The sequence below is a fragment of the Rubrivivax sp. JA1026 genome (assembly GCF_011065555.1).
In the GTDB taxonomy this organism is placed as follows: Bacteria; Pseudomonadota; Gammaproteobacteria; order Burkholderiales; family Burkholderiaceae_C; genus Rubrivivax; species Rubrivivax benzoatilyticus.
The window spans coordinates 508194-565864 of sequence record NZ_JAALCQ010000002.1; the positions used below are offsets into that span (position 1 = coordinate 508194).

Annotated in this window: 49 protein-coding genes (2 of these 49 cut by a window edge); 30 read left to right on the forward strand and 19 right to left on the reverse strand. The window is 73.0% G+C overall.

Annotated elements, in window-relative coordinates; genetic code table 11:
- Window positions 1-178 carry the 3' end of a bifunctional 2-polyprenyl-6-hydroxyphenol methylase/3-demethylubiquinol 3-O-methyltransferase UbiG gene (locus G5B56_RS05980; RefSeq protein WP_009856370.1) on the forward strand. It extends 440 nt beyond the left edge of the window, so the window shows 178 of its 618 coding nt (coding positions 441-618); the start codon falls outside the window, past its left edge; it ends in the stop codon at window positions 176-178.
- 19 nt (window positions 179-197) lie between these two features.
- Here the strand turns inward: G5B56_RS05980 and G5B56_RS05985 are convergent, their stop codons facing one another.
- Window positions 198-1094 carry a hypothetical protein gene (locus G5B56_RS05985; protein ID WP_164962622.1) on the reverse strand — a complete coding sequence of 299 codons (897 nt, stop codon included), beginning with the start codon at window positions 1092-1094 and terminating at the stop codon, window positions 198-200.
- 244 nt (window positions 1095-1338) lie between these two features.
- A complete protein-coding gene (locus G5B56_RS05990; protein WP_164962623.1) occupies window positions 1339-2523 on the reverse strand; it encodes a glycosyltransferase family 4 protein in 1185 nt (394 codons plus the stop codon).
- A 214-nt stretch (window positions 2524-2737) separates the two neighbouring features.
- Here G5B56_RS05990 and G5B56_RS05995 point away from each other — a divergent pair, with 214 nt between their 5' ends.
- From G5B56_RS05995 to G5B56_RS06025, 7 genes are all read left to right on the forward strand, one after another.
- Window positions 2738-3673: a glycosyltransferase gene (locus G5B56_RS05995; protein WP_009856367.1), complete on the forward strand. Its 936-nt coding sequence runs from the start codon at window positions 2738-2740 to the stop codon at window positions 3671-3673.
- Between the two features lie 2 nt (window positions 3674-3675).
- Window positions 3676-5163 (forward strand): lipopolysaccharide biosynthesis protein, encoded by a 1488-nt coding sequence (locus tag G5B56_RS06000; protein WP_164962624.1) that lies wholly within the window; start codon window positions 3676-3678, stop codon window positions 5161-5163.
- A 7-nt stretch (window positions 5164-5170) separates the two neighbouring features.
- Window positions 5171-7159, forward strand: a complete 1989-nt coding sequence (locus G5B56_RS06005) for a CDP-glycerol glycerophosphotransferase family protein (protein WP_164962625.1) — start codon at window positions 5171-5173, stop codon at window positions 7157-7159.
- 95 nt (window positions 7160-7254) lie between these two features.
- Window positions 7255-8262: a glycosyltransferase family 2 protein gene (locus G5B56_RS06010; RefSeq protein WP_050801740.1), complete on the forward strand. Its 1008-nt coding sequence runs from the start codon at window positions 7255-7257 to the stop codon at window positions 8260-8262.
- A 33-nt stretch (window positions 8263-8295) separates the two neighbouring features.
- Window positions 8296-9006, forward strand: coding sequence for an FkbM family methyltransferase (locus tag G5B56_RS06015; RefSeq protein WP_237704855.1), 711 nt, complete (start codon window positions 8296-8298; stop codon window positions 9004-9006).
- Window positions 9007-9082: 76 nt separating this feature from the next.
- Window positions 9083-10099 carry an acyltransferase gene (locus G5B56_RS06020; protein WP_164962626.1) on the forward strand — a complete coding sequence of 339 codons (1017 nt, stop codon included), beginning with the start codon at window positions 9083-9085 and terminating at the stop codon, window positions 10097-10099.
- Window positions 10100-10213: 114 nt separating this feature from the next.
- Window positions 10214-11170, forward strand: a complete 957-nt coding sequence (locus G5B56_RS06025) for a polysaccharide pyruvyl transferase family protein (RefSeq protein ID WP_164962627.1) — start codon at window positions 10214-10216, stop codon at window positions 11168-11170.
- 64 nt (window positions 11171-11234) lie between these two features.
- Here the strand turns inward: G5B56_RS06025 and G5B56_RS06030 are convergent, their stop codons facing one another.
- From G5B56_RS06030 to G5B56_RS06080, 11 genes are all read right to left on the reverse strand, one after another.
- Window positions 11235-12206: a glycosyltransferase family 2 protein gene (locus tag G5B56_RS06030; RefSeq protein WP_164962628.1), complete on the reverse strand. Its 972-nt coding sequence runs from the start codon at window positions 12204-12206 to the stop codon at window positions 11235-11237.
- A gap of 115 nt (window positions 12207-12321) precedes the next feature.
- Entirely contained in the window at window positions 12322-13611 is a 1290-nt protein-coding gene (locus G5B56_RS06035) for a 3-deoxy-D-manno-octulosonic acid transferase (protein WP_206023486.1), read from the reverse strand.
- An 18-nt stretch (window positions 13612-13629) separates the two neighbouring features.
- Window positions 13630-14313, reverse strand: a complete 684-nt coding sequence (locus G5B56_RS06040) for a tetratricopeptide repeat protein (protein ID WP_138938792.1) — start codon at window positions 14311-14313, stop codon at window positions 13630-13632.
- 37 nt (window positions 14314-14350) lie between these two features.
- Window positions 14351-15382 carry a GNAT family N-acetyltransferase gene (locus G5B56_RS06045; protein WP_164962630.1) on the reverse strand — a complete coding sequence of 344 codons (1032 nt, stop codon included), beginning with the start codon at window positions 15380-15382 and terminating at the stop codon, window positions 14351-14353.
- Between the two features lie 5 nt (window positions 15383-15387).
- Window positions 15388-16350, reverse strand: a complete 963-nt coding sequence (locus G5B56_RS06050) for a hydrolase 1, exosortase A system-associated (RefSeq protein WP_240920668.1) — start codon at window positions 16348-16350, stop codon at window positions 15388-15390.
- Window positions 16347-17222, reverse strand: a complete 876-nt coding sequence (locus G5B56_RS06055; protein WP_164962631.1) for a hydrolase 2, exosortase A system-associated — start codon at window positions 17220-17222, stop codon at window positions 16347-16349. The genes G5B56_RS06050 and G5B56_RS06055 overlap by 4 nt, the downstream gene beginning before the upstream one ends.
- Before the next feature lie 45 nt (window positions 17223-17267).
- A complete protein-coding gene (locus tag G5B56_RS06060; protein WP_009856355.1) occupies window positions 17268-17516 on the reverse strand; it encodes an acyl carrier protein in 249 nt (82 codons plus the stop codon).
- Between the two features lie 134 nt (window positions 17517-17650).
- Entirely contained in the window at window positions 17651-18829 is a 1179-nt protein-coding gene (locus tag G5B56_RS06065; protein ID WP_164962632.1) for a DegT/DnrJ/EryC1/StrS family aminotransferase, read from the reverse strand.
- A gap of 2 nt (window positions 18830-18831) precedes the next feature.
- Window positions 18832-22608: an amino acid adenylation domain-containing protein gene (locus tag G5B56_RS06070; RefSeq protein WP_164962633.1), complete on the reverse strand. Its 3777-nt coding sequence runs from the start codon at window positions 22606-22608 to the stop codon at window positions 18832-18834.
- A complete protein-coding gene (locus G5B56_RS06075; RefSeq protein WP_164962634.1) occupies window positions 22601-23881 on the reverse strand; it encodes an aspartate aminotransferase family protein in 1281 nt (426 codons plus the stop codon). Before G5B56_RS06075 ends, G5B56_RS06070 begins: the two co-directional genes overlap by 8 nt.
- Window positions 23882-23907: 26 nt before the next feature.
- Window positions 23908-24198 (reverse strand): phosphopantetheine-binding protein, encoded by a 291-nt coding sequence (locus tag G5B56_RS06080; RefSeq protein WP_310733801.1) that lies wholly within the window; start codon window positions 24196-24198, stop codon window positions 23908-23910.
- 174 nt (window positions 24199-24372) lie between these two features.
- Here G5B56_RS06080 and G5B56_RS06085 point away from each other — a divergent pair, with 174 nt between their 5' ends.
- Both G5B56_RS06085 and G5B56_RS06090 read left to right on the forward strand, forming a co-directional pair.
- Window positions 24373-26079: an acyl-CoA ligase (AMP-forming), exosortase A system-associated gene (locus tag G5B56_RS06085; RefSeq protein ID WP_164962635.1), complete on the forward strand. Its 1707-nt coding sequence runs from the start codon at window positions 24373-24375 to the stop codon at window positions 26077-26079.
- A 9-nt stretch (window positions 26080-26088) separates the two neighbouring features.
- Entirely contained in the window at window positions 26089-27336 is a 1248-nt protein-coding gene (locus tag G5B56_RS06090) for a pyridoxal-dependent decarboxylase, exosortase A system-associated (RefSeq protein ID WP_164962636.1), read from the forward strand.
- A gap of 192 nt (window positions 27337-27528) precedes the next feature.
- Here G5B56_RS06090 and G5B56_RS06095 read toward each other — a convergent pair whose 3' ends face one another.
- The 3 genes from G5B56_RS06095 to G5B56_RS06105 form a co-directional block, all read right to left on the reverse strand.
- Complete coding sequence (locus G5B56_RS06095; protein WP_164962637.1) at window positions 27529-28140, reverse strand: transposase; 612 nt, start codon at window positions 28138-28140, stop codon at window positions 27529-27531.
- 288 nt (window positions 28141-28428) lie between these two features.
- Window positions 28429-30144 carry an asparagine synthetase B gene (locus G5B56_RS06100; protein ID WP_009855950.1) on the reverse strand — a complete coding sequence of 572 codons (1716 nt, stop codon included), beginning with the start codon at window positions 30142-30144 and terminating at the stop codon, window positions 28429-28431.
- Window positions 30141-31283 (reverse strand): hypothetical protein, encoded by a 1143-nt coding sequence (locus tag G5B56_RS06105; RefSeq protein ID WP_164962638.1) that lies wholly within the window; start codon window positions 31281-31283, stop codon window positions 30141-30143. Before G5B56_RS06105 ends, G5B56_RS06100 begins: the two co-directional genes overlap by 4 nt.
- Window positions 31284-31526: 243 nt before the next feature.
- On the opposite strand from G5B56_RS06105, the gene G5B56_RS06110 reads away from it, so the two are divergent.
- From G5B56_RS06110 to G5B56_RS06135, 6 genes are read left to right on the forward strand one after another with little or no spacing between them, the layout of a single operon-like run.
- Window positions 31527-31970 (forward strand): hypothetical protein, encoded by a 444-nt coding sequence (locus G5B56_RS06110; protein WP_164962639.1) that lies wholly within the window; start codon window positions 31527-31529, stop codon window positions 31968-31970.
- Between the two features lie 58 nt (window positions 31971-32028).
- Window positions 32029-35205, forward strand: a complete 3177-nt coding sequence (locus G5B56_RS06115) for a VanZ family protein (protein WP_164962640.1) — start codon at window positions 32029-32031, stop codon at window positions 35203-35205.
- Window positions 35206-35256: 51 nt separating this feature from the next.
- On the forward strand, window positions 35257-35580 hold the full coding sequence (yajC, locus tag G5B56_RS06120; RefSeq protein ID WP_009856461.1) for a preprotein translocase subunit YajC: 324 nt from the start codon (window positions 35257-35259) through the stop codon (window positions 35578-35580).
- A gap of 54 nt (window positions 35581-35634) precedes the next feature.
- On the forward strand, window positions 35635-37539 hold the full coding sequence (secD, locus tag G5B56_RS06125) for a protein translocase subunit SecD (protein WP_164962641.1): 1905 nt from the start codon (window positions 35635-35637) through the stop codon (window positions 37537-37539).
- A gap of 9 nt (window positions 37540-37548) precedes the next feature.
- Window positions 37549-38583, forward strand: a complete 1035-nt coding sequence (gene secF, locus G5B56_RS06130) for a protein translocase subunit SecF (RefSeq protein WP_009856463.1) — start codon at window positions 37549-37551, stop codon at window positions 38581-38583.
- A 49-nt stretch (window positions 38584-38632) separates the two neighbouring features.
- Window positions 38633-40966, forward strand: a complete 2334-nt coding sequence (locus G5B56_RS06135) for a DUF1631 family protein (protein WP_164962642.1) — start codon at window positions 38633-38635, stop codon at window positions 40964-40966.
- A 57-nt stretch (window positions 40967-41023) separates the two neighbouring features.
- Here G5B56_RS06135 and G5B56_RS06140 read toward each other — a convergent pair whose 3' ends face one another.
- The 3 genes from G5B56_RS06140 to G5B56_RS06150 all read right to left on the reverse strand — a co-directional run bounded on the left by G5B56_RS06140 (window position 41024) and on the right by G5B56_RS06150 (window position 43951).
- Window positions 41024-41476, reverse strand: coding sequence for a DUF494 domain-containing protein (locus G5B56_RS06140; protein ID WP_009856464.1), 453 nt, complete (start codon window positions 41474-41476; stop codon window positions 41024-41026).
- 46 nt (window positions 41477-41522) lie between these two features.
- Complete coding sequence (gene dprA / locus G5B56_RS06145; RefSeq protein WP_164962643.1) at window positions 41523-42620, reverse strand: DNA-processing protein DprA; 1098 nt, start codon at window positions 42618-42620, stop codon at window positions 41523-41525.
- 152 nt (window positions 42621-42772) lie between these two features.
- Window positions 42773-43951, reverse strand: coding sequence for a LysM peptidoglycan-binding domain-containing protein (locus tag G5B56_RS06150; protein ID WP_029718598.1), 1179 nt, complete (start codon window positions 43949-43951; stop codon window positions 42773-42775).
- A gap of 218 nt (window positions 43952-44169) precedes the next feature.
- Here G5B56_RS06150 and def point away from each other — a divergent pair, with 218 nt between their 5' ends.
- From def to G5B56_RS06220, 14 genes are all read left to right on the forward strand, one after another.
- On the forward strand, window positions 44170-44688 hold the full coding sequence (gene def, locus G5B56_RS06155) for a peptide deformylase (protein ID WP_009856467.1): 519 nt from the start codon (window positions 44170-44172) through the stop codon (window positions 44686-44688).
- Between the two features lie 5 nt (window positions 44689-44693).
- A complete protein-coding gene (gene fmt, locus G5B56_RS06160) occupies window positions 44694-45635 on the forward strand; it encodes a methionyl-tRNA formyltransferase (RefSeq protein ID WP_164962694.1) in 942 nt (313 codons plus the stop codon).
- A gap of 44 nt (window positions 45636-45679) precedes the next feature.
- Window positions 45680-46054 (forward strand): hypothetical protein, encoded by a 375-nt coding sequence (locus G5B56_RS06165; protein WP_009856469.1) that lies wholly within the window; start codon window positions 45680-45682, stop codon window positions 46052-46054.
- 95 nt (window positions 46055-46149) lie between these two features.
- The gene (locus G5B56_RS06170; RefSeq protein ID WP_164962644.1) at window positions 46150-46878 is read left to right on the forward strand and encodes a head GIN domain-containing protein; all 729 of its coding nucleotides are present in this window, start codon (window positions 46150-46152) and stop codon (window positions 46876-46878) included.
- Between the two features lie 56 nt (window positions 46879-46934).
- Window positions 46935-47654 (forward strand): AzlC family ABC transporter permease, encoded by a 720-nt coding sequence (locus G5B56_RS06175; RefSeq protein WP_164962695.1) that lies wholly within the window; start codon window positions 46935-46937, stop codon window positions 47652-47654.
- Window positions 47651-47992 carry an AzlD domain-containing protein gene (locus G5B56_RS06180; RefSeq protein ID WP_009856472.1) on the forward strand — a complete coding sequence of 114 codons (342 nt, stop codon included), beginning with the start codon at window positions 47651-47653 and terminating at the stop codon, window positions 47990-47992. Before G5B56_RS06175 ends, G5B56_RS06180 begins: the two co-directional genes overlap by 4 nt.
- Before the next feature lie 63 nt (window positions 47993-48055).
- Window positions 48056-49249 (forward strand): phosphoglycerate kinase, encoded by a 1194-nt coding sequence (locus G5B56_RS06185; protein WP_164962645.1) that lies wholly within the window; start codon window positions 48056-48058, stop codon window positions 49247-49249.
- A 224-nt stretch (window positions 49250-49473) separates the two neighbouring features.
- A complete protein-coding gene (locus G5B56_RS06190; protein WP_164962646.1) occupies window positions 49474-51801 on the forward strand; it encodes an NADP-dependent malic enzyme in 2328 nt (775 codons plus the stop codon).
- 91 nt (window positions 51802-51892) lie between these two features.
- Entirely contained in the window at window positions 51893-53320 is a 1428-nt protein-coding gene (gene pyk / locus G5B56_RS06195; RefSeq protein ID WP_164962647.1) for a pyruvate kinase, read from the forward strand.
- A 340-nt stretch (window positions 53321-53660) separates the two neighbouring features.
- Window positions 53661-54725, forward strand: coding sequence for a class II fructose-bisphosphate aldolase (fba, locus tag G5B56_RS06200; protein WP_009856477.1), 1065 nt, complete (start codon window positions 53661-53663; stop codon window positions 54723-54725).
- Window positions 54726-54840: 115 nt separating this feature from the next.
- Complete coding sequence (locus G5B56_RS06205) at window positions 54841-55743, forward strand: phosphoribosylaminoimidazolesuccinocarboxamide synthase (protein WP_164962648.1); 903 nt, start codon at window positions 54841-54843, stop codon at window positions 55741-55743.
- A gap of 4 nt (window positions 55744-55747) precedes the next feature.
- Window positions 55748-56851, forward strand: coding sequence for a hypothetical protein (locus G5B56_RS06210; protein ID WP_164962649.1), 1104 nt, complete (start codon window positions 55748-55750; stop codon window positions 56849-56851).
- Window positions 56852-56929: 78 nt separating this feature from the next.
- Complete coding sequence (gene purE, locus G5B56_RS06215; protein WP_009856480.1) at window positions 56930-57442, forward strand: 5-(carboxyamino)imidazole ribonucleotide mutase; 513 nt, start codon at window positions 56930-56932, stop codon at window positions 57440-57442.
- A protein-coding gene (locus G5B56_RS06220; RefSeq protein WP_164962650.1) for a 5-(carboxyamino)imidazole ribonucleotide synthase crosses the window boundary here: on the forward strand, window positions 57439-57671 show its beginning. The gene runs 928 nt beyond the window's last position; only the first 233 of its 1161 coding nucleotides appear in the window; it begins with the start codon at window positions 57439-57441; the stop codon falls past the right edge of the window. The genes purE and G5B56_RS06220 overlap by 4 nt, the downstream gene beginning before the upstream one ends.

Sequence of the window (57671 nt, forward strand, 5' to 3'; positions counted from 1 at the left end):
CCACTTCCTCGCGGAATGCGGCTTCCCGGAGGACGGCATCGTCACCGGTTCCTGGGGCAACCGGGCCTGCGTGAAGGCCAACTTCACGAAGTGGGCGCGGCGCGGCTGGTTCGGCTCGCTGCGCAACGAGCCCGACTTCCCGGTGGTGGTCTGGGCGCTGGCGCGCAAGGCCGGCTGAAGCCCCGGGGCGGGGGCGCTCAGCCGGCGACCTTGGTGCCGTCGAACAGCAGGGCGGGCGGCTGCCGTGCCGCCGACCAGTCCCGCGGGCTCTGCAGCCGCTCCCAGGCACGACGCCGGCGCCCGTCCTGCGCGAGGGCCGCGGCCAGCGCCCGAGGGTCCTCCGCCGCCCAGAGCGACACCAGACGCTCCACCGTCGCCGGCAACGCCTGCGCCGGCCGCCTGTGCCTGGCCAGCCAGTCGGAGACGGCGCGGTTCTCCAGCACGCCCTGGGCCTGGCGGTCCAGGCGCCGCCACTGGGTACGAAGATCCTGCCAGCGCCACCAGCGTTGGGGTTCGGTGTCCCAGCTGGCGTCGCGGGCCAGCGCGATGTGGCGACGTGGTTCCCAGTCGTGCCGGGCGGGATCCAGTCCGAAGGACAGCACCGCACCGACGATGCCGTCGGTGCGGTAGACGCCCAGCGGCAGGCGCAGACCCATGTGCCGCAGCGCGTGCAGGGTGTCGGCGCGCAGCGCGTGCAGGTTGCCGTGCAGCCCGCCTTCGCGTTCCATCGCTGCACGCAGCGCGGCGGCGCCTCGGCCCGTGCTGGGCAGCCCGGCCGCGGCCAGCGCTTGCGGTTCGGCGGCCAGCGCCGCTTCGAGTGCCTGCAGGGCGTCGGGCCGCACACGCACGTAGCCGTCGATGAAGAAGGTCGTCCCCGTCCCGGGCCAGAGCCGGTGCACGTACTCGTTCCAGCAGTGAGCCTTGTCGCCGAGCGCCAGGGACCAGACCCGCAGCTGCAGCGGGCTGCTGCCCGCAGGGGCTGCGGCCAGGGCCGCCGAGACGGCGGCGGCCAGCTCGGCGTTGCCGTTGACCAGCACGTCCGCCACGGTGCCGCGGCGCGCGGCGGCGGCCAGCGCTTCCAGCGCCCGCAGCACGGCGGCGCAGTCCTCGCGGCTGGCGAACAGCGCCGCGGCCCATCCGTCGCCCGGGATGTCGGCGCGGGACGCTCCCCGCTTCTCTGACTCAGTTGCCGTCGCGCCCAACTCGTCCCCCCGGTGGTGACGCGCCGCGTGCCGCCAGTGGCCTGCGGCGAGGCCCCGGGCACTGCCGGGACGCCGGACGATGACGCAATTCGCGGGCCGTCCGGTGGGTGGACGGCCCTTCGGTCGTGGGAGAGGGTCAGCCCTGAATCAGGCCCGTCGTGCGCCGCACCGCGTTGCGGAGGTTCGCGCGCAGGCGCGTGCCCAGGGTGTAGGCCGGCAGGCTGTCGGGCGCCGCCGCGATGCGCGCGTAATGCGCCAGGTAGTGGCGCTTGAGCAGTTCCAGGTCGTAGTGCTGCTCGACGATCTCGCGCCCGCGCCGGCCCAGCTCGGCCAGCCGCTCGCGCGGCGTGTCGCGCAGCGCGGCGGTCAGCGCGCCCGGCTGGTTCATGTCGACGAACACCGCCTCCTTGACGATGTCCTTCTGGTTCGGATGGTCGGTGCAGAACACCGGCAGCCCCATCGCCATGGCCTCGATGTAGACGATGCCGAAGGTCTCGTGCCGCGAGCCGAGCACGAAGGCGTCGGCGGCGGCATAGGCCTGCGGCAGCTCGGCGTGCGGCAGCTTGGTGAAGACCACGCGCTCGCCCAGCAGTTCGCGCCCCAGAGCCACGATCGCCGGCGTCTCGCCGTTCTCCTGGCCGACGATGACCAGGCGCACGCCCGGCAGCGGCGCCACCTCGCGGATCACGTGGTCCATGCGCTTGTGGTTCACGCAGACGGTGCCGACGCTGATCAGCACGAACTCGTCGGCCCCGATGCCGTGGCGCTGGCGGAAGTCGCTGTCCAGCCCCGGGCGGAAGCGCCGGGCGTCGACGCCGTGCGGGATCATGAAGGCCTTGTCGCGGGCGCTCTGCGCCAGGTTGCGCTCGGTGTGCTCCTGGACGAAGTCGCAGCGCGGCAGCCGGGCCGCGGGGATCGCGCCGCCGTTGGAGAAGACGATCTTCGGCGTGCGCCGGAACACGTGGCGGTTGTCGAACAGGATGTTGCAGACCTCCTGCTCCAGGCAGTGCACGACGTCGTAGTCGCCGGCCAGCAGCGGGCCCATGCAGGCCCAGGCGAAGGTCTCGTGCTCGATGCGGGTGCGCTCCTGCTCGCGCACCGCGTCGGCCCACTTCGGCGCGACGCAGGGGCGGATGTGGTCCAGCTCGGCGGCGGTGCGCAGCACGCAGGGGATCGAGCGCTCGCGCGGCAGCTCCGGGCCGGCACCCTTGAACAGCGTGATGTCCAGCTCGTCGGCGAGCAGCTCGAACAGGCCGCGGGCGAAGACCTCGTGGCCGCGGACGACGTGGCCGAGGCCGGAGCAGAGCAGGGCGATCTTCATGCGCGGGGTCGGGGTTCGGACGGTGCAGCCTAGCGCCAGGCGGGGCCCCGGATTCTGATCGCCGCCAGTGCGGCGTGAACCTGCTCACGCCCGGATGCGGGAGGCGTCCGCAACCGCCCCGAACGCGGGGGCGGCGGATGCCGCCCCGATGCAACAATCGTCACCAGCCACGGGCCCGCGCGCCGCTCGTGCATGCCCTGCGCCGAGCCAGACCTTGCTGCCCAGCGTTTCCGTCGTCATCCCCTGCTACAACGCCCGCCGCCATCTGCCGGCCACGCTGCGCAGCGTCTTCGCGCAGCACGGCGTGACGCTGGACGTCGTCGTCGTCGATGACGGTTCGACCGACGGCTCGGCCGAACTCGTCGAACGCGAGTTCCCGCAGGTGCGTCTGGTGCGCCAGGCCAACCAGGGCGTGTCCGCCGCGCGCAACCGCGGCATCGAGGAGGCGCGCCATGACTGGGTGGCCTTCATCGACGCCGACGACCTCTGGCTGCCCGGCAAGCTGCAGGCGCAGTTCGAGCGGCTGCGCGCGCAGCCCGACGCGCAGATGGTCTACACCGCCTGGCTGAACTGGACCAGCGACGAGCCGGAGCCCGCCCCGGCCTGGCTGGCCGAGCGCGCCGGCGGCGACGGGCTGGCCGACGCCGACCCCGGGCCCAGCGGCTGGATCTATCCCGAGCTGCTGCTCGACTGCCACGTCTGGACCTCCGCGACGATGGCCCGCCGCGCGCTGCTGCAGGCGCTGGGGGGGTTCGACACCACGCTGCACATCGGCGAGGACTACGACCTCTGGCTTCGTGCCTCGCGCGTGACGCCGATCCTGCGCGTGGACCGCCCCTACGCGCTGTACCGGCTGCACCCCGGCAACGTGACCAAGCGCGTGCCCAAGGCCAACGACAAGGGCGAGATCGTGGGCCGCGCGCTGCGCCGCTGGGGTTATGCCGGGCCCGACGGGCGCCAGGCGCGCCGCGCCGACGTCGACCGCGGGCTGGCCCGCAGCTGGAGCGACTTCGCCGGCGCCCACCTCGTTGCCGGTGACGCCTCCACCGCACGCCGCGCCGCGCTGCGCGCGGTGCGCACCGACCCCCGGCAGCTGCTGGGCTGGACCGTGCTCGCCAAGTCGCTGCTGCGCTCGGTGTCCGGCGGCTGACGATGGCACGACGCGACAGCCTGCTGCGCCGGTCGTTCGCACTGCGCAGCGACGACCTCGGCCGGCGCGTCGTCGGCGGTGCCGGCTACCAGTTCCTCGGCATCGGCCTGCGCACGCTGCTGACGCTCGGCTCCACGGCCATCCTCGCGCGGCTGCTGTCGCCTGCGGACTTCGGCTACGTGGCGATGGCCACCGTGGTCACCGAGTTCGCCGGCCTGCTGGGCGCGTTCGGCTTCGCCAACGTCCTGATCCAGCGCCGCTTCATCAACCGGCTGCAGCTCGACACCGTGTTCTGGGCCTCGATGGCCATCGGCACGGTGCTGGGGCTGTTCGTCTTCGCCGCGTCCTTCGGCGCCGGCCTGCTGTTCGACGATCCCACCGTCGGGCCGCTGCTGCGCGTGATGGCGCTGAACTTCGTCATCGGCAGCGCGACCACCGTGCCGTCCGTCGTGCTGGCGCGGCTGATGCGCTTCAAGGCCAACTTCTGGATCAACATGCTGACGGTGGTGATCCGCACCGTGGCGGCGGTCGCCTGCGCGTTCGCCGGGCTGGGCATGTGGAGCCTGGTGATCGGCGCGCTCGTCGGCACGGTGGCCAACACGGCGCTGTACTTCGCCTGCGCCCCCTACCTGCCGCGCTGGCGCTACCACGGGGCCTTCATCGCGCGCACGTGGCGCACCAGCGCGGGTTACTTCGGCAACACGGCGCTGTACTACGTCAACATGAACCTCGACCTGCTGCTGATCGGCCGGCAGCTGGGTGCCGCACCGCTGGGGTACTACCAGAACGCACGCTCGCTGACCGACGAGATCCGCGGCCGCATCGCGATGCCGATCCAGCAGGTGCTGTTTCCGGCCTTCTCGGCGCTGCAGGCCGATCCGGAGCGCTTCCGCCAGCTCGTGCTGCGCGCCGGCCGGCTGCTGGCCGCGGTGGTGGTGCCGATCGGCTTCGGCGTGTCGGCCAACGCGCAGGAGCTGGTGCTGGTGCTCTACGGCGAGCAGTGGCGCGCGATGATCCCGGTGATGGCGATGTTCGGCCTGAGCGCGGCCCTGCGCGCCGGCACCGCGATCGCGTCGCCGCTGTTCAACGCCAACGACCGCGTCGGCCTGGCGTTCCGCTACAACGCCGCCGGCACGGTGCTGACGATCGCCGGCGTGCTCGCGGCGATGCCGTTCGGCATCGAGGTCGTCGCTGCGAGTGTTGCGCTGACGTCGCTGTACGTCCTCCTTCCAGCGCGCACGGCCTTCGGCCTGATCGGCCTGGGCTCGCGCCACCTGCTGCAGGTGCTGGGGCCTCCTGTGGCGGCCGCGGCGCTGATGTGGCTCGCGACTTCGGCCTTGCGTGCGACATGGACGGCGCCGCCGGCGCTCGCCCTGGCCTTGCACGTGGGGGCCGGGGCCGTCGTCTACCTCGTCGCGCTGCATCTGCTGGCCCGCCAGTTCCTGCAGGACTTCCGCCAGGCCTTCGCACTTCTGCGCAGCCGCGCATGAAACCGAGATGAGCGATTCCGACCCTTTCGACGCCGTCTTTCCCGGCTTTCCGGCCGCGGAGCCGCCCGCTGCGTTCTGGCGCGATCCGGCGAGCTACGACGCCGTGCTCCGCGACGTGCTGCTGCCGCCGCTGGCTGCCGCTGCCCGGCGAGGCGACGTGCCGTTGGCGTTGCAGTGCGCGGTGCTGCAACGTCTTCATTGGTACTTCAGCGTCGACGGGCGCGAACGGGCGCCGACGGTGGTCGTCGACGAAGCCATGGCCGCCGTCTTCCATGAGCGCGTGCGGACGCTGATGGCTCACATCGAGGTCGACGCCGTGGCGTCGTTCCCCGGTGCGACGACCGAGATCCGGCACGTGCTGCTGGCCTACCGCGACCCGAGCCTGGTCTGTGGCGCGGCCGTCGACGCCTACGATCATCGCCAGGGCCTGGCCCGCGTCAGCTACTGGATCCACGGGGAGCCGCCTGCGGAGCGCTTGCTCGTCGATGGTCGCGAGGTGTCGCCCGCGTTCGCCAAGCGGCGGGCCTGCAACTACTTCCGCCGCCGCCTGCTGCGCCAACGCATCGCCTGGGTGGACATCGCCGAGGCGCGCTCGCTCCAACTGGAGGTCGACGGGCGACTGGTTGCGCTGGCACTCGGGCCCCAGCCGTTTTCCGCTCGTCCTGCGGCGCCCGCAGAGGCCGGGGACGGAAGCGGTTTGCCGGCCCGGATACGTGCCGGCTTCCCGCCTGGCAAGGGAGGGCAGGAGCCGCTGCCTGCCGGCTGGAGAGGCTGGAAGGTGAGGCTGTTGAAGGCACTGGCCCGTTCGGCGCCCGTACGTTGGCGATACGGCCGCTCCTGGGTCTTCATCGACCGTGAAGAAAACGCCGACGACAGCGCCGAACACCTCTATCGCTGGGTGCGCCAGCAGCATCCCGAGGTCAATGCGTGGTTCATGCTGAGCCCGCAGTCGGCCGACTGGCCCCGTCTGCAGGCCGAGGGCTTCCGGCTGATGCCGCCCGGCTGGCGCCGCAAGCTGTTGGTCCTCAACGCGGAGCACATCGTGTCGTCTCATGCCGAGTGGGTCTTCGGCGGCTTCGACCGCCGTCTCTTCGGTGATGCGATGCAGTGGCGCTACACCTTCCTGCAGCACGGGGTCATCAAGGACGACCTGTCCCACTGGCTGGGCCCGCGCGAGTTCGACTGCTTCGTCAGTTCGAGCCCTGCCGAGCACGAGTCGATCGTCGGCGACGACACGGCGTACCCGTACACCGACCGTGAGGTCCGCCGCACCGGCCTGCCGCGACACGACCGGCTTCTGCGTTACGCGGACGAGACCCCCGCCGACGAAGCCAACATCCTGCTCGTCATGCCGACCTGGCGAGGCAGTCTGGTGGACGATCGTGCCCAGGCCTGCACGCCTCAGGAGCGGGTCACGGCGTTCGCCGCCTCGGAGTACGCCACGCGCTGGCGTGCCGTGCTCGGCAGTCCGCGCCTGCATGCGCGGGCGGCCGAGGCGGGCCTGAAGCTCGCCTTCATGCCGCATCCGAACGCCGTGCCGTACATCGAGGCCTTCGGCTTGCCGCCGGACGTCCAGCTGGTCACGGCGGGCGACACCTCGATACAGCGTGTCTTCGCGCGTGCCGCAGCCTTCATGACCGACTACACCTCGGTCGCGTTCACGATGGCCTTCTTGCGCCGGCCGGTTTTTTATTACCAGTTCGATCAGCAGTCGTATTACGGCGGCGGACACAACTGGCGGCCAGGGTACTTCGACTACGAGCGCGACGGGTTCGGCCCGGTGGCGTTGAACGAGGACCAACTGCTGGTGCAGTTGGAGGCCTTCTTCGACGATGGCTGCCGTGTTGCTCCGGAGTTTCTGGCGCGCATGGAGCGTGCGATGCCCGATCGTGACGACGAGTCTTGTGCAAGGGTCTATGCCGCCATGCTGAGCCTCGACCAGCCGAGAGCGGCAGCTGCGGGCCAGGGGTCCGAATTGGCGGGCCACAAGCGCTGATCCTCCATTCCCTCCTCGGGGATCGCGCCGCCTTGCATTCTTGGGGGAGGCCGTTGTGATTCCGATATTCGACACCGAGGATGACGGCGGGCGGTATGGAACGAGCCGCCGACAGCGCCTCCATGAAGCCATCGGTTTCGGTCGTCATCCCCGCCTTCAACTGTGCCGCGTTCATCGACCAGGCCCTCGGCTCGCTGGTCGCCCAGACCTTCACCGACTGGGAAGCCTTCATCGTCGACGACGGCTCGACCGACGACACGGCCATGCGCTGCGCGCACTGGTGCCAGCAGGACTCGCGGCTGCATCTGCTGCGCCAGGAGAACTCCGGAGGCCCGAGCGGACCTCGCAACAGGGCCATCGAGGCGTCATCCGGAGAATTCGTCGCATTGCTGGATCCGGACGACTGGTGGCGGGTCGAAAAGCTCGAACACCAGTTGGCCCTGATGCATCGCTGGCCGTCGCTGGGCCTGCTGTTCGGCGATAGCGAGCTGGTTCAGGCAGACGGCCATCCGATCGGCAGTTACTTCGAGTCTCTGTCCTTTGTCGACAAGGCTCGTCCCTACGTCGCCGAACGCGAGCCGGGATTCTTTGTCGCGAGACCGGAGTTCCTCTATTTCACCGCCTGCGTCTACACCGGCATCCAGACGAGCGGCGTGATGCTGCGTCGATCCGCGCTCGAGTCGCTCGGGCAGCTCTTCCCGACGGACCTTCGAAACTGCGAGGACAACGATCTGTGGTGGCGCGTGATGGAGCGCCACGAGACGGGCTTCATCACGACAGCGCTGCATGCCTATCGACAGCATCCCGATGGCTTGTCCCATGACGTGCCGAAGCTGACCCAGGGCCGGCTGGTCGCCCACATCCGCAACTACCAGCGCCTGCAGGCCGCGATGCCGAGTGCCTGGGCCCGTCGATATCGGCAGCGGATCGCCGAACACTACCTGTTCCTGGGGTGGCAGGCACGCATGCGCGGTGACGCCGCAGCGGCGCGTAGTGCGTATCGTGCGTCGCTGGGCTGGCGGGTGGGTGTCGATGCCCCCCTCGCGATCCTCAAGTCCTGGATTCCGCCGCGTTCAGCTCGGGTTCAGCCGCGTTCGACGTGATCGTTTCGTCACCAGGAGCTCGACTTGAAGGAAGTGCTGAACAACATCGCCGCGCACCTGGGCTATGCCGTCGTCCCGGCCTGGCGTCAGCCAGGCATGGCTCAGGCGACGCTGACCGGCCAACTGTTGCGTCACCATCAGGTCGACCTCGTTCTCGACGTTGGCGCCAATGCCGGCCAGTACCACGACTTCCTCCGGCTGGAGGCCGGCTATGAAGGCGAAGTCGTGTCCTTCGAGCCGCAGCCCGACCTGGCCGAGCGCTTGAACGCTCGCGCCGCCGCTGATCCGCGTTGGAAGGTGCACCACCTGGCGCTCGGCAGCGCTGATGCGGAACTGGCGCTCAACGTCATGCACCGAGGTGAGTTCAGCTCCTTTCTCCAGCCCGACAACACCGGGCAACCCCAGTTCGCCGATCTGAACCGTGTGCGGCAAACCGTTGCCGTGCCGGTCAAGCGACTGGACGCGATCGAACTCCCGGCGTCCGACCGCCTGTTTCTCAAGGCCGATACGCAGGGGTTCGACCTGGAGGTCATCCGCGGCGCCTCGGGCATCCTGCCTCGCGTAAAGGTCATCCAGACCGAGGTCTGCGTCCAACCCATCTACAAGGGCATGCCGCGTTACCGCGACGTCCTGGCGGAGCTGGAGGGCCTCGGGTTCAGTCCCGCCGGATTCTTCGCGGTCAGTCGCTCGGCGGACATGGCGGCCATCGAGTTCGACTGCCTGCTCGTGCGCCGGGAGGACTGATGGGCGGCACGGCGCCGCGCGAGCCACGTCTCGTCAGCGGCAGCCGGCGGTGAAGGCCTGCCTCTGAGCCGCCGTCATGGGCCGGCCTGACGAGCAGCTCCTGGCTCCGGCCCCGGGCGGGGCGGACCATGTCGACTACCTGGACGGCTGGCGCGGGCTGTCGATCCTGGGGGTGCTGCAGGGCCACTTCCTCTGGTTGCCGGGCCTGGACGGCGGCAGCTTCGGCGTGTCGATGTTCTTCGTGCTGTCGGGCCGGCTGATGGCGAACATTCTCTTCGTGAAGCGCCAGCCTCTGCCGGTGTTCTACCGCCGCCGCGCCAGTCGCATCCTGCCCGCCTTCGTGCTGTTCGTCGCCGCTGTGTTTGCCGCCTCGTGGACCTGGGGGCAGCGCTTCACGGCGGCCGAGTTCTGGTCGACGCTGTTCTTCCTGCGCACCTACTACCCCGCATCGGGCATCTGGGGAACCGGGATGCCGATCGGCCACCTCTGGTCGCTGAACGTCGAGGAGCACTGCTATCTGCTGATGAGCCTTCTCGCGCTCGTCCCCCTGTTGCGGGGCCGCGAGGGGTTGTGGCTGCTGGCCATCGGCTTCGGCTGCATCGCCACCGGCTTCGTCTATGTCCGCATCGGGGCTGCCGCTCCCCGGTGGGGCGCGCTGGGCACCGAGGTCGCAGGGGCTGCGCTGTTCGTCTCCGCCGGCTATCGGCTCAGCTGCGACGGGCTGCAGCGCCATGTGCCGCCCTGGCTGCCGGTCGTCACGCTTCTCACGGCCTTCGTGCTGGCTCAACGCGGGCCTTGGTGGTCGCAGGCTTTGCTGCCTCTGCTGTTGGCATTCAGCGTGAACCACCTCGGCGAGTCCGGTGCATGGTTCCAACGCCTGCTCTCGGCCAGGTTGCTGCGCCGGTTGGGCCTGTGGTCGTTTTCGCTCTACCTCTGGCAACAGCCGTTCTTCCAGCTGAAGTCGACGCTGCCCGGCGGGGCCCTGGCAGGCCTGGGCGCAGCGTGCTGTGTTGCGCTTCTGTCGTTCTACCTCGTGGAGAAGCCGGCACGCGACTGGCTGAATCGCCGTTGGCGAAGCGATCGCGCGCGCTGACGTCGGCGTCGGGGTTCGCCTCGCTTTCACGCGCCTGCCACATGGCCGGCCTAGCCTCCGGACGGTTCGACCGCGCTTTCGACGCGTGGGTCGGAGCCGACGGCCGGAGCGCGCATGAAGCTGCATTACTTCCATGACCCCGAAGGCAACTTCGGCGACGACCTGAACCCCTGGCTGTGGCCCCGGCTGCTGCCTGGTTTGCTGGATGACGACGGCCGGGAACTGCTGGTGGGCATCGGCACCTTGCTCAACCACCGCCTGCCGGTCGGGCCGGTCAAGCACGTGTTCGGCAGTGGCGTCGGCTATGGCGGGCTGCCGGCCTACGACGGCCGGCTGCAGTTTCACGCCGTGCGCGGGTTCCTGAGTGCAGACCGCCTGGGCCTGCCGGCCGACAAGGTGATCACCGATGCCGCCGTCCTGCTGCGCCTCGTGCCCTTGCCGCCGACTTCATTGAAGCGTGTGCCCGTGGGGCTGATGCTGACCGGGCGCGCGCTGCGCGACTTCGACTGGGCCCCGGTGTGCGGCGAGGCGGGCGTGCATCTCATCAGCTGCCACTGGCCCGTGGAGCGCGTCCTCGACGAGATCCGCCGCTGCGACATCCTGCTCACCGAGACGATGCACGGCGCGATCGTCGCCGACCTGTACCGCGTGCCCTGGGTGCCGGTGACCTGCTCGCCGATCGTGCTGGAGTTCAAGTGGCAGGACTGGCTGTCCAGCCTGCGCATGGACTACGCGCCGAAGCACGTGACGCCCCTGTTCGACGCGTCGCGCGCCCTGCCGCGCGGTGGGCGGTTCAAGGCGGCAGTCAAGCGTGGCCTGCGCACGGCAGGCTTGTGGCACGAGCACTGGGCGCCGCCGCCGGCCCGCAGTTCGGGCGTGCGTGACCAGGCACGGGCCGCAGCCGAGCTTCGGGCCGCCGCGCAGCGCAGGCCGATGCTCAGCGACGAACGATTGCTGGAGACGCATGTGCAGCGTTATGCGGCGCTGCTCGAGGCCTGGGCACGCGGCAGAGCGGCTTCGACGCAGGCCAGCCAAGGCAGCCTGTCGCTGGCGCCTGTCTGGCCCTCCTGACGCCGTTCGGGGGGGGCCGCCCGTGCGAGCTGCCCTCCGTGGCGGGCGCGTGGGCCCGCGTGCGTCAGGTCTGGGGCCTGATCGCGGGCAGGCCGGACGCCTGGCCTGAGCTCGGGCCGGTGTCGCGCAGCATTCGCCAGATCACGCTCCATTCCAGCGCCTTGCCACGTCGCAAGCGATGAAGCGCGTCGTGCACCATCAGTGACCGCAGCCGGCGGATCTCCTGCCGAAGCGCCGTGCGCGTCTGATCGCTGCGCGCGTAGCGCTGCAGGGCCAGCTGGCGGTATCGCGCCTCGTCGTGGATTCGCCGGGCCAGGCCGTCGCTTCCCCAGCCGTTGCTGTCCCAGAGGTTGACGCCGATGCCGCGCCGCGCGCCGGGCAGGCTGGAGAAGGCGAAGCGGGCGCCGGCGGCGTCGAGGTCCAGCCAGTAGAGGTAGTCCTCGCCGCCGCGGCGGAAGGACTCCTGGAAGCGCACCGATCCCAGCTCGGCGGCCACGATGACCAGCGTCGTCATGTAGATGACGTTGGCGGTGGTGATCTGGTGGACGATGTCGCCCTGGTACGCGTGCAGCCCCGGCGCGGAGCCGATGGCCGGGTGCCGGCTCGGGTCGATGCGTCCCGACTTGGCGAACTCGTCCTGCGCCTCGCCCGGATGGTGGAGGTTGGCGAAGTAGGCGTTGAAGCCGGCCGACAGGCCGTTCACCGCCCGGTCGAGATGGCCCGGCATCCACTCGTCGTCCGAGTCGATGAAGGCCACGAGTTCGGTGCCTGCGGGCAGGTGGGCCAGGCCCGTGTTGCGCGCCGCCCCGGGCCCGCCGTTGGCCTGGCGGATGACACGCACGACCATCCCGGGAGGCGGCGGCGAGGTGGCGAATTCGTCGCACGCCGGCCAAGGCGACTCGTCGTCGACGACAAGCACCTGGAGCCGGTCGAGCGGGTATCCGACGGTGGCTACCGAACGCAGCGTGCGGGCGAGGATGCCCGGCTCGCGCTGGAAGAACGGGATCACCACCGTGATGAAGGGCGTGGGCGGCATGACGAGCGGTTGCTTCTCGTCACAATTGTTGGCGCGCCGCGTTCGGGCCGTCTGGTGTTAAGTCACGGCCGCATCCGTTGTCTTTAGGGGGCACTCGACTCGGGGGGCTCGGGGCTCAGGCCAGCCGCGACAGAACGGGCTCCAGCACCGCCAGGTGTCGCTCCAGCGAACTCGGCTCGGCCCCCAGTTCGCGCCGCGCCGCCTCGACCAGGCCTGCTAGACGGCCGGCGATGGCCTCGTCCCAGGCCCGGGCCAGCGCGCCCGCGTCGGCGGCGTGCTGCAGGGCGCCCGCATCGCTGAGGCGGCGGAAGACCGGGTAGGACGGGTAGTCCCGGCACCAGCGGCCGCTGACCGTCGTCGGCTTGCCGAACAGCAGCGGCTCCAGCACGTTGTGGTCTACGCCGACGTGCGCCACGTCGGCGTCGGCGTAGCAGCCGCGCAGCTCGCCGATCGTGTCGAGCACGAGCACGTCGAAGCCTTCGGCCGGCAGGCCCTCGCGCAGCGCCGAGCGGCGGCTCGCCTGCAGCCCGCGCCGCGCCAGCGCGCCGTCCAGCCGCTCCAGGTTCGAGACCACCTCGGGGTGCCGGGGGGCCACCACCAGCAGCGCGCCGGGGCGCTGCCGGCGCAGCTCGACGAAGGCGTCCAGCAGCAGGGACTCCTCGTCCTGGCGGGTCAGCGACCCGGCGACGACGACGGGCCGGCCGGCGGCCGCCACGGCCCGCAGCAGCGCTGCGCCGGGCTGCGCGGGGAGGGGCGCCGCGCTGCGCAGCGCGTCGAGCTTGAGGTTGCCGACGACGTGGGTGCGGTCCGGGGCGGCGCCGTGGGCCACCAGCGTGTTCCGCTGCGCTTCGGCCTGGACACAGATCGTGTCGTACTGGCCGAGCAGCGCGGGGCCCAGCAGGCGGCGTTCGAGGCGGTCCATGCGGCTGGGCGGGGTGTCGCCGTAGAGCCAGCCGTTGACGGCCACCAGCCTTGCGCCGGCCGCCCGCGCCTCGAGCAGCAGCGCTGCCGAACAGCGGCAGGGGGCATCTCCCGGCAGCAGCGGGATCTCGGCCACGACCACCAGCGCCGGCGGGCGCCAGCCGGCCAGCCGCTTCGCATCGCGGCTGTGGCCGCGCGTGTGCACGACGTCGGCCTCGGGAAAGCGGGCCCGGTAGCTGGGGACGTAATGCTCGTGATCGGTGACGAGCACCATGCGCAGCCCCGGCAGCCGCGCCTGCACGGCGGCGAGCAGCGGCGCGGTCGAGTGCAGCTCGCCGATCGTCGAGACGAAGGCCCACCACGCCGGCTGTCGGGGGGGCGGCGTGTCCCCCAGCACCGGGCCGGCGGCGTTGCCGCGCAGATCGCTCAGCGTCTCGGCGACGCGCAACGCCGCGTACCGGGCACGCCAGGCCCGCTCAGTCACGGCCACCGCCGCGCTGCGTCAACCGCCCGGCTCGACCCACTTGTTGACACCTTTCAGCCGGTCGATCAGCTCGGTGCGCGGCATGCCCAGCTCGCGGGCCTTCAAGGCCTGCTCGGCTGCCCGGTCGTAGTCGCCGATGTCGAAATAGACCAGGCCCAGGTTGAAGTGCGACAGCGGGTTGTCGCCCGCCTGTTGGGCTCCCGCGGCGAGCTGCTGCAGGGCCTCGTCGCGTCGTTCCTGCTTGAACAGGTAGCGCGCATACAGCGCCCGGACCACGGTGTCGTCCGGGGCGTACACCACGGCACGCTTGTAGTAGCAGTCGATGGTGAACTTGGCGGCCGGCGGCTGCGGGGAGTTGTGCCGCTCGCCGAGCCGCGTCATCGTCATCAGCGCCCGGTGATGGTTCGGGAAGACGTGCAGCGTGTAGCCGACATCCCCCGCCATCGTCGCGTAGGTCGTCGTCTTCGGCTTGGTCAGGGACTCCACGCCGGGCGTGAAGTGGGCCCCCTCGACGAGCTGCTTGGTCCCGGCGTCGGCCTTGCGGTAGTCGAAGGGGCCGAAGTGGTTCTTGAACGGGTTGCCGCACTCCCAGCCCGCATCGACTTGCGCCCAGGCCCCCGTGCAGGCAGCCGCGATGACCAGGCCGGCCAGCGTGCGCGTGCCGGCCATGAGCCTGGCGCGTGTCGTGTCGATTCGTTTCATCGGGTCGCCCTCCTGATCATCGACGGGATGGCAGGCCTCAGGCGGAAGCCGGACGCCTCAAGCTCTGCAGCCACCCCCACCGATAACACGTCAGATGGTGCAGCACGCGCTTGTGCTCCGTCCACCGCGAATGCCACTCCATGAAGCGGCCGTAGTACTCGATGCGCCGCACGCGGCCTTCGCCGAAGACGCGGCGCAGCTGGTCGTGGTGCAGCAGGAAGGCCGGCGACAGCGCCTTGTCCAGGCTCTCGTCGTAGGTGGTCTTCAGGATGACCATCAGCCCGTCGCGCTCCAGGCTCAGGTTCGACGCCACGGTGCGGCCGTCCAGCCGGTACTCGTGCACCACGGCCTCGCCGCGGTGTGCGGCCTGCTGCAGCAGCTCCAGGTAGAAGCGGCCCTGGGCGTTGTCGGGGTGGATGGCGGTGCCTTCGCGCGCCTTCCAGCCGGCGCTCTCCAGCTCGCCGTAGCGCGCCAGCGCGCCGGCCATCTCGTCGGCCGCGCGCAGCTCGACCAGCTCGCAGGCCACGCCGTCGGCGGCCAGGCGGTTGTGCTGCTTGCGCAGGTTGCTGCGCAGGTTCTTGCCGCGTGCCGCCCAGTAGTCGTCGAAGCTGCCGGCGACGTCGATCCAGCCGGTCTCGATGTAGTCGGTGGCGCGCAGCGCGGGCGTGTCGGCCGGGCGCGCGGCGTGCAGCGGGTCGACCTGCGTCACCGACAGCACCAGCGCCAGCCCCAGGCGGCCCTGCAGCAGCTGCCGCGCCAGCGCCTGCGGCTGCAGCCCGGGCTCGGCCACCCAGGCGCCCAGCGGGATCTGCGACGGCTGGAAGCTCTGCCAGCGCCCGCGGCCGGTGCTCTGCAGCAGCAGCATCGCGGCGCAGCGCCCGCCTTGCGTGCCGACGAGCAGGCGCTCGTCGCCGCGGCCGAAGGCGCGCAGCGCGGCGTTCATCGCGTAGGCCGACAGGAAGGGCAGCCGGGCGCGGGCGGCGTTGAGCGTGTCCCATTGCGCCGCCCATGCCGGCTCCTCGAGCTGCCGGGCGGGGAGGTTCTGCCAGTCGAGTGCGCGCGCGTCCATCGTCTTCAGGGGGTTCGGGCCGCGAGCCGCTGCAGCCAGTCCAGGGTCAGCGCGGCGACCGTGTCGCGGTCGGCGCGTGCCGACAGCGTGTGGTCGGCCGTGGCCAGGTCCTGCCGGCGGGTGCCGGGCCGCCGCAGCAGCGCCTGCCACGCGGGCGAGGCGTCGCAGGTCTCCAGGAATTCCTTGGCCGTGTAGTCGTCACCGCTCAGCACCAGCAGCACGCCGCCGCCGAAGCCGCGCCAGCCCTCGGCCATGCGCTGCTGGAACGGGCCGGCGGTGCGGGCCGCGGCCGGCGGCGCCTCGCCGCGGGCGCGCCGCAGGTTGCGCCACAGCTCGGCCAGCGCGCGGCCGGCGACGCGGCCGCTCAGCAGCTTCAGCCAGAACTCGCGCTCGCGCAGGCGGCGCGTGTAGTAGTGCTTGACGTGGGTGCGCGCCAGGCTGGCCTCGGAGCGCACCCAGGGGTTCAGCAGGCAGACGCCGGCCACGCGCGGGTCGCGCCGCTCGTGCAGGTACAGCAGCGCCGCCGAGGCGCCGTCGCACAGCCCCCAGAGCACGACGCGGCCGACACCGGCGCGCGCCGCCAGCGTGTCGACGGCGGCGCCGATGTCCGGCGTGATCTGCTCGAAGCTGCGCAGCGCGCCGCTGCTGTCGCCCATGCCGCGCACGTCGAAGCGCAGCACCGGGTGGCCGCCGGCGGCCAGCGCGCGCGCCAGGTGCACGAACTGGCGGTGGCTGCCGGCGCGGTACTGCGGCCCGCCGACGACGATGACGACGCCGGTGGCCGCGGCCGGCGCGCCGGCGGGCGGGCGGTGCAGCACGCCGAGCAGCGTCTCGCCTTCGCAGCCGAAGGCGAAAGCCTGCGCCGCGCCGGGCGCCGCCGCGGCAGGCGGGGTCAGGTCTTGTGAGACCTGACCCCAGGCTTCGCTGGCGTTCGTCCGGGCATCGGGCGCGGCCACGATGCGGCTCACGCGGCGGCCTCCTGCGCGGCGGGCAGTGGCTGGGGTGCGGTCAGCGCGGCGACGGTGGCGTCGACCAGCGCGGGCGCGTCCTCGATCTCGGTGGTCTGCCAGAAGGCCGGGCCGCGCAGCGCGCGGGCGTCGACCTGCCAGCCGGCGTCGCGCCAGGCGGCCAGCGTCGCGGCGCCGGCCGGCGCCAGCGTCGGCGTCTCCACCGGCGAGGTCTCCAGCCAGACCATGCGCCCGGGCGGCGCCGGCGGCGGCTGCAGCGTGGCGCGCTCCAGGCCGTCGCACAGCGCGGGGGCGAGCTCGTAGCCGGCGACCTCGATGCTGCGGCCGGCGGCGATCTCGGCGCGCAGCTGCTCCATCACCGCACGCGCCTGGCCGCCCAGCAGCTCGCTGGCGGCCTTCAGCCGCAGGAACTGCTGCAGCAGCACGCGGCCCAGCGGCGCCGGCTGCCAGAACAGGAAGTGGCAGGGCTGGCCCTCGGCGGCCAGCGCGGCGGCGGCTTCGGTGGCCACCAGGCTGCCGGCGCGCTGGCCCCACAGCCACAGCGGCAGCGCGGCGCCGTCGTGCCGCGCCTGCAGCCAGCGCACCGCGGCGTGCACGTCGGCCACCCAGCGCGCCCAGGAGGCGTCGCCGAAGTCGCCGTCGCTGTCGCCGCAGCCCAGCAGGTCGGCCTGCAGCACCACGAAGCCGGCCGCGGCCAGCGCGCGCGACTGCATCGCCACCATGCGGCGCGACTTGTTCATCTCCTCGGCGAAGGCGTGCACGTGCACGACCAGGCCGCGCACCGGGCCGGCCGGCCGGTGGTGCAGCACGAAGCGCCGGCCCTGCGGGCCGGGGTCGACGTCGATGAACCGGGGTTCTGGCGTGGCGTTCATCGGGGGCAGGGCGTCGCCGGCATGCCGCGCACGACGCGCGGCGGGCTAGGCGGCGAGCCGCGCGCCGACGAAGTCGGCCAGCGTGCCGACGGTGGCGAAGGTGGCGCCGTCGATGTCGTCGTCGACGACGATGCCGAAGCGCTCCTCCAGCGTGGTGATCAGCGTCGCCACGGCCATCGAGTCGAGCTCGGGGATGGCGCCGAGCAGCGGAGTGTCGCGATCGAAGCCCGCCGTGCGGCCCCCGAGGCTCAGCACCTCGTCGAGCACGTTGATGACTTCACGCGTCAGGTCCATGGATTCCTTGCAGCCGGCGACGGATGGAGTCTTGGATTCTAGGTGTCGGTGGCCGCCGCGCCCCGGGGGGCGCCTGCACATCGGGGGGCCCGGACAGTGATCTGTTTCTCGAACGGCGCCCGGCGGCCCCGCGTTCAGGGGGGCGGCCGGCGCGCGGCGCGGCGCACCGCGCCGGTCATCCAGGCCATTGCGGCGGCGTCCAGCGCCTGGTGGCAGGGCAGGTGGAACAGGCCCTGGCGGTAGCGGCGCGAGACCTCGCAGCCCGACACCGCCATGTCGTCCCAGCGCCAGATCGGCAGGCCCAGCCGCTTGAGCGGCGGGAACAGCGCCGCCGGCTCGTCGACGAGCACCGGCACCATGTACGGCGCGACGTGCGCCGGCAGCGCCGGCAGCAGCGGCCGCAGGCCCGGCAGGCCGGCCAGCGCGTCGACCCACTGCGCGTAGTGGCGCCGGCGCGCCTGCACCAGCGACTCCAGCACGCTGCGGCGCTCGATCCAGCGCGACACGCGCAGCCCGGCGCGGCCGGCGTCGGCGCCGCGGTAGTCGGCCGAGGTGCCGCCGTCGTGCTCCAGCCAGTCGCGGCCGGGCTCGCCGGGCGCCAGCGCGGCGAACGCCGCCTCCAGCGCCGCGGCGTCGGGCGCCACCGGCGGGCGGCGCCACTGCGCCCAGGCCTGGCGCAGCCCGCGCGCCTCGTCGGCCAGGCCGGCGGCGCGTGGCGGCGCCGGCAGCGGCGCGCCGCCGTTGGCCCACAGCCAGCCGCCGTCGGGGCAGGGGAAGAACTTGTACGGGCTGCTGACCGCCCAGCGGCCGGTGGCACCCAGCGGCGCGCGCCCGGGGGCGCCGGGGTCGGCCTCGACCAGCGCGTGCGAGCAGTCCTCGACGAGCGCGAGGCCTTCGTCGCGGCACCAGGCGGCGAGCGCGGCGATGTCGCGCGGCAGGCCGAAGTAGTGCGTGGCCAGCACCGCCGCCGGCCGCGTGCGGCAGGCGGCCGCGGCGCGGCGCAGGCCGTCCAGGTCGGGGTGCAGCTCGGGCGTCAGCGGGTAGGGCACGACCTCGGCACCGAGCGCCAGCGCGCCGTCGAGCATCGTGCGGCAGTGGTAGGCCGGCGCCAGCAGCGCGCCGCCGCGGCCGACGCCGGCCAGCGTGTAGGCGGCCTGCAGCGCGTAGCGGCCGCGGGCGTAGTGGCGGCGCGGCGTGGCCGGCGCGGGGCGCGGCGCGCCCAGCTGGGCCGGCGTCAGCGGCGCCAGCACCGGCACGCGCGGCCGCGGGAAACCGCAGGCGGCGGGGTCGAAACGGTCGTAGTCCAGGCTCATCGTCAGCGCGGGTCCTCTCCGCCGGCCAGGCGCTGCACGGCCTGCAGCAGCGTGGTGCCGATCGCGGCGGCGGCCTCGGGGTCGAAACGCTGGCCGTCGTGCACCAGGCGCAGCGCCGCGCCGTCGCCGGGCAGCACGACGAGCGACAGCGGGTAGGCCGGCACGGTGCGCAGCGCCGCCGGCCGCAGCAGCAGCGGCCCGGCGGCGGCGGCCGGCGCGGGGTAGTTGGACATCACGAACAGCGTCTCCATCAGCGGCCGGCCCGGCGGCAGCGCCAGCGTGCGCACCAGCTGCGCCAGCGGCACCGCCTCGTGCGCCCGGGCCTCGGCGGCGCGGCGCTGCAGCGCGGCCAGCCAGGCGGCCAGCGGCGTGTCGGCGCCGGCGGCCACGCGCAGCGGCTGGGTGACGACGCACAGCCCGACGAGTTCACCCAGCCGCGGCACCGGCAGCTCGCGCCCGGTGCTGACGACGCCGAAGACGACGTCGTCGCGCCCGGTGTGGCGGGCCACCGTCACCGCCCAGGCGGCCTGCAGCAGCGTCGTCGGCGTGACGCCGAAGCCGGCGGCGGCGGCGGCCAGCGCGGTGCCGGTGCCGGCGGGCAGCACCAGGTCGAGCTCGTGGTAGCCGGGCGCGGCGCCTGGCGGCGGCTCGGCGTCCCAGGCCGGCGCCGGCAACACGCCGGCGAGCGTGTCGCGCCACCAGGCCAGGCCGGGGCCGGGCTCGGCGGCGGCGAGGTGGGCGCGCAGCGCCTCGTCGGTCACGGCCGGGGCGTCGTCGGGTGCGCGGCCGGCCAGCCGCGCCAGCAGTTCGTCGAGCACCAGCGCCAGCGACCAGCCGTCGAGCAGCAGGTGGTGGTGTGTCCAGGCCAGCCGGTGGCGCCCGGGCGCCAGCCGCGCCAGCAGCAGCCGCATCAGCGGCGGGCGCGTCAGGTCGAAGCCGGTGTCGATCTCGCGCCGGCAGTGCTCGCGCCAGGCGCCGTCCTGCGCGGCGGCGTCCAGCGCCGTGAGGTCCAGCACCGCCACCGGCACGGCCAGCGCCTGCGCCACGACCTGCACCGGCTGCGACAGCGCGCTGCGCAGGAAGCCGGCGCGCAGCGCCGGGTGGCGCGCGACGACGGCGTTCCAGGCGGCGGCGAAGGCGGCCGGGTCGAGCTCGCCGTCGAGCTCGTAGACGAGCTGGTCGACGTAGGCGCGTTTGTCGCGCGCCAGCAGCCAGTGCACGTACAGGCCCTGTTGCGCGGGCGTCAGCGGCTGGACGTCGGCCCAGTGCGGGTGGGCGGCGAGGAAGGCCGCGCGTTCGGCGTCGGCGAGCGGGCGCAGCACGCCGGCGGGCTCGGGCGGCCCGTCGCCACGGGCCGCCGGCGCGGCCGCGGCGGCGCTCATCGCCGCCGCCAGGCGCTCGACGCTGGGGTGGGCGAGCACGTCGGCGCTGCGGATCGTCCAGCCGGCCTCGCGGGCACCGACGGCGATGGCCAGCGCGGCCAGCGAGTCGCCGCCGAGGGCGAAGAAGTCCTCGTCGACACCGACCACCGGCCGGCCCAGTTCCTCGGCCCACAGCCGCGCCAGCAGCGCCTCCAGCGCGCTGGCCGGGGCGCGCCCGGCGGGGCGGTGTGCGGCCGATGCCGCAGGCGGGCGCAGCGCGCGGCGGTCGACCTTGCCGGCGGGGTTCAGCGGCAGCGCGTCCAGGCGCACGAAGGCTGCCGGCAGCATCGCCGCCGGCAGCCGCGCCGCGAGGTGGGCGCGCAGCGCGGCGTCGTCGGCCTCGGCGCGCGCCACGACGAAGGCGACGAGGCGGCCGTCGCCCTCGCCGTCGTGGAAGGCCTGCACGACGACGTCGGCCAGCGCCGGGTGGCGGCGCAACTGGGCCTCGATCTCGGCGAGCTCGATGCGCTGGCCGCGGATCTGCACCTGGTGGTCGAGCCGGCCGCCGCATTCGAGCGTGCCGTCGTCGCGCCAGCGCGCGAGGTCGCCGGTGCGGTAGATCACCGGCCCGGCGGCGCCGTCGAACGGGTTGGGCACGAAGGCCGCGGCGGTCTTCTCCGGCTGGCGCCAGTAGCCGTCGCCGACGCCGACGCCGGCGACGCAGAGCTCGCCCGGCGCGCCCACCGGCAGCGGCCGCAGCCGCTCGTCGAGCACGTAGAGGTCCAGGTTGGCCAGCGGCCGGCCGATGCTGACCGTGGCCTGGCGCGGCGGCAGCGGCGCGGCGAGCACGGCCTGGGCGACGTCGTCGGCGGCCTCGGTCGGGCCGTAGGCGTTGACCACCGGGACGCCCGGGTACAGCGCCAGCCAGGCGTTGACCAGCGCCACCGGCGCCGACTCGCCGGTGACCATCATCCAGCGCAGGCTGGGCAGCGCGCGTTCGGCCTCGGGCAGCGCGGCGGCGTACTCGCAGAGGTACTTCAGCACCGCCGGCACGAGCTCGACGAGCTGCAGCCGGTGGCGGCGCACGGCCTGCAGCAGCGCGGCGACGTCGGTGGCGTCGTCCAGCACCACGCAGCAGCCGCCGAAGGCCAGCGGCGCGGCGAACTGCCAGACCGAGATGTCCGACGACGACGGCGCGCTCTGCAGGAACCGCGCGACCGCCGCCTCGCCCAGCGCGTGGGCCTGGGCGAACAGGTGGTTGACGGCGCCGTCGTGGCGCACGATCGCGCCCTTGGGCCGGCCGGTCGAGCCCGAGGTGTAGACCATGTAGGCCGCATCGTGCGGGCCGGCACGCGGCGGCAGCGGCGCCTCGTCCTCCGCCTGCAGCGCCTGCGGGCCGTGCAGCGTGTAGCCCGCGCCGGGCGGCGCGGCGGCCTCGCGCTGGCAGACCACGTGGCGCAGCGCCGGGCAGGCGGCCAGTGCTGCGCCGTAGCGCGCCAGCGCCGCGGCGCCGACGACGGCCACCGCGGCGTCGCAGTCCTCCAGCATCAGGCGCACACGCTGCTCGGGGTAGCCTGGGTCCACCGGCACGTAGGCGCCGCCGGCCTTCCACACCGCCAGCATCGCGACGGCGAAGTCCAGCCCGCGGCGCACGACGATCGGCACGAACGAGCCCGGGCCGACGCCGAGCGCGACGAGGCGGCGCGCGAGGCGGTTGGCGCGCGCCTGCAGCGTGCGGCGGTCGAGCGTGCGTTCGCCGTGCACGGCGCAGACGGCGCCGGGCGCCTGCGCCGCGCGGGCGTCGACGAGCGCGGCCAGCGTCGTCGCCGGCACGTCCAGGCGCAGCGTGTTGAAGCCGCGCAGCAGGCGCTCGCGTTCGGCGGCGTCGAACCAGGCCAGGTCGGCCAGCGCCACGGCGTCGTCGCCGGTGGCGGCCAGGCGGTGCTCGAGCTGGCGCGCCAGCGGCGGCAGGCTGTTGGCGCGGTACAGCGAGGCGTCGGCGCGCAGCCGGCCGGCGGCGGGCTGCAGCACGAGGTCGGCCGCGGCGGCGCCGTCGTCATCGAGGTCGAGCAGCACGCCGGGCAGCGCGGCCGGCAGCGCCGGCACGGCCTCGTCGTCGGCGGCCAGCGCGGCAGCGGCGGCGGCGACGAGGGCGCCGAACGGGGTGGCCGGCGCGGTGTCCAGCGTCAGCAGCCGGCGGCGGCCGCTGCGCTGCAGCGCCAGCGTGACCGTCTCGCGGCGCGCGTGCAGCGCCAGCAGCGCGGCCGCCGCGGCGAGCAACCGGGCCGGTGCCGCGGTGGTGGTGGCCGGGCCGAGCGCGGCCTCGACCGGCCGCGTGCCGGGCGCCGTGTCGCGCACGAAGTCGCGCGGCGGCGCGCTGTCGGCCAGGGCGTCGAGCCCGCGGCCGGGCTCAGCCACGCAGCAGGTCCCCGAGCGCGCGGGCGACGAGGTCGAAGCCGGCGTCGAGTTCGTCGTCGGGCGTGGTCAGCGGCGGCAGGAACTTGAGCACCGTGTCGCGGCGGCCGGCGGTCTCGGCGAGCAGGCCGAGCTCGAAGCAGCGCGCCGACAGCCGCTCGGCGAAGCCGTCGCCGAGCGCGCTGCAGTCCAGCCCCCAGACCAGGCCCAGGCCGCGCACCGCGAGCCGCGTGTCGAGCGCGGCGATCCGGGCCAGCCGCGCGGCGACGCGCTCGCCCTTGCGCCGCACCTCGGCTTCCAGCCCGGTGTCGGTGGCGTGTTCCAGCGCCGCCGCGCCGGCGACGAAGGCCAGCTGGTTGCCGCGGAAGGTGCCGGTGTGTTCGCCCGGCGCCCAGCGGTCGAGTTCGGGGCGGATCAGCAGCAGCGACATCGGCAGGCCGTAGCCGCCGATGGCCTTGCTGAGCACGACGAGGTCGGGCGCGAGGCCGGCGCGCTCGAAGCTGAAGAAACCGCCCGAGCGCCAGCAGCCGACCTGGATGTCGTCGACGATCAGCAGCACGCCGTGGCGGCGGCACAGCGCCTGCAGCGCCGCCAGCCAGTCGGCCGGCGCGACGTGGATGCCGCCTTCGGCCTGCACCGTCTCGACGATCACCGCGGCCGGCAGCTCGACGCCGCTGTGGCCGTCGCTGAACAGGCGCTCGATCCAGGCCAGCGTCTGCTCGGCCGGCAGGCGGCCGTCGGGGTAGGGCACGAAGGTGGCGTCGCCCAGCGCCGTGCCGGCGGCGGCGCGCTTGGCGCGGTTGGCGGTGACCGCCAGCGCGCCCAGCGACAGCCCGTGGTAGGCGCCGGTGAAGGCGAAGACGCCGCTGCGGCCGGTGACGCGGCGCGCGAGCTTGAGCGCCGCCTCGACGGCGTTGGCGCCGGTGGGGCCGGTGAACTGCAGCCGGTAGTCCAGGCCGCGCGGCGCCAGCACGCGGGCGACGAAGGTCTCGATGAACGCCGCCTTGGCGGCGGTGTGCAGGTCCAGCGCGTGGCTGATGCCGTCGGCCTCGAGGTACTCGACGAGGCGGCGCTTGATGAACTCGGGGTTGTGGCCGTAGTTCAGCGTGCCGGCGCCGGCGAAGAAGTCGATCCAGCTGCGGCTGTCGGCGGCGTGCAGCCGCGAGCCCTTGGCGCGCGTGAACAGCGCCGGGAAGCTGCGGCAGTACGAGCGCACCGCCGACTCGTGGGCGTCGAACGGCGAGGCGGCGGCGGTGCTCGGGGTGTCGGCGGGCATGCGCGGATGCCGGCTCGCGGGGCCGGTCAGCGGACGAGGCGGGACGCGACGAAGTCGGCGAGCGCGCCGACGCTGGCGAAGGTGTCGCCGTCGATGTCGTCGTCGGCGATGACGATGTTGAAGCGCTCCTCGAGCGTGGTCAGCAGCGAGACGACGGCCATCGAGTCGAGCTGCGGCACGGCGCCCAGCAGCGGCGTGTCGCGGGTGAAGCCGGCGCCGCGCCCGCCGAGGCTCAGCACTTCGTCGAGGACGCGCGTGACCTCGCGGACGATGTCGATCCGGGGCGGGTTTCCGGCGCTGGCAAAGGAGGGAGACACCGGCCGGATTCTAGGGTGGCGTCCCTCGCGGGCCGGCACTCGACCGGGGGGATGGACCGCCCGCCAGGCGCCAACGGCGTCACGCTTTCCCCCGTGATGCGGGGTCGGCGGTGCGGCGTGGCGGGCGGATGCGTCGGGGACAATCGCCGCGGTCCCCGCCACCGTCGTCGAGACATGTCCGTCCCCGTTCCGGAACCGGTGCTGCTGCACGAACTCGTCTGGTCCGCCGCCGCGCGCTCGGCCAGCCGGCCGGCGTTGACCTATGGCGCCTCGACGCTGGACTACGGCGCGCTGGCCGCGGCCGTGCGGTCCTGCGCCGACGGGCTGCTCGGCCTGGGGCTGGCGCGCACCGAGCGTGTCGGCATCTACCTGGAGAAGCGTTTCGAGACCGTCGTCGCCAGCTTCGGCGCGCCGGCCGCCGGCGGCGTGATGGTGCCGATGAACCCGCTGCTCAAGCCCGAGCAGGTGGCCTACATCGGCCGCGACTGCGACGTGCGTGTGCTCGTCACCTCGCCCGAGCGGCTGGCACTGCTGGCGCCGGTGCTGGCGCAGATGCCGGCGCTGCGCCACGTCGTGCTGACCGACGGCCGGGGTCAGGTCCGGGGTCAGGTCCTCACGGGACCTGACCCCGCCGCCGCCGCACCGACCGAAGCCCGGGGTCAGGTCCTCATGGGACCTGACCCCGCTGCCGCCGCCGCCGCCGCTCCCGGCGTCACCGTGCTGTCCTGGACCGAGCTGCTGTCGGCCCCGACGCGCGCGCCGCACCGCGTCATCGACACCGACCTCGTCGCCATCCTCTACACCAGCGGCTCCACCGGCCGGCCCAAGGGCGTGGTGCTGAGCCACCGCAACATGGTGGCCGGTGCCAAGAGCGTGGCCTCGTACCTGGAGAACCATGCCGGCGACACGCTGCTGGCGGCGCTGCCGCTGTCCTTCGACGCCGGCTTCAGCCAGCTGACGACGGCCTTCCACGCCGGCGCGCGCGTGGTGCTGCTGAACTACCTGCTGCCGCGCGACGTGCTGCGCGCGATGGAACGCGAGAAGGTCACCGGCCTGACCGCGGTGCCGCCGCTGTACATCCAGCTGACGCAGCTGGAGTGGCCGCAGGCGATCGGCGAGCAGCTGCGCTACTTCGCCAACACCGGCGGGCGCATGCCGCGCGAGACGCTGGCCGCGCTGCGCGAGCGCGTGCCGCGCGCCAAGCCCTTCCTGATGTACGGCCTGACCGAGGCCTTCCGCTCGACCTACCTGCCGCCCGAGGAGGTGGACCGCCGGCCCGACTCGATCGGCCGCGCGATCCCCAACGCCGAGATCCTGGTGCTGCGCGACGACGGCAGCGAGTGCGCGCCCGACGAGCCCGGCGAGCTGGTGCACCGCGGTGCGCTGGTCGGCCAGGGCTACTGGAACGATCCGGAGAAGACCGCCGAGCGCTACAAGCCGCTGCCGGCGGGCATCGGCGGGCGTGTCGCCGGGCTGCAGATCCCGGAGATCGCGGTCTTCAGCGGCGACACCGTGCGCCGCGACGCCGACGGCTTCCTGTACTTCGTCGGCCGGCGCGACGAGATGATGAAGACCTCGGGCTACCGGGTGAGCCCGACCGAGGTCGAGGAAGTGCTGTACGCGACGAAGCTGGTCGGCGAGTGCGTCGCCTTCGGCGTCGACCACCCGGCGCTGGGCCAGGCGATCCAGGTCATCGCCACCGCGCCCGACGGCAGCGACGCGCTGGACCGCGACGCGCTGCTGGCGCAGTGCCGGCAGCACATGCCGGCGTACATGGTGCCGCACGGCGTCGAGGCCGCGTGCGGCCCGCTGCCGCGCAACCCCAACGGCAAGATCGACCGCAAGCTGCTGGCCACGCAGTGGCTCGAGCGGCAGGGCTGAACTCCGCAGATGAACGAACCGATTCCCCGCGCCGTCCCGGTGCATGCGCCGATGGACCAGTTCCCGGTGCGCGACGGCGAGCTCGTCGTCGGCGGCGTGCGCCTGAGCCTGCTGGCGGCGCGTGTCGGCGCGACGCCGTTCTACGCGGTCGACCGCGGCCTGCTGCGCCGGCGTGTCGCCGAGCTGCGCGCGGCGCTGCCGGCCGGCGTCAAGCTGCACTACGCGATGAAGGCCAACCCGATGCCGGCGCTGGTCGCCTACATGGCCGGGCTGGTCGACGGCATCGACGTCGCCTCCGGCGGCGAGCTGAAGGTGGCGCTGGATGCCGGTGCCGATGCCGCCGAGGTCAGCTTCGCCGGGCCGGGCAAACGCGACGCCGAGCTGCGCCAGGCGGTGGCGGCGCGGGTGCTGGTCAACGTCGAGTCCGAACGTGAGCTGGCGGTGCTGGCCGCGGCGGCGGCCGAGTTCGGCGTGCCGGCGCGGGTGGCGGTGCGCGTGAACCCCGACTTCGAGCTGAAGGGCTCGGGCATGCGCATGGGGGGCGGCGCGAAACAGTTCGGCGTCGACGCCGACCGCGTGCCGGCGCTGCTGGCGCGCATCGGCGAGCTGGGGCTGGCGTTCGAGGGCTTCCACCTGTTCGCCGGCTCGCAGAACCTGCGCGCCGAGGCGATCTGCGAGGCCCAGCGCCAGTCCTACGAACTCGCGCTGCGGCTGGCCGCGCACGCGCCGGCGCCGGTGCGTTTCCTGAACCTGGGCGGCGGTTTCGGCATCCCGTACTTCCCCGGCGAGACCCGGCTGGACCTGGCGCCGATCGGCGCCAACCTGCAGGCGCTGGCCGAGCGTGCGCGCACCGAGCTGCCCGAGGCCAGCCTCGTCATCGAGCTCGGCCGCTACTTCGTCGGCGAGGCCGGCGTCTATGTCACGCGGGTCGTCGACCGCAAGCTGTCGCGCGGGCAGGTCTTCCTGGTCTGCGACGGCGGCCTGAACCACCACCTCGCGGCCAGCGGCAACTTCGGCCAGGTGGTGCGCAAGAACTATCCGGTGACGGTGGGCAACCGCCTCGGCGACGAGGCCCGCGAGACCGCCACCGCCGTCGGCCCGCTGTGCACCCCGCTGGACCTGCTGGCCGACCGCATGAGCCTGCCCCCGGCCGACGTCGGCGACCTCGTCGTCGTCTTCCAGTCCGGCGCCTACGGCGCCAGCGCCAGCCCGCAGGCCTTCCTCGGCCACGCCCCCGTCACCGAGGTGCTCGTCTAACGGCGGGGTCAGGTCTCTCAAGACCTGACCCCAGCTTCCACCGCCGCTGCCGAACGAGGGGGCGGGGTCAGGTCTCTCAAGACCTGACCCCAGCTTGCGCCGCCGCTGCCGAACGGGGTCATGCCGAACGGGGTCAGGTCTCATAAGACCTGACCCCAGGTTTCTAGGTTCCAGCGCCGCCAACGGACGGGGTCAGGTCTCGTGAGACCTGACCCCAGCTTTCGCAGCCGGTCGCGTCACGGGCTGCCCGACGAGTTGCGCGTACAGCGCACGCGCCTGCCAGCGCTCGTCCTCGCTCGCCGGCGCACGCCCCAGCAGGAAAGCCTGGAGACCATCGTCATCCAGCCAGTCGGGCGCCGGCTCCAGGCCCAGGTGGGCCCGGCAACTGGACCAGCGCCAGTCGGCGGGATGGACCACCAGGCCGCATGCCACCGGATTGCGTTCGATGTCGCGGCAGGCGGTGACGAGGTAGTCGTCGCGGTTGACCAGCGATGCGCCGAAGCGGCCCTGGAACAGGTGGCCCGAGATCCTGTGACGTCGGTTGAAGCGCTGCGTGTAGACGCCGTTCAGGTGGCGCATGAAGCGCGACAGGTTGGCCTCGCTGGTCTGCGCGAGGAGATGGACATGGTTGCCCATCTGGCAGTAGGCCAGCACGGCGACGTCGAAGCGCCGCGCCGCGTCGCCGAGCACGGCGAGGTGGATGCGTCGGTCGGCGTCGTCGCGGTAGATCGGCTCCTGACGGTTGCCGCGGCTGGTCAGGTGGTAGGTGGCGCCGGGAAACTCGATGCGCAGCGGGCGTGCCATGGCGCGAGGGTGCCGCGGCCGCAGTGCCGATTCCAGCCGCGTTGGGGGCACCCGCAGGGGGGCTGGGGTCAGGTCTCACAAGACCTGACCCCAGCTTTCGCGCAGAAGACGGAAGACGGGGTCAGGTCTCACAAGACCTGACCCCGGGCACGCGACCCCAGCTTTCGTGACCCAGACCACGGGCTGCGCGCGACCCGCAGAAGACGGGGTCAGGTCTTGCGAGACCTGACCCCGGGCTTCCGGGCTTTCCGCCCCCGGGCTTCCGGTGGTGGTCGCGGCCGACCGCCCCTAGGCGACCCGCCGCCCCGCCTGCCCCTGCAGCCACTGCTCCATCATCATCAGGATCCACACCATCTCGCCGTAGTAGCCGGGGTGCGCCGGCAGCCTGTCGGCGAGCAGGGTCTCGATGAACTCACGGCGCACGATGCCGCGGCCTGCCAGCGACTGCAGGGTGTCGGTGGCGAAGGCCTTCAGCGCCGGGTCGCGCGTGGCCCAGACGCCGAAGGGCAGGCCGAAGCCCTGCTTCTTCTTCGTGAGGATCTCGTCGGGCAGGAAGCCGCGCAGCGCCTCCTTGAAGAACCAGCGCAGCTTCAGCCCCTTGAGCTTGTACTCGGTGGGCAGGGCCAGCGAGAAGTCGACGACGCCGCGCTCCAGGAACGGGAAGGCGACGGCCACGCCGGCCAGCGAGGTGCTGCCGCAGACCTTGGGCAGATCGCTCTCGGCCAGCGTGTAGCGCCAGTCGTAGGCCAGCATGCGGTTGAGGGCGCCGGCCTCGCCGGCCTCGCGCCAGACGGCGCGCTGGTGGCGCAGCGGCTCCTCGGCGTCGACCTGGGCCAGGAAGTCGGGCGTGAAGACGTCGGCCGTGCCCAGGCGCAGCAGCAGGTTGTACATCTGCATGCGGTCGGGCAGCGGCACCTTGGCCTGCTCGACGTAGCTGCGGCCCTTGCGCGCCAGCGGCAGCGCGCCGATCGGCGTGCCCTCCAGCAGCGGCTCCAGCAGCCCGCGGCGCAGCACGCCCGGCACGGTGTCGTACCAGCCGAAGATGCGCTGCTTGGCGTAGCGCGCGTTGCCGCCGTAGAGCTCGTCGCCGCCGTCGCCGGCCAGCAGCCGCGTGACGCCGTCCTCGCGGGCCATCTTCGCGCAGTAGTACGCCGGCAGCGCCGACGAGTTGCCGAACGGCTGGTCGTAGTGGCGCGCCACCTCGGGGATGCTGCGCACCAGGTCGGCCGGCGTCACGTAGTACTCGTGGTGCTCGGTGCCGAAACGCTTGGCGGCGATGCGCGCGAAGGCCATCTCGTCGTAGCCCTCGGCCTCGAAGCCGATCGAGTAGGTGGCGGCGCGCCCGGCGATGTCCTTGATCATGCCGGCCACCGTCGAGCTGTCGGTGCCGCCCGAGAGGAAGCAGCCGGGCTTGCTGCCGTCCAGCTCGCCGGCCACCGCCTCGCGCAGCCGGCTGCGGAAGCCGCGTGCCAGCGCGTCGAAGTCGGGCGCGGCCGGCTCCTCGAAACGCGGCTCCCAGTAGCGCCGGATCTCCAGCGTCTGCCCGTCGTACCAGGCGCAATGCCCCGGCGGCAGGCGGAACACGCCCTGGAACACGGTGTGCGGCGACGGGATGGCGTGGAAATAGAGGTAGTCGTAGATCGCCTGCGACGACAGCGGCGCCGCCGGCTCGGCGGCGGCCAGCGCGTCGGCACGCTCGGCGAACAGCAGCCGCCCGCCGACCAGGCGCCAGCACAGCGAACGCACGGCGAAACGGTCGACGGCGAGGAAGACGCGGCCGCGCGCGTCGGCCAGGCCGACGGCGAACGGGCCGTCGACGCCGGCGGCGGCACGCACCGCGCCGTCCAGGCCGTCGATGGTCGCCGCGGCGCGGTGCCAGGCGGCGGCCTGGCCGTCGCGGCGAGCCAGCTCGGCGAGCTGCGGGTCGGCGAAGCGGGGCTCGCCGACGGCGAGTTCGTGGTCGGGCGCGCGCCGGGCGAGCGGCAGCGTGGTGGTCGTGATCATGCGTGGGCGGGCTGCTGCAGGGCGCCGGGGCGGCGCGCGGCGCCGTCCAGCGGCGCCAGCCTGCAGGGGTGTCGGTATTCGAATCGCGGCGCGAGCGTCTGGCCGTCGAAGCGGCCGCTGTCGACGGCGTCGGCGGGCACGGCGCGCGCGCTGGCCGGGCGGTAGTCCCGGGCCGCCGCGTCGGCGAAGGCGCGGCGGTCGACGCGCGGGTTGTGGCGGTACTCGCCGGGGCCGGCGGCCTCCAGCGCCTCGGCGTCACCGCACAGCAGGTTGTTCAGCGCCCGCAGCTCGACCGTCGCGCCGGGCGCCACGCGCAGGAAGCGGCTGCCGCCGCCGCGCTCGTCGACCAGCGTGTTGTGCACCATCACCAGCGCGTGGCGCGGGCCGCGGTAGCCCTCGGCGCCGAACGAGACCAGGATCGGGTTCTCGGTGGCCGCGCTCTGCTGCACGACGTTGCCGACGACGAGCGCGACGCCGCCGTCGGGGAACTCCAGCTCGTAGCTGGAGCGCCCGCCCGGCTCGTCGGTGAGGCGGTTGTGCAGCACGCGGTTCAGCGCCGCGCGGCTCTTCAGCAGGTGGCCGATGGTGCCGTGGTGCAGCCAGCAGCCGCGCACCAGCAGCGAGCCGATGCGGCCGGCGTAGAGCTGGTGGTTGTGGCCGTCGGGGCGCAGGTTGCGCGCGAACTCGCAGCCCTCGACGGCGAGCTCGGCCTCGGGGTCGTTGCTCGTCAGCAGCCCCATCTCGTTGGCGAAGAAGCCGCAGTCGCGGGCGACGAGGCGGCCGCGCTCGAAGCGGATGCCGGCGCCGTTGCGGCCGTCGACGCGGCAGCCCTCGAAGTCGAAGCCCTCGACCTCGAAGTCGCCGCCGCGCATCACCCAGATCGCCTTGTCCTCGGCGGCGCGGCCGTCGGCGACCAGGCGCACGCGGCCGCCGGCGGCGCGCAGCGTCAGCCGGCGCTGGGTGAAGACGGCGACGTCGCCGCGGTACTCGCCGGCGTCGACCTCGACGACGTCGCCGTCGCGCGCGGCGCGTGCGGCGTCGGCGATGCGCTCGAACGTGCGCCCCGGGCCGACACGCAGCGGCGCCGGGCCGGCGGCCAGCACCGGCAGCGCGGCACCGGCCGCGATCGCGGCGAGCACGCGCCGGCGGTCGGGCCGCGGCGGGCACGGGCGGGGGCGGCGAAAGGGCGGGACCGGGTGCATCTCGGGCAAAGGCGGCCCCGGCCGGGAGCACCGGCGTGGGGCGCGGGGCAGTGTAGCCAGGGGGGCGCGTGCGTTCTGCACGAACCGCCCGCGGCAGGCCCCGCTTTCCGGGGGTGGCGCCGCCTGCCACGCCGATGCCGGCCACCGTAGACTGCCGCGGTCCGCAACGAGGGGGTTCGCATGTCCAGATCGTCCAAGTGCGCCGTCGCCGGGGTCTTGCTGCTGGCCGCGGCGGCGGTGTCGGCACAGAGCTGTCCTGTCGGCACCTCGCGGCTGAATCGCCAAGACATCGGCAGCCAGATCATCGGCAAGACGATGTGCGCCAACAGCGGTGGAGACCGCTGGCAGGAGTACCACGACGCCAACGGGGATCTGGTGGACTACAAGCGCGGGCCCAGTGACCGCGTCGACCCCTCCCAGAAGGTCGGCACCTGGAGCTATGCGGGATTCGGCCCCAACACGCTGCTGGTGCACACCTACAGCCCCTCGGCCACCTACTCCTGGGCCGTCTGCGGCACGCCCGGCATCCCGCCCGACAACCGGCCCGGCGCCCCGTACACCCTGGTGTCGAGCCAGGCCACGATCACTGGCGTGACGGTCAGGCGCGACCAGACCAGCTGCTGACGGCTATCCTGCGGCCGCCTTCGGCGCCCGCTGTCCCCCGCGGCCCCCGGCGGCCCGAATGTCCGACCGTTCCCGTCTGATCGCGGCCTGCGCCGCCTACGCCTTCTTCGTCGTCTACGGCAGCCTGGTGCCGCTGGACTTCGTGCCGCTGGCGCCCGCCGACGCGCTGGCGCGCTTCTCGCGCATCCCCTTCCTCGACCTGGACGTCGCCTCGCGCGCCGACTGGGTGGCCAACGGCGTGCTCTACCTGCCGCTGGGCGTGCTCGCGGCGGCGTCGGCGCGGGCGCTGCGCGGCGGTGGCGCGGCGCCCTGGCTGGCCTTCGTCGTGGTGGCCGCGCTGGCGGTGGCGGTGGAGTTCGCCCAGCTCTTCTTCCCGCCGCGCACGGTGTCGCAGAACGACCTGCTGGCCGAGTTCATCGGCGCCGGGCTGGGCATCGTGCTGGCGCCGCTGGCGCTGGCGGCGGCGGGCCGGCTGCGCGCCGGCCTGGCCGGTGGCCTGCCGGTCTGGGGGCCGCGGCTGCTGGAGCTGTACGCGCTGGCCTGGGTGGCGCTGGCGCTGTTCCCCTACGACCTGCTGCTGTCGCCGGCCGAGCTGGCCGACAAGCTGCGCTCCGGCCAGTGCGGCTGGCTGTTCGCGGCGACCGACCACGCGCCGATGGCGGCGCTGAAGCTGGCCGTGGAGGCGGCGATGGCCGCGCCGCTGGGTTGGCTGCTGGCGCTGCGCTGGCGGGTGCGTCCGGCGACGGCCGCGGCGGCGGGCGCCGCGGTCGGGCTGGTGCTGGAGGTGGCGCAGCTGCTGCTGGCCTCGGGCGTCAGCCAGGGGGCCTCGGTGCTGGCACGCGCGGCGGGTTTTGCCGCCGGCGCCGCGCTGGCGCCGCGCCTGGCCGCCGGCGGCGCGCCCGCGGTTGCGGCGCTGCTGCGGCGCTTCACGCCGGCGGTCGTCGTCGCCTGGCTGCCGCTGCTGGCGGCCGTCAACGGCTGGCTGGCCGGCCCGTGGCACGGCCTCGACGGGGCGGCGCAGTCCTGGCGCGAGCTGCGGCTGCTGCCGTTCTACTACCACTACTACACGACCGAGGCGCTGGCGCTGCAGAGCGCGCTCGGCGTCGCGCTGGCCTATCTGCCGCTGGCCGCGCTGGCCTGGGCCTGGGGTCGGCCGGCGCGTGCCGCGGCGCTGTGGGTGCTGGCCGCGGTGGCGCTGGTCGAGGCGGGCAAGCTGTTTCTCGGCGGCGGCCGCCACCCCGACCCGACCAACCTGCTGATCGCGCCGGCGGCGGCCTGGCTGCTGCACACGCTGCTGCGCCTGCTGGCCGAGGCGCCGAAAGCCGCGCCGGCGCCTGCGTCCGGGGAGGGCGGCGAGCCGGCCGCCATGGCGGTGCCGGCGCGGGCGCCGCGCTGGCCCTGGCTGGCGCTGCCACCGCTGCTGGGGCTGGCGCTGCTGTTCCAGCCGTTCGCGGCGGCGCTGGCCATCGGCCTGGCCGCGGCGGCCGCGGCGGTGGCCTGGCGGCCGCTGCTGGCGCTGGCGCTGATCCCGGCGGCGCTGCCGGTGCTGGACCTGGCGCCCTGGACCGGGCGCGTGTTCGTCGACGAATTCGACCTGCTGCTGCTGGCCTGCGTGGCCGTGGCCGCGGCGCGTGTGCCGCGGCCGGCGGCGGGCGGGCGCGCGCCGGCGGCCGTGGCGCTGGCCTTCGTGCTGCTCGCGCTGTCGTTCACGATCTCGGGCCTGCGCGCGCTGTGGCCGCTGTCGCTGCCGGCCGCCGGCGACTGGTGGAGCTTCACCAGCCCGGTGAACACGCTGCGCATCCTGAAGGGCGGTGTCGAGGCCTGGCTGGTGGTCTGGTTGTGGCGCCGGCTGGAGCGCGACGGCGCGGCGCGGGCGACGGCCTTCGGCGCCGGCATGGCCGCCGGGCTGGCGCTGACGGTGGCCTGGATCGTCGCCGAACGGTCGGCCTTCGCCGGGCTGCTGGACTTCGCCGCCGGCTACCGCGTCACCGGGCCGTTCTCGGCGATGCACCGTGGCGGCGCCTACGTCGAGTGCTACCTCGCCATGGCGCTGGCCTTCGTGCTGGCGGCGACGCTGCAGGCGCGCCGGCCGGCCGCGCGCGCCGCCGGCGTGCTGCTGCTGGCCGCCGGCGGCTACGCGCTGGCGGTGACGTACTCGCGCAACGGCTGGGTGGCCGGCGCGCTGGCGCTGGCGGTCACTGCGGCGCTGGCGCTGTCGGGCCGCGGCACGCCGCGCGGCCGGCGCGGGCTGGCCGCGGCGGCGCTGGCGCTGACCGCCGCCGCGGCGCTGCCGGTGCTGCTCGGCCCCTACGCGCAGGAGCGCCTGGGCCGCAGCGGCCAGGACCTCGCCACGCGCCAGGCGCACTGGGCCGACGCGCTGGAACTGCGCGGCCCGGGGCTCGCGTCGGCGCTGTTCGGCGCCGGCCCGGGGCGCTACCCGGACCTGCATTACTGGGGCAGCCGCGAGCCGGTGCACGCCGCGCGCCACGCCTGGCAGCCCGAGGGCGGCCGCGGCTTCCTGCGGCTGGCGCCGGGCGCGACGCTGTACGTCGAGCAGATCGTCGACCCCGGCGACGCGCGCGAACTGGTGCTGTCGGCGGCGCTGCGGCGCACCGAGGGGCCGGTGGCGCTGGCCGTCACGCTGTGCCGCAAGTCGATGCTGAGCTCGCGCGACTGCAGCCAGGCGACGCTGGAGGCCGCCGCCGACACGCCGGCCCCCGGCGGCTGGGCGCGTGCGACGGCGACGCTGGCGGTGCCGCCGGGTGCGCTGCCGCTGAAGCTGTCGCTGCTGACGCCGGCCCGGGCGCCGGCGCTGGACGTCGGGGAGTTGTCGCTGCGCGACGCCGCCGGCACCGAGCACCTGGCCAACGGCGGCTTCGCCCAGGGGCTGGCGCGCTGGTTCTTCGCCACCGACATCGACCCGCCGTGGCACGTGCACAGCCTGCCGGTCGCGGTGCTGTTCGACCAGGGCTGGTTCGGCGCCGCGGCCTGGGGCGCGCTGATCCTGGCCGCCGCCGGCGCGGCGCTGGCGCGCGGCCGCCGCGGCCTGGCGCCGGTGCCGGCGGCGCTGGGCGCGCTGGCCGCGCTGCTCGCCAGCGGCCTGCTCAACACGCTGGTCGACACGCCGCGTTTCCTGCTGCTGGCGCTGCTGCTGCCCTGGCTGGCGGCGGCCGCGCCGGTCGACTCCCCGCGCGGCGAGGGCCCGCCTGCGCCAGGGCCCGGAGCCGCACCCTAGAATTGCCGGTTGGCCCGCGCCGGCGGGCTCCAGACATCCACAAGGATCGCCGTGTTCATTTCTTCCGCCTTCGCCCAGGCCGCCGCTCCCGCCGGCGGCGCCGAATCCTCGCTCTTCAGCCTGCTGCCGCTGGTGCTGATGTTCGTGGTGCTGTACTTCATCATGATCCGTCCGCAGATGAAGAAGCAGAAGGAGCACAAGGCGATGGTCGAGGCCCTGGCCAAGGGCGACGAGGTCGTCATCGCCGGCGGCGTCATCGGCCGCGTCGCCAAGCTCAGCGACAGCATCATCCACGTCGAGGTCGCCGACGGCGTCGAGCTGCAGGTCCAGCGCGTGTCCGTGCTGCAGGTCCTGCCCAAGGGCTCGTACAAGTAAGAACTCCCGCGGGCGGCCGCCGCGGCCGCGCCCCGTCGCTGTCCAGGAATCTCCATGAACCGCTACCCCTGGTGGAAGTACGCGATCCTCGCCTTCGCCTTCGTGGTCGGCCTGCTCTACACGGTGCCGAACTTCTACGGCGAGGCGCCCGCGGTGCAGGTGTCCTCGGGCAAGGCCACCGTCAAGATGGATCCGGCGATGGTCCAGCGTGTCGAGCAGATCCTGTCGGGCGCGGGGCTGCAGGCCGACTTCGTGCAGCTCGAGGGCGCCTCGGTGCGCGCGCGCTTCGCCGACACCGACACCCAGCTCAAGGCCAAGGACGCGATCAGCCACGCGCTGAACCCGGACCCGAACGACCCGACCTGGGTCGTGGCGCTGAACCTGGTGTCGCGTTCGCCGCAGTGGATGGCCCGCGTCCACGCGCTGCCGATGTACCTGGGCCTGGACCTGCGCGGCGGCGTGCACTTCCTGATGCAGGTCGACATGAAGGCCGCGCTGACGAAGAAGGCCGAGGCCGTCACCGGTGACGTGCGCACGCTGCTGCGCGACAAGAACATCCGCCACGCCGGCATCACCCGCGAAGGCAACAACGTCGAGGTGCGCTTCCGCGAGGCGGCGCTGGCCGAGCAGGCGCGCAACCTGCTCACCGACCAGCTGCAGGACATGACCTGGACGCCGACGGCCGACGCCGGCGGCGACGTCAAGCTCGTCGGCACGCTCAAGCCGCAGGCCGCGACGCGTGTGCAGGAGCAGGCGCTCAAGCAGAACATCTCGACGCTGAACAACCGCGTCAACGAGCTCGGCGTCGCCGAGCCGGTGATCCAGCAGCAGGGCCTGGACCGCGTCGTCGTGCAGCTGCCCGGCGTGCAGGACACGGCCAAGGCCAAGGACATCATCGGCCGCACCGCGACGCTGGAGATCCGCCTCGTCAACGAGACCCAGGAAGCCGTCGACGCCGTGCGCGGCGCCGGCCCGGTGCCGTTCGGCAGCGAGCGTTTCCTCGAGCGCGGCGGCCAGCCGGTCATCGTCTACCGCAACGTCGTGCTGACCGGCGAGAACCTCACCGACGCCCAGCCCGGCTTCGACGGCCAGACGAACGAACCCACCGTCAACCTGACGCTGGACGCGCGCGGCGCCCGCATCTTCAAGGACGTGACGCGCGAGAACGTCGGCAAGCGCATGGCCATCCTGCTCTTCGAGAAGGGCAAGGGCGAGGTCGTCACCGCGCCGGTGATCCGCACCGAGATCGGCGGCGGCCGGGTGCAGATCTCGGGCCGCATGACGACCGAGGAGGCGAGCGACCAGGCGCTGCTGCTGCGCGCCGGCTCGCTGGCCGCGCCGATGGAGATCATCGAGGAGCGCGCGATCGGCCCGAGCCTGGGCGCCGAGAACATCGCCAAGGGCTTCAACAGCGTGCTGTGGGGCTTCGTCGCGATCGCGGTCTTCATGTGCGCCTACTACATGCTGTTCGGCGTGTTCTCGACGCTGGCGCTGGGCTTCAACCTGCTGATGCTGATCGCCGTGCTGTCGATGCTGCAGGCGACGCTGTCGCTGCCGGGCATCGCCGCCATCGCGCTGGTGCTGGGCATGGCGATCGACGCCAACGTGCTGATCAACGAGCGCGTGCGCGAGGAGCTGCGCCACGGCGCGTCGCCGCAGGTGGCGATCAGCGCCGGCTACGAGCGTGCCTGGGGCACCATCCTGGACTCCAACGTCACGACGCTGATCGCCGGCCTGGCGCTGCTGGCCTTCGGGTCCGGCCCGGTGCGCGGCTTCGCCGTCGTGCACTGCCTGGGCATCCTGACCTCGATGTTCTCGGCGGTGATGTTCTCGCGCGGCCTGGTCAACCTCTGGTACGGCCGGCAGAAGAAGCTCAAGTCGGTGTCGATCGGCCAGGTCTGGCGCCCGAATGGCGGCACCGCGGTGCCCGCCGAAGACAAGCAAAACGCCAAGGTCTGAGGGGACGTCATGGAGTTCTTCCGTTTCCGCCGCGACATCCCGTTCATGCGCTACACGCTGGCGCTGAACGTCATCTCGTTCCTGACCTTCCTGGCCGCGGTCTTCTTCATCTTCCACCGCGGCCTGCACCTGTCGATCGAGTTCACCGGCGGCACCGTCGTCGAGGTCGCCTACTCGCAGCCGGCGGACCTGGAGCGCACGCGCCAGGCCGTCGAGACGCTGGGCTTCGGCGAGGTCCAGGTGCAGAACTTCGGCACCTCGCGCGACGTGATGATCCGGCTGCCGATCCGCGAGGGCGAGAAGCAGGACCAGGTCGCCAGCCGCGTCTTCGACGCGCTGTGCAAGGCCGAGAGCGGCAGCGTCGCGACCAAGGAGTACCTGACGCCCCAGGGCGAGCAGGTGAGCCGCCCGTCGTGCTCGGTGGCCGACGGCAGCGAGCCGCTGAAGCTGTCGCGCACCGAACTCGTCGGCCCGTCGGTCGGCGCCGAGCTGGCGCGCGACGGCGCGCTGGCGCTGGCCTTCACGGTGCTGGGCATCATGGGCTACCTGGCCTTCCGCTTCGAGTGGAAGTTCGCGGTCGCCGGCATCATCGCCAACCTGCACGACGTGGTCATCATCCTGGGCTTCTTCGCCTTCTTCCAGTGGGAGTTCTCGCTGGCGGTGCTGGCGGCGATCCTGGCGGTGCTGGGCTACTCGGTGAACGAGTCGGTGGTCATCTTCGACCGCATCCGCGAGACCTTCCGCAAGATGCGCAAGATGTCGACGACCCAGGTCATCGACCACGCGATCACGAGCACCACCAGCCGCACGATCATCACCCACGGCTCGACGCAGATGATGGTGCTGTCGATGCTGTTCTTCGGCGGCCCGACGCTGCACTACTTCGCGATGGCGCTGACCATCGGCATCCTGTTCGGCATCTACTCGTCGATCTTCGTCGCCGCCGGCATCGCGATGTGGCTGGGCGTCAAGCGCGAGGATCTGGTGAAGACGAGCGCCAAGGAGAACGATCCGAACGACCCGAACGCCGGGGCCGTGGTGTAGAGTCAATGCAACGGCCGCCCGCGGCCTTGCACAGACGGACGACCGACCGATGGCGACCGGCGCCCCCAACACCAACCTCGCGAGCCAGGCCCGGCGCCTGTACACCGAGGAACTGGTGAAGGGCCTGCCGGCGCTCGTGCAGGCCGCGCTCGACGGCGCCCGCACCCTCTTCGAGAAGCCCTGCGAACACGCCGCGTTCCAGCGCCGGCGCGACATGATGCAGGGCCTGAACGCCGGCGCGCAGTCCTGGCACCGCGGCCTGGTCAACGGGCTGCGTCACGCGCTGCTGCACGGCGGCTCCACCACCCGGCTGGGTGACCTGCCGTCGATGTCGCCGGGCCAGCTGACGCTGGTCGACGACGACACGATCGAGCTCGAGATCGTCACCTCGCGGCTGGCGCTGGCGATGATGGACCGCGCGTCGTGGGAGTTCGCCGACCTGCGGTCGCGCGTCGCCCACCTGGAAGGGCGCAACGAGCTCGACGCCCACGACATGCTGCGCGCCCACGTGCTGGCGCGCATCGTCTTCGAGGCCTGGCGCTCGTCGGGCCAGACGCTGGCCTCGTGGCGCGAACTGCAGCCGGTGCTGCACGAGGAGTTCGCGCTGCTCGTCGAGGAGGCCTACCACGAGACCAACCGCTGGCTCGCCGAGCACGGCGTGCTGCCCGAGGTCGACCTGCGGCCCTTCATCCGGCGCTCGCGCACGCACCCCGGCGCGCTGCCTGCCGGCTATGCCGTCAGCGACGGGGGGGGCGCAGGCCGCGCCGACCCCGGCCCGGGCTCGGGCTTCGGCCAGCTGCCGGCGGCGGGGCCGCCGTCGGCCTACGGGCTGGGCAGCGGGCTGATGCGCGGTGTCGGCGAGGAGACGCGCATGATGACGCGCGCCGCGCCGCTGGCGCGCGGGCGCGATCACGCCGAGGCGGTGCTCGGCCGGCTCAACCGGCTGGTCGGCCGCCAGGTGCCGGCGTTCGGCAACTCGACGCGGGCGCAGGCGCTGTCGCCCGGGCTGGCGCGTGCGATCGACACCGCCGAGGCCGGCATCCGCCAGCGCATGACGACGACGGCCGCCGACGCCGAGCCGATGGTCACCACGCCGGTGATGCTGGAGGACATCCAGCAGCGCAAGCAGCAGCTGAAGAAGGCCGCGGCCACGCCCGAGGAGCGCGCCACGATCGAGATCGTCGCGCTGCTGTTCCAGAGCATCCTGACCGAGGAGCGCATCCCGGCGGCGATGCGCGTGTGGTTCGCGCGGCTGCAGATGCCGGTGCTGCGCGTGGCCGTCACCGAGCCCGACTTCTTCGCCACCGTCGACCATCCGGCGCGGCGCCTGATCGACCGCATGGGCGCCTGCGTGATGGGCTTCGACAGCGCGGCGCAGAAGGTCGGCGACGCGCTGGAGCGCGAGATCAAGCGCATCGTCCAGGTCGTCGAGGCCTACCCGGACACCGGCCGGCGCGTCTTCCAGACCGTGCTCACCGAGTTCGAGAAGTTCCTCGAGCACTACTTCCGCAACGAGAACGAGGCCACGCGGCACGGCGTCTCGCTGGCGCAGCAGGTCGAGCAGCGCGAGACGCTGGCGATCCAGTACACGATCGAGCTGCGCCGCATGCTCAACGACATGCCGGTGCAGGAGGGCGTGCGCCAGTTCCTGTTCCACGTCTGGGCCGACGTGCTGGCGACGACCGCCGTGCGCTACGGCGCCCAGGGGCAGGAGACACGCACGATGAAGCGCGCCGCGGCCGACCTGATCTGGTCGGCCAGCGCCAAGGTCACGCGCGAGGAGCGCGCCGAGGTCATCCGCCGCCTGCCGCCGCTGTTGAAGTCGCTGCGCGAGGGCATGGCCTCGGCCGGCATGGACGCCGAGCGCCAGGACGAGCAGATCCAGCAGCTGAACAACTCGCTGGCCGCGGCCTTCACCGCGAAGACGGCGGCGATCCCCGACGACCGCCTGCGCGAGCTGATGGAGCGGCTGGAGACGCTGGAGGAGCTGCTGCCCGACGCCGAGGACGTGCGCATCGACGAGTCGATGGTGCTCGACCTGTCGGGCCACCAGAGCGCCGACCTCGAGGTCGTGCTCGACGGCGGCTCGATGCCGACGCCGGCGATGCTGGCCTGGGCGCGCGAGCTGCAGGTCGGCAGCTGGTTCATGCTCGAGTACCGCGAGCGGCACGAGGCGGTGCAACTGGCCTGGCAGGGCATGCGCCGGCAGCTGTCGCTGTTCGTCAGCGCGCAGGGCCGCTGCGTGCTGTTCCAGCAGCAGCGGCTGGCGTCGTACCTGCAGGCCGGGCTGCTGCTGCCGGCGCAGGACGAGGCGCTGACGGTGCGCGCCACGCGCAGCGCGCTGGCCAAGCTCGACGTCGACGCGTCGCGGCTGCTGAACTGAGGGTTCGGAACGGGCGGCCGCGCTCGGGGCTGAGCCTGGCGCGCAAGGCCTTCCGGCTCAGTGGATCAGCCGGTCTTCGGCGGCGACGAAGAGCTCGTCGAGGATCAGCGCGTCGGGCTCCTCGCCCAGGCTCCAGAAGACCATCAGCACGATGATCTTCAGGTCTTCCAGGCCGATCGGGCCGCTGCCGACGGCGCTGGCGCGGTCGATGACCATCTCGCGCATCGGGGCCGGCAGCACGCCGGCCGACTCGAGGAAGCAGATGAAGCCGATCGACTCTTCGCCGAGCAGGTCGCGCTCGTTCTCGGTGTAGACGCGCAGGCTGCCGGCCGCGGCGCTGCCGACGCTGGTGTCGGCGCTGTGCGCCAGACCTTCGAGCCAGCGCAGCGCTTCCTGGATTTCCTCGGTCTCGAAGCCGACGGCCGACAGCTTTCGCTGGAGCTGCTGGGGCTCGGGACAGGCGTCCGGCCGCCAGTAGTTCTCGTAGAGGTACACGAGGACGTCGAACATGAACCCACTATAACGCAGGGGGGCGGCGGGCGCCGGCGGCCGGCCTTCAGCCCGCGACGCGGCGTTGGAAAAGTCCGCCCGGCAGCCGCGCGAGTTGTCCGTCGAGCTCCAGTTCGAGCAGCCGGGCACTCAGTTCGGCCGTCGGCCAGCCGGTGCGCGCGAGCAGCGCGTCCAGCGTCGCCGGCTCGTGGCCGAGCGCGGCGAGCACCGGATCGGCCGGGGTGTCGGCGTCCGGCACGGCCGACAGCGCGGCGGCCGGGCGTGTGCCGCGCAGGACCTCCAGCACGTCGTCGACACCCTCGACGAGCATCGCGCCCTGGCGGATCAGCGCGTGGCAGCCGCGTGACTGCGGCGAGTGGATCGAACCCGGCACCGCGAACACCTCGCGCCCGGCCTCGGCGGCCAGGCGGGCGGTGATCAGCGAGCCCGAACGCGGCGCCGCCTCGACGACCAGCGTGCCGCGCGCCAGCGCCGCGATGATGCGGTTGCGCTGCGGGAAGTGCTCGGGCAGCACCGGTGTGCCGGGGTCGTACTCGCTGACGATCGCGCCGGTCTCGGCGATGCGCCGCGCCAGTGCCTTGTGCCGCGCCGGGTAGACGCGGTCGGGGCCGGTGCCGACGACGGCGACGGTTGCTGCGCCGGCGGCGAGCGCGCCTTCGTGCGCGGCGCCGTCGATGCCGGCGGCCAGCCCGGAGACGATGGTCAGCCCCGCCTCGCCGAGGCCGCGCGCGAACTCGCGGGCGTTGGCCAGGCCCTGCGGCGTCGCCTCGCGGCTGCCGACGATGGCCACCGACTCCGCCGCCAGCAGCTCGGTGTGGCCCTGCACGTACAGCAGCAGCGGCGGATCGGCGGTCTGCAGCAGCAAGGGAGGATAGGCCGGGTCGCCGAGCGTGATCGCGTGGCGCAGCGTCTCTCCGGCCAGCCAGGCGCGGGCGGCGGCCAGCCGGGCCTCGCATTCGGGCGCCGGCCGCCCCATCGTCGCCGCCAGTGCCGGGCCGCCCAGTTCGGTCAGCGCCGCCGGCGAGGCCGCCAGCACGGCCTCCGGGCTGCCGAAGGCCGCCAGCAGCCTCCGCGCGCCTTCACGCCCCAGCCCCGGCGTTTGCAGCAGCCGGAACCAGGCGTCGAAGTCGTCCGGGGCGGCCATCGGCGGGCGGCGGTCTCAGGCCTCGATGCGGCCCGGCGCGGCCTTCGCCGTGCCGCGGTGTCGACGCGAACCGGTGGCTGCTGCGGCCCGGCCGGCCCGCTGGCGGCGCCCGGCTTCGCGGGGGGAGGCGCCGAACGCGCCTGCCGGCGCGCTCACGGTGCCGTGAAGCGGTCGCCCGGCTTCACCGGGTCCTTCACGTTGACGATCAGCGCGTAGGACACGCGCTCGAAGACGCTGAAGACGAAGAGCAGCCCGTGGCGTTCGTCGGGCAGCTGGATCGGCGTCTTGCCGCCGCTGGTGGTGTCGAAGTCGGCACGCCCGGCGCGCCACAGCGCCAGCACGTGGCCACGCTCCAGGCCGTCGCGGCGGCCCTTGTTCAGCGCGACGATCTGGTTCTGCCCGGCCGACAGCGCCTCGCCGTAGATCGACGCGATGCGGCCGTCGACCGGCACCGCCGGCGCGTGCGGCGCGTAGGCCGTCAGCTCGCGCTGCGGCACCGGCGACAGGCGGTCGCCGACGCCGGCTTCCATGCGGATCGTGGTCACGACGAAGCTCGCCGGCACGACGCGCGCCTTGCTGTCGGCGTCCGACTGCTCGCTGCCCGGGCGCACGTAGTCGGCGGTGCCGACGTAACGCGCCTCGTAGCCGAGGATCTCGCGCGTCACCGGGTCGCGCAGCGGCTGCGGCTGGCGGAACACGCGGAACTCGCGCGCGCCGCCGAGGTCGCCGAGCACGTAGGCGGTCTCGCCGCGCGACAGCAGCACGCGGCCTTCCTGGGTCGCGACGATGCGCGGCGCCCGCTCGAGCTCGTCGGTGTCGAAGACCACGGCCTCGTTCAGGAACGGGCCGATCAGGTGCAGAGGGATGGCGGCGATGGCGCCGTTGTCCAGCAGCTCGGCACGCACGCGCGGCGACAGGCGCACGGTCTGCGGGTCGGCGGTCATCGACTGGCCGATCTGCAGCGTCGCGCGGCCGTCGCGCTTGACCAGCACCAGCACCTGGCCGGGGTAGATCAGGTGCGGGTTGCGGATCTGGTCGAGATTCATGCCCCAGAGCTCGGGCCAGCGCCACGGGCTCTTCAGGAACAGCTTGGAGATGTCCCACAGCGTGTCGCCGCGCTGCACGACGTGCGAGTCCGGCGCGTCGGGCGCCAGCTCCGACAGCGGCACGCCGGCCTGGGCGACCTGGCGCGCGGTGTCGCGCTGCCCGGGCGTCACGGGATAGTTCGGTGCAGCGAGCGCCGGCAGGGCGGCGGCGACACCTGCGGCGACGGCGGCCCGCGTGGCCAGCGCTGCCCAGCGCGTGATCTTCATCGGCCTCGGACGGCTCATGGGTCTTTGCTCTCCTCGCAAGGGGCCTCGCCCGGCGGTGCGACAATTCGCAGGGCTGCGGGCGCGAACTGCTCACTTGAATTGGCAGATTCTGCCCGTAAACCCTTGCTGTCGTAACGAATTCGTCGTTGCCGCCGCGCCCGCGTGCAGCCCTTCACGCTGCCGGGCGCCGCGACGTGGCCCGGCTCCGACGACCGGGCGTCCTTCGCCGCCGCACCATGGCCCAACTCCCCATCCTGCGTTATCCCGATCCCCGGCTGCACAAGGTCGCCAAGCCGGTCGCCGCCGTCGACGCGCGCGTCAAGCAGCTCGTCGCCGACATGCTCGAGACGATGTACGAATCCGAAGGCGTCGGCCTGGCCGCGACCCAGGTCGACGTGCACGAGCGCCTGTTCGTCATGGACACCTCGCCCGAGCACGACCAGCCGATGGTCTTCGTCAACCCGCAGATCGTCGCGCGCAGCGAGGAGCTGGTGATCTGGGAAGAGGGCTGCCTGTCAGTGCCGCAGGTCTGGGACAAGGTGACGCGCAACGCGCGTGTCACGGTGCGCGCGCTCGACCGCGAAGGCGCCGAGTTCGAGATCGCGCTCGACGGTCTGGCCGCGGTCTGCGCCCAGCACGAGATCGACCACCTCGACGGCAAGGTGTTCGTCGAGTACCTCAGCCTGCTCAAGCGCGAGCGCATCAAGGTGAAGATGGCCAAGCGCACGCGCGAGGAAGCGCGCGGCGCGGCATGAGCCGCTTGCGCGCGGCCTTCGCCGGCACCCCCGAGTTCGCGCGTGTCGCGCTCGACGCGATGCTCGCCGCCGGTTTCGAGGTGCCGCTGGTGCTGACCCAGCCCGACCGCCCGGCCGGCCGCGGCATGAAGCTGCAGGCCTCGCCGGTCAAGCAGTGCGCGCTGGCGCACGGCCTGCCGGTGGCCCAGCCGCGCAGCCTGCGGCTGGACGGCAAGTACCCCGACGAGGCCGCCGCCGGCCGCGCGGCGCTCGAAGCGGCGGCGCCCGACGTGCTCGTCGTCGCCGCCTACGGCCTGATCCTGCCGCAGTGGGTGCTGGACTTGCCGCGCCGGGGCTGCATCAACATCCACGGCTCGCTGCTGCCGCGCTGGCGCGGCGCGGCGCCGATCCACCGCGCGATCGAGGCCGGCGACGCCGAGACCGGCATCACCATCATGCAGATGGACGCCGGCCTGGACACCGGGCCGATGCTGCTGAAGCAAGCGCTGCCGATCGCCGCCGACGACACGACGGCGACGCTGCACGACAAGCTGGCGGCGCTCGGCGCGCGTCTGGTCGTCGACGCGCTCGGCCGGCTCGATGCGCTGCCGCCGGTGCCGCAGCCCGAAGCAGGCGCCAACTACGCCGCGAAGATCGAGAAGGCCGAAGGCGCCGTCGACTGGACGCTGCCGGCGGCGGTCATCGAACGCCGCGTGCGCGCCTTCGACCCCTTTCCCGGCTGCAGCTTCACGCTCGACGGCGAGGCGTTCAAGCTCTGGCGCGCGGCGGTCGTGCCCGGCGCCGGCGAGCCCGGCGCCGTGCTCGCGTCGGGCGAGGGCGGGCTCGTCGTCGCCTGTGGCGACGGCGCGCTGGAGCTGCGTGAACTGCAGCGCACCGGCGGCCGGCGCGTGCCGGCGCGCGAGTTCCTGAAGGGCCGGCCGGTGGCCGCGGGCACGCGCCTGGGCTGAACGGCGGCACTCAAGCCGCCGCCGCGGCGGCCGATATTCCGGCGGTGAAGACCTTCCGCCACCGTCTCCCGTTGCGCCTCGCGGCCGCCGTCGTGCTGCCGCTGGCTGTCGCCGGCTGCGACCAGCTCGGCATCGAGTCGGCGTCCGCCGTCGCCGCCAAGAAGGACGCCGACGGGCGCGCCATCGGTGCCGCCTGCCGCCATGCCGGCCGCGCCATCGAGGACTGCTTCGGCATGAACAAGAAGGCCGACAAGGCCGCCGTGTTCGCCGGCTGGAAGGAGATGAACGACTACATGCGCGAGAACAATCTCGAGGTCGTTCCGCCGCAAGGCGCTACCGCAGTCGCCAAGGACGCGGCGCCCGCGGACGCCAAGGACGACGAGCCGGCGGCCGAGGCCGGCAACAAGAAGCACTCCTGACGACGCTTCGTCGGCCCCGGCTGCGTTTCGTCGCGCCGCCGTCGCGCCCGGCCGCAGCCGCCGGCACAGTGCGCTCCATGCACCTGGAGCCCACGATGAAACGCCTGCTGTCCACCGCCGCCGTCGCCGCGATGTCCGCCGTCTTCGCCGCGTTCACCGCCTTTGCCGCCACGCCGGCGCAGGCCGCCCCCACCAGCCAGGCGCGCAGCGCCTCGGGGTTCACGGCGATCGAGCTGGAAGGCCCGGTCGACCTCGTCGTGCGCGCCACCGGCCGGGAGTCGGTGCAGGTCGAGGCCGAGGCCGCCGACCTGGCGCGGGTCGAGACCCTGGTCGAGGAGCGCCGCGGCGTGCGCACGCTCGTCGTGCGCCTGCGCGAGGAGCGCGGCTTCACGTGGTCCCGCCCGGTCCGGGCCACGGTCGAGGTCGTGCAGCTCGCGCGGCTGGCGGTCAAGGGCTCGGGCGACGCCGTCGTCGAAGGCCTGAAGACGCCGTCGCTGGCCGTCGCGCTGGCCGGTTCGGGCGACGTCAGGCTGCGTGGCCTGGACGCCGGCGCGCTGGCGGTGTCGATCGCCGGCAGCGGCGACGTCGCCGCCGACGGCCGCGCCGCCCAGCTGTCGCTGAAGATCGCCGGCAGCGGCGATGCCGATCTCGCCGCGCTGCGCGCCGACAGCGCCACCGTCTCGATCGCCGGCAGCGGCGACGCCGACGTCACCGCCGACGCGAGCCTGTCGGTGTCCATCGTCGGCTCCGGCGACGTGCGCCACGGCGGCACCGCGACGCCGGCCGTCAGCGTGCTCGGCAGCGGCTCGGTGCGCCGCCGCTAGTCCCCGCGCGGGCGGCACGTGCGGGCCGATGGGACAATGGGCCCATGTCTGATGGGATGTTCGGCTGGCGTCACCCGGAGTTCCGGCGTGGCGCCCGCGAGATTGCCGGCATCCTGCCCGGCATCGGCGCCTGGGGAATGATCACCGGCGTCGCGATGATCAAGGCCGGCCTGTCGGTGCCGGCGGCGATGGCGATGACGCTGCTCGTCTACGCCGGATCGGCGCAGCTGGCGGCGCTGCCGCTGCTGGTGGCCGGCGCGCCGGTCTGGGTGATCTGGGCGACGGCCTTCTGCGTCAACCTGCGCTTCGTCATCTTCAGTGCCCAGTGGCGGCCGTACTTCGCGCCGTTCCCACGCGCCGAACGCGCCCGCATGGCGTACTTCAGCGGCGACCTGAACTACATCCTGTTCATGCGCCGCTTTCCCGATCCGGTGCCCGCGCCCGAGCAGCGGCCGTACTTCTGGGGCGGGGCGATCTCCAACTGGTTCGCCTGGCAGATCCCGTCGATCGCCGGCATCTTGCTGGCCGACGTGATCCCGACCGAGTGGGGCATCGGCTTCGCCGGCACGCTGGCGCTGATCGGCCTGGCCTGCTCGCTGCTGGGCAGCCGCTCGTCACTGGTGGCCGCCGGTGTCGCCGGCTGTGCCGCGGTGGCGGCCTACGCGCTGCCGCTGCGGCTGAACATCCTCGTCGCGATCGCCGCGGCCGTGGCCATCGGCCTGCTGATGGACCGCTCGCGCCCCGGCCCGGCGACGCCGGTCGGAGGCTCGCGATGAGCGACTGGGCCGAGGCGCTGCGCCTGGCGCTGACGATCGCCGGGCTGGCGGTCATCACGGTGCTCACCCGGGCCTTCTTCATGCTGCCCGAACGCGAGCTGCCGATGCCGGGCTGGCTGCGTGAAGGCCTGCGCTACGCGCCGCTGGCGGCGTTGATGGCGGTCGTCGCGCCCGAGGTCGTGATGTCGCAGGGGCAGCTGATCGACACCTGGCGCGACCCGCGGCTTTTTGCCGCCGCCGCCGGCGCGGGCTGGTTCTTCTGGCGCCGCGGCATCCTCGGCACCATCGTCGTCGGCAGCGCGGTGATGGTGGGGCTGCGCGCGGGGCTCGGCTGGTAGCTCCGCGCCCGGCGGGGATGCGACACTAGCGGCCGTCTTTCGTCAGCCTGTCGCTCAACACCCATGAACGTCCTGCGCTTTTCCGACCTCGCCGCCGCCGGCCGCGCCCGCGGCCAGCGTGTCTTCATCCGAGCCGACCTCAACGTACCGCTGTCCGACGACGGCCAGATCACCGAGGACACGCGCGTGCGCGCCTCGGTGCCGTGCATCCAGATGGCGCTGGACGCCGGCGCCGCGGTGATGGTCACCTCGCACCTGGGCCGCCCGACCGAAGGCGAGTTCAAGCCCGAGGACTCGCTGGCGCCGGTCGCCAAGCGCCTGGGCGAGCTGCTCGGCCGCGAGGTGCCGCTGGTCGCCGACTGGGTCGACGGCGTAGCCGTCCAGCCCGGCCAGGTCGTGCTGCTGGAGAACTGCCGCGTCAACAAGGGCGAGAAGAAGAACAAGGAAGAGCTGGCGCGCAAGATGGCCGCGCTGTGCGACATCTTCGTGCACGACGCCTTCGGCACCGCGCACCGCGCCGAGGCCAGCACCTACGGCATCGCCGAGTACGCCAAGATCGCCTGCGCCGGCCCGCTGCTGGCTGCCGAGATCGACGCCATCAGCAAGGCGCTGGCCAACCCGAAGCGGCCGCTGGTGGCCATCGTCGCCGGCAGCAAGGTCAGCACCAAGCTGACGATCCTGCAGAGCCTGGCGAAGAACGTCGACGGCCTGATCGTCGGCGGCGGCATCGCCAACACCTTCCTGCTGGCCGCCGGCCTGAAGATCGGCAAGAGCCTGGCCGAGCCCGATCTCGTCGGCGAGGCCAAGGCCGTCATCGAGGCGATGAAGGCCCGTGGCGCCGAGGTGCCGATTCCCGTCGACGTTGTCACCGCCAAGACCTTCGCCGCCGACGCGCCGGCCACCGTCAAGGCTGCCGCCGACGTCGCCGACGACGACCTGATCCTCGACATCGGCCCGAAGACCGCGGCGCTGCTGGCCGACAAGCTGAAGGCCGCCGGCACCATCGTCTGGAACGGCCCGGTCGGCGTCTTCGAGTTCGACGCCTTCGCCCACGGCACCGAGACCGTCGCGCGTGCGATCGCCGAAAGCGACGCGTTCAGCATCGCCGGCGGTGGCGACACGCTGGCCGCGATCGCCAAGTACGGCATCGAACAGGACATCGGCTACATCTCCACCGGCGGTGGCGCCTTCCTCGAGGTGCTCGAAGGCAAGACCCTGCCGGCCTTCGAGATCCTGTCGCGCCGCGCCGCCGGCTGAGCGCGAGGCACGCACGCGCCGCGTGGGGTCACGCCGCGTGGGGTCAGGTCTCGCGAGACCTGACCCCGTCTTTCTAGTCTTTTCCGCACACGCCGCAGGGGGTCAGGTCTTGCAAGACCTGACCCCGCCTTTCTGACCCCGCTTCTCGACGGCTTAGGGTCAGGTACCGTACCCGCTCCCGCCCTGGCCGCAACCGTCGCCGCCGCGCGAACAGGAGGCTCACCGTGAACACCCCCCTCTCCGACGCCGAACGCGCACTGCGCGAGGCGGCGCTGGACTACCACCGCGCGCCCGTGCGCGGCAAGATTTCCGTCACGCCGACCAAGCCGCTGTCCAACCAGCGCGACCTGTCGCTCGCCTATTCGCCAGGCGTCGCCTACGCCTGCCTGGCGATCGAGGAAGACCCGGCGCTGGCCGCCGAGTACACCTCGCGCGCCAACCTGGTGGCCGTCGTGACCAACGGCACCGCGGTGCTGGGCCTGGGCGACATCGGCCCGCTGGCCGGCAAGCCGGTGATGGAAGGCAAGGGCTGCCTGTTCAAGAAGTTCGCCGGCATCGACGTCTTCGACATCGAGCTCGCCGAACGCGACCCCGACAAGCTCGTCGAGATCATCGCCGCGCTGGAGCCGACGCTGGGCGGCGTCAACCTCGAGGACATCAAGGCGCCCGAGTGCTTCTACATCGAGCGCCGCTTGCGTGAGCGCATGAACGTGCCGGTCTTCCACGACGACCAGCACGGCACGGCGATCATCTCGTCGGCAGCGCTGCTCAACGCGCTGGAACTCGTCGGCAAGGACATCGCGAGCGTCAAGCTGGCGGTCTCGGGCGCCGGTGCCGCGGCCATCGCCTGCCTGGACCTGATGGTCGACCTGGGCGTGCGGCGCGAGAACGTCTGGGTCTGCGACTCCAAGGGCCTGATCCAGGACCAGCGCGCCGACGTGCTGGCCGGCAAGCTCGACGAGTCGAAGATGCGCTATTGCCAGCGCAGCACTGGCCGCACGCTGGCCGACGCCGTGGCCGGGGCCGACGTCTTCCTCGGCTGCTCGGCCGCCGGCGTGCTGACGCCCGAGATGGTGGCGACGATGGCCCCGCAGCCGGTGATCCTGGCGCTGGCCAACCCCGAGCCCGAGATCCGCCCCGAGCTGGCCAAGGCCGTGCGGCCGGACTGCATCGTCGCCACCGGCCGCAGCGACTACCCGAACCAGGTCAACAACGTCCTGTGTTTCCCGTACATCTTCCGCGGGGCGCTGGACTGCGGCGCGACGAAGATCACCGAGGCGATGAAGGTCGCCTGCGTGCACGAGATCGCCGCGCTCGCCAAGGCCGAAGCCAGCAGCGAGGTCGCCGCCGCCTACGCCGGCAAGGAGCTGAAGTTCGGCCCCGACTACCTGATTCCGACGCCGTTCGACGCCCGCCTGATCCTGCGCATCGCGCCGGCGGTGGCCAAGGCAGCGGCCGAGTCCGGCGTCGCGACGCGCCCGATCGCCGACCTCGAGGCCTACCGCCAGTCGCTGACGCGTTTCGTCTACCAGACCGGCATGTTCATGCGCCCGGTGTTCAACGCCGCGAAGGCGCGCCCGGCACGCGTGGTCTATGCCGAAGGCGAGGACGAACGTGTGCTGCGCGCGGTGCAGGCCGTGCTCGACGAAGGGCTGGCGCGGCCGATCCTCGTCGGCCGCCCGGGTGTCATCGCCGAACGTGCGGCGCAGGCCGGGCTGCGGCTCGAAGCCGGCCGCGACTACGAGGTCGTCGACCCGGCCGACCATCCGCGCTACGACGAGTACTGGCAGGCCTACCACCGCCTGATGGGCCGCGACGGCATCTCGCCCGAAGCGGCGCGCACGACGGTGCGGCGCTCGCACACGCTGACCTCGGCGCTGATGGTGCGCCGCGGCGAGGCCGACGCGATGGTCTGCGGCCTCGCCGGGCGCTACGACTCGCATCTGGAACACGTGCGTGCGGCGATCGGCCTGAAGCCGGGCGCCAGGACGCTCGCGGCGATGAACGCCCTGCCGCTGGACAGCGGCACGCTGTTCGTGGCCGACACCTTCGTCAACGAGGAGCCCAGCGCCGAGCAGCTCGCCGAGATCGCGCTGATGGCCGCCGAGGAGGTGCAGCGCTTCGGCCTGCCGCCGAAGGTGGCCTTCCTGTCGCACTCGATCTTCGGCTCGTCGGCGCGGGCTTCGGCCCGGCGCATGCGCGCCGCACGCGACCTCTTCGTGCAGATGGCGCCGCACATCGAGTGCGACGGCGAACTGCATGGCGACGCCGCGCTGTCGGCCGAGGTGCGCGCACGCTACCTGCCCGACAGCACGCTGACCGGCAGCGCCAACGTGCTGGTGCTGCCCAATCTGGACGCCGCCAACATCCTGTTCAACGTGCTGAAGATGACCAGCGGCCACGGCGTCACCGTCGGTCCGATGCTGCTGGGCACGGCGGCGCCGGCGCACATCCTGACGCCGTCGGCCACCGTGCGCCGGGTCATCAACATCACCGCGCTGGCGGTGGCCGAGGCGGCGGCGCTGGCGGCCGTGCGACAAGCCACGAGGTAATCAGGCCGTACCCGGGCAAACATGGCGGCGGCAGGTCTTCTGCCCATAATCGCAGGCGCTGGGTTTCCAGCGTTTCGAGAAAAGAGCCGCCATGCGTGCCACGAAGATCGTCGCCACCCTCGGCCCCGCCTCCTCTTCGCCGGAGGTGCTGGAGGCGATGATCCGTTCCGGCGTCGACGTCGTGCGCATGAACTTCTCGCACGGCAAGGCGCAGGACCACATCGACCGCGCCAACCTCGTGCGCCAGGTCGCCGCCGCGGCGGGCAAGGAGGTCGCCATCATGGCCGACCTGCAGGGCCCGAAGATCCGCGTCGGCAAGTTCGCCGAAGGCAAGGTCGAGCTGCAGAACGGCGCGCGCTTCGTGCTCGACGCCTCGCGCACCGAGCCCGGCGACGTCGAATGCGTCGGCCTGGACTACAAGGACCTGCCCCGCGACGTGCGCCCCGGCGACACGCTGCTGCTCAACGACGGGCTGATCCGGCTGTCGGTCGAGCAGGTCGTCGGCGACCGCGTCGCGACCCGCGTCGTCGTCGGCGGCGAGCTGTCCAACAACAAGGGCATCAACAAGGCCGGCGGCGGGCTCACCGCGCCGGCGCTGACGGCCAAGGACATGGAGGACATCCGCACCGCGATGAGCTTCCAGGCCGACTACGTCGCCGTCAGCTTCCCGAAGAGCGCCACCGACATGGAGATGGCGCGCCAGCTGTGCAACGTCGCCGGCGAACCCTGGCGCCACAAGCCGGGGCTGATCGCCAAGATCGAGCGCAGCGAGGCCATCCCCGTGCTCGAGCAGATCCTGAAGGCCTCCGACGGCATCATGGTCGCGCGTGGCGACCTCGCGGTCGAGGTCGGCAACGCCGCGGTGCCGGCGCTGCAGAAACGCATGATCCGCATGGCGCGCGAGGCCGACAAGATCGCGATCACCGCCACGCAGATGATGGAGTCGATGATCGTCAACGCGGTGCCGACACGCGCCGAGGTCAGCGACGTCGCCAACGCCGTGCTCGACGGCACCGACGCGGTGATGCTCAGCGCCGAGACCGCCGCTGGCCGCTACCCGGTCGAGACCATCCAGCAGATGGCCGCGATCGCGCTCGAAGCCGAGGCCGCCGACGACTTCCGCCTCGAGACCGACTTCGCCAACAAGCGATTCGGCCGCATCGACCAGTCGATCGCGATGGGCGCGCTGTTCACCGCCCACCACCTGGGCTGCCGCGCGATCCTGGCGCTGACCGAGTCGGGCTCGACGGCGCTGTGGATGAGCCGCCACCACATCAAGGTGCCGATCTACGGCCTGACGTCTTCGTCGGCGCCGCAGCGCCGCATGACGCTGTACCGCAACGTCACGCCGCTGCTGGTGCCCAAGTTCACCGACCGTGACGAGGCGCTGGCCGCAGCCGAGCGCGTCCTCGTGCAGCGCGGCGTGCTGCGCCCGGGTGACACCTACGCGATCACCTGCGGCGAGCCGATGGGCCACCCCGGCGGCACGAACATGCTCAAGGTCTGCCGCGTCGGCTGACCGGGGCAGCGTCGAGGCGACGCCGGGCCACCGGCATGCCACCGAAGGCCGGGGTCAGGTCTCCCGCGAAGGCCGGGGAAGTCTGGGGTCAGGTCTCCCGCGCGAAGTCCGGGGTCAGGTCTCCCGAGACCTGACCCCTATGGGCCGCCCGATGGGCCATGGACCTGACCCCGATGGGCCTGCTCAAGGTCTGCCGCGTCGCCTGACGCGGCGCGCGCATACCCGCCTGCGGCCTGGTCGTACCGGGGGGTGCCGCGGGGGGCAGTGGCTAGAATCTTCCGCATGTCCGGCGCGCGTCGCGTGGCCGGACGCCCTCTATTCACTCCGCGGGAAGACCACCATGCCACTCGTCTCGATGCGTCAGCTGCTGGACCACGCCGCCGAAAACGGCTACGGGATCCCGGCCTTCAACGTCAACAACCTCGAGCAGGTGCAGGCCGTGATGGAAGCGGCCAAGGAAGTCGGCGCGCCGGCCATCCTGCAGGCCAGCGCCGGGGCCCGCAAGTACGCTGGCGAGGCCTTCATCAAGCACCTGATCCAGGCCGCCGTCGAAGCCTTCCCGACCGTGCCGCTGGTCATGCACCAGGACCACGGCCAGAGCCCGGCGATCTGCCGCGGCGCCATCGACCTGGGCTTCGGCTCGGTGATGATGGACGGCTCGCTGATGGAAGACGGCAAGACGCCGTCGAGCTACGAGTACAACGTCGACGTGACGCGCAAGGTCGTCGCGATGGCGCACGAGGTCGGCGTCACCGTCGAAGGTGAACTCGGCTGCCTGGGCTCGCTGGAGACCGGCGAGGCGGGCGAGGAGGACGGCATCGGCGCCGTCGGCAAGCTCGACCACTCGGCGCTGCTGACCGACCCCGAGCAGGCCGCCGACTTCGTCAAGCAGACCCAGCTCGACGCGCTGGCGATCGCCATCGGCACCAGCCACGGCGCCTACAAGTTCTCGCGCAAGCCCACCGGCGACATCCTGGCGATCTCGCGCGTCAAGGAGATCCACCTGCGCATCCCGAACACCCACCTCGTGATGCACGGCTCGTCGTCGGTGCCGCAGGACCTGCTGGCGCTGATCAACCAGTACGGCGGCGAGATGAAGGAGACCTACGGCGTGCCGGTCGAGGAGATCCAGGAAGCCATCAAGCACGGCGTGCGCAAGATCAACATCGACACCGACATCCGCCTGGCGATGACGGCCGCGGCGCGCAAGTTCATGGCCGAGAATCCGTCGAAGTTCGACGCCCGCGAGTGGCTGAAGCCGGCGCGCGAGGCCGCCAAGCAGATCTGCAAGCAGCGTTACCTCGAGTTCGGCTGCGAAGGCCAGGGCGCGAAGATCCAGCCGGTGCCGATGGCCGAGATGGCCCGCAAGTACGCCGCGGGCACGCTGGCGCAGCTCGTCAACTGATGATTTTCGTGGCGGCGGCAGCGTCCGTCGCCGAGACGAAGAGGGGGCCGCGACCGAGGCCCCCTCGTGCATTTTCAGCCCCACACTTTGAGCGCGGGTCGCCCCGCGAGAGCGCATGAGCACAGCCCTGTACCAGTCGGATCTCCACTCTCTGCCGCTGCTGGCGCGCGGCAAGGTGCGTGACAACTACGCAGTGGGCGAAGACCGCATCCTGATGGTCGCCAGCGACCGTCTCTCGGCCTTCGACGTCGTGCTCGACGACCCGATCCCGGGCAAGGGCGAGCTGCTGACGCGCATGGCGCTGTTCTGGTTCGACAAGCTCGGCTCGATCGTGCCCCATCACCTGACCGGCGAGGATCCGTGCTCGGTCGTCGCCGCCGACGAGGTCGCCCAGGTGCGCGGCCGCTCGATGCTCGTCAAGCGCCTGAAGGGCCTGCCGGTCGAGGCCGTCGTGCGCGGCTATCTCGCCGGCTCCGGCTGGAAGGAGTACCAGGACAGCGGCACCGTCTGCGGCGTCGCGCTGCCGCCGGGGCTGAAGAACGCCAGCCGCCTGCCCGCACCGATCTTCACGCCGGCCACCAAGGCCGCCGTCGGCGACCACGACGAGAACATCCCGTTCGAGCGCATGGAGCAGATGATCGGCGCCGAACTCGCCGCCCAGGTGCGCGAGGTCTCGATCCGCCTGTACGAGGCGGCTGCGGCGCACGCGCTGACGCGCGGCATCATCATCGCCGACACCAAGTTCGAGTTCGGCCTCGACGAGAACGGCACGCTGACGCTGATGGACGAGGTGCTGACGCCCGACTCCTCTCGCTTCTGGGAGGCCTCGGGCTGGGTCGAGGGCGAGAACCCGCCGAGCTACGACAAGCAGCCGGTGCGCGACTGGCTGGAGACGGCCACCGTCGACGGCCAGCCCTGGAATAAGCGCGCCCCGGCGCCGCGCCTGCCGGCCGAGGTGGCCGCGGCCAGCACCGCGCGCTACGCGCTCGCCTGCGAGCGCCTCACCGCGCCCGCGTGACGCCATGAGCCGGCTGCTCGCCCGTCTGGACCACGAGCTTGCCGGCTGCCGCGATCCGCTTCGGCGCGCCGAACTGGCCGCCGAACGCGGCTGCTACCTGGCGCGGGTCGGCGACATCGCCGCCGCGCAGCTCGTCGCAGCGCAACTGCGGCGCGAGCACGGCGACGGCCGCGCCAGCCGCATCGCCGTGCGCATCATGCTGCTCGAAGGGCTGATCCTGTTCTTCGACAACATGGATCCGCTGGCCACCGACCGCATCCTGCGCGCCCACACCGTCGCGCTCGCCTGGCGCCACGACGACCTGATCCGCCTCACCGCCGCGTGGCTGGGGCACATGCAGTTCGTGCGCGGCGACTTCGACGCGATGCTGAAGGCTTTCGAGCCCTGCTTCGACCGCCCCGGCGCCTGCCTCGAGGCGAGCAGCCGGGTCTGCGTGCTGATCGGCAGCGCGCACCAGTTCGCCGGCCAGCCGCAGGCCGCACGCCCCTGGTACGAGAGGGCCCGCCGCGAGGCGATCACGCTGGGCGACGACGCGACGATCGGCGCGCTGGTCTACAACCGCCCGGCGATGTCGCTGGTCACGCTGCGGCTGGACGCGCTGCGCGGGCGGCTCGATGCCGACGAGCTGCAGATGGCCGGCATCGGCGTCGAGTCGGCCTACGCCTACTGCCTCGGCGCGCATCAGCGTTCGCTGATGCAGCTGAAGGATGCCTGCCGTGCGCGCGTGGCCCTGCTCGGCGGCGAGCCCGCTCGCGCGCTCGTGATCTACGACGAGCTCCTGCGGCTGCAGGACACCCGCTTCGGCTTCCATGCCGACCGGCTGATGCTCGAGATCGAGCGCGCCGCGTGCCTGCTGGACGTTGGCTGCGACGGCGATGCCCGGCAGGCGCTGGACCGGCTCGATCCGGCGCTGCACGCGGGCCTCGCGCTCGAGGACCAGCTGCTGTTCCTGCTGCAGCATGCGCGCCTGTCCCGGGCGCTGGGCCATCCGGAGCGCGCCGAGGCCTGGGCCAGCGTCCTGGCCGATGTCCAGGGACGGTACGATTCCGAGATCGGCCGCCTCAAGGCCGGGCTCGCCGGGCTGCATCCTTCGCGCCTGGCGGCCTGACGCCGGCGGGGGCACCGCCGGTTCGTGCGAGGATGGCGGTTTGCGCCATCCACCCCTGATCTGCAAGGAATCGTTCTCTTGAGTTCCCTCGACACCCCGGCGCGCCTGCCGCGCGTGGCCATCGTGCTCGGCTCCTCCAGCGACTGGGAGACGCTGCGCGGCGCGGCCGAGCTGCTGCAGGAGTTCGACGTGCCCTACGAGGCGCGCGTGCTGTCGGCGCACCGCATGCCCGACGAGATGTTCGCGTTCGCCGAGACGGCGCGCGAGCGCGGCCTGCGCGCGATCATCGCCGGCGCCGGCGGCGCCGCGCACCTGCCGGGCATGGTCGCGGCCAAGACCACGGTGCCGGTGCTCGGTGTGCCGGTGGCCAGCCGCCACCTGCAGGGTGTGGACTCGCTGTACTCGATCGTCCAGATGCCCAAGGGCATCCCGGTGGCGACCTTCGCGATCGGCGCTGCCGGCGCGGCCAATGCGGCGCTGTTCGCCGTCGCGATGCTGGCCGCCGACGACGAGGCGCTGCACGCGAAGCTCGCCGCCTTCCGCGTCCGCCAGACCGAAGTCGCGCGTGCGATGACGGCCGACCTCAAGTGAACGCGCCGCTGCTTCCCGGTGCCGCGCTCGGCGTGATGGGCGGCGGCCAGCTCGGCCGCATGTTCGTGCACGCCGCGCAGACGATGGGCTACCGCACCGTCGTGCTCGAGCCCGACGCCACCAGCCCGGCCGGGCTCGTCGCCCATCGGCACGTCGCCGCGGCCTACACCGACGCTGCGGGCCTCGCCGAGCTGGCCTCGGCCTGCGATGCGGTGACGACCGAGTTCGA

Coding starts and splice junctions, on each gene's coding strand:
- fba (WP_009856477.1), top strand. CDS start 53,661: ATGCCACTCGTCTCGATGCGTCAGCTGCTGGACCACGCCGCCGAAAAC.
- G5B56_RS06090 (WP_164962636.1), top strand. CDS start 26,089: ATGAACGAACCGATTCCCCGCGCCGTCCCGGTGCATGCGCCGATGGAC.
- G5B56_RS06025 (WP_164962627.1), top strand. CDS start 10,214: ATGAAGCTGCATTACTTCCATGACCCCGAAGGCAACTTCGGCGACGAC.
- G5B56_RS06030 (WP_164962628.1), bottom strand. CDS start 12,206: ATGCCGCCCACGCCCTTCATCACGGTGGTGATCCCGTTCTTCCAGCGC.
- dprA (WP_164962643.1), bottom strand. CDS start 42,620: ATGGCCGCCCCGGACGACTTCGACGCCTGGTTCCGGCTGCTGCAAACG.
- G5B56_RS06110 (WP_164962639.1), top strand. CDS start 31,527: ATGTCCAGATCGTCCAAGTGCGCCGTCGCCGGGGTCTTGCTGCTGGCC.
- G5B56_RS06095 (WP_164962637.1), bottom strand. CDS start 28,140: ATGGCACGCCCGCTGCGCATCGAGTTTCCCGGCGCCACCTACCACCTG.
- secF (WP_009856463.1), top strand. CDS start 37,549: ATGGAGTTCTTCCGTTTCCGCCGCGACATCCCGTTCATGCGCTACACG.
- pyk (WP_164962647.1), top strand. CDS start 51,893: ATGCGTGCCACGAAGATCGTCGCCACCCTCGGCCCCGCCTCCTCTTCG.
- G5B56_RS06185 (WP_164962645.1), top strand. CDS start 48,056: ATGAACGTCCTGCGCTTTTCCGACCTCGCCGCCGCCGGCCGCGCCCGC.
- G5B56_RS06000 (WP_164962624.1), top strand. CDS start 3,676: ATGGCACGACGCGACAGCCTGCTGCGCCGGTCGTTCGCACTGCGCAGC.
- G5B56_RS06150 (WP_029718598.1), bottom strand. CDS start 43,951: ATGAGCCGTCCGAGGCCGATGAAGATCACGCGCTGGGCAGCGCTGGCC.
- G5B56_RS06060 (WP_009856355.1), bottom strand. CDS start 17,516: ATGGACCTGACGCGTGAAGTCATCAACGTGCTCGACGAGGTGCTGAGC.
- G5B56_RS06075 (WP_164962634.1), bottom strand. CDS start 23,881: ATGCCCGCCGACACCCCGAGCACCGCCGCCGCCTCGCCGTTCGACGCC.
- G5B56_RS06065 (WP_164962632.1), bottom strand. CDS start 18,829: ATGAGCCTGGACTACGACCGTTTCGACCCCGCCGCCTGCGGTTTCCCG.
- G5B56_RS06140 (WP_009856464.1), bottom strand. CDS start 41,476: ATGTTCGACGTCCTCGTGTACCTCTACGAGAACTACTGGCGGCCGGAC.
- G5B56_RS06040 (WP_138938792.1), bottom strand. CDS start 14,313: ATGAAACGAATCGACACGACACGCGCCAGGCTCATGGCCGGCACGCGC.
- G5B56_RS06085 (WP_164962635.1), top strand. CDS start 24,373: ATGTCCGTCCCCGTTCCGGAACCGGTGCTGCTGCACGAACTCGTCTGG.
- G5B56_RS06180 (WP_009856472.1), top strand. CDS start 47,651: ATGAGCGACTGGGCCGAGGCGCTGCGCCTGGCGCTGACGATCGCCGGG.
- def (WP_009856467.1), top strand. CDS start 44,170: ATGGCCCAACTCCCCATCCTGCGTTATCCCGATCCCCGGCTGCACAAG.
- secD (WP_164962641.1), top strand. CDS start 35,635: ATGAACCGCTACCCCTGGTGGAAGTACGCGATCCTCGCCTTCGCCTTC.
- G5B56_RS06205 (WP_164962648.1), top strand. CDS start 54,841: ATGAGCACAGCCCTGTACCAGTCGGATCTCCACTCTCTGCCGCTGCTG.
- G5B56_RS06005 (WP_164962625.1), top strand. CDS start 5,171: ATGAGCGATTCCGACCCTTTCGACGCCGTCTTTCCCGGCTTTCCGGCC.
- G5B56_RS06045 (WP_164962630.1), bottom strand. CDS start 15,382: ATGGACGCGCGCGCACTCGACTGGCAGAACCTCCCCGCCCGGCAGCTC.
- G5B56_RS06020 (WP_164962626.1), top strand. CDS start 9,083: ATGGGCCGGCCTGACGAGCAGCTCCTGGCTCCGGCCCCGGGCGGGGCG.
- G5B56_RS05990 (WP_164962623.1), bottom strand. CDS start 2,523: ATGAAGATCGCCCTGCTCTGCTCCGGCCTCGGCCACGTCGTCCGCGGC.
- G5B56_RS06115 (WP_164962640.1), top strand. CDS start 32,029: ATGTCCGACCGTTCCCGTCTGATCGCGGCCTGCGCCGCCTACGCCTTC.
- G5B56_RS06010 (WP_050801740.1), top strand. CDS start 7,255: ATGGAACGAGCCGCCGACAGCGCCTCCATGAAGCCATCGGTTTCGGTC.
- G5B56_RS06135 (WP_164962642.1), top strand. CDS start 38,633: ATGGCGACCGGCGCCCCCAACACCAACCTCGCGAGCCAGGCCCGGCGC.
- G5B56_RS06175 (WP_164962695.1), top strand. CDS start 46,935: ATGTTCGGCTGGCGTCACCCGGAGTTCCGGCGTGGCGCCCGCGAGATT.
- G5B56_RS06210 (WP_164962649.1), top strand. CDS start 55,748: ATGAGCCGGCTGCTCGCCCGTCTGGACCACGAGCTTGCCGGCTGCCGC.
- G5B56_RS06170 (WP_164962644.1), top strand. CDS start 46,150: ATGAAACGCCTGCTGTCCACCGCCGCCGTCGCCGCGATGTCCGCCGTC.
- G5B56_RS06055 (WP_164962631.1), bottom strand. CDS start 17,222: ATGAACGCCACGCCAGAACCCCGGTTCATCGACGTCGACCCCGGCCCG.
- G5B56_RS06100 (WP_009855950.1), bottom strand. CDS start 30,144: ATGATCACGACCACCACGCTGCCGCTCGCCCGGCGCGCGCCCGACCAC.